We start from the raw sequence: 57,671 nt of genomic DNA on the forward strand, positions 1-57,671 counted from the left end.
TTCGTTTCGGCATTCTTTATCTGACGGAGGTAGTGTTCCTCACTATTATATCACGGTCAATCGACCGGACATGATATTAGCTGTTGCCTTCGTGATGTACTGGATAATCGCGTCAAAATCCTTACGGATTTCTGCCAGTTGTTGAACCCAAGTATTAGAAGCATAAATCACTTCCTCTTCATTCTGGCGAGCGGCTGCAATTTTCTTCTCAATCTCTCCGTAAACCTGTTGCTCAAAGTCAAAGAGCTGTATTTCAATTTGATTTTCCAAGTCTTTTGCTATTGATTGAAACTGACTGGTAATATCACGACGGACATCAGACATTTGCCTTTCTCGCTCATGTTCCTGTTGCATTTGTAAAATATCTACTCCTACCGAAACAATTGCTAGAGCAGGCCCCAGGAATTTAGCAGCATTGCCGATATTTTTGGCAATACCAACTGCCTGCCAAGGCTTAAACTTAAAGCCGACAAATTTTCCCACAGCCAAAACACCTTGATGTAGACTGCCTCCCACTACATCTATAGAACGTAGAAATCCTTGTTTAGAAGCGGTTTCTACAAAACCCCTCGTTGCCAAATTTGTCAGATTCACCCCGGCAGTCTCACCGATGCTTTTAAACCAGTTAACTTGGCTTTTTAGTCGCTCCACATCCATACCAGCCCCTAGATTTTGGGCTGATATGTTTTGACTTTTATCTAGGTAAGCAACAAAACTCTTGACTAGATTACCTTCTAGCACTTCTTCAACCTCTTGCCGGATATCCTCAACAGCTAAATTCACAGCTTCTTGCAGTTTTTTTTCTGCTTTTTCATAGTGTGTCTTCACATTCAATTCAGCTTGTTTATTAAGGCTTTGAAAATTCCGATCGCTACCTACTGCTGTAGCAAGAGTGTTGCCTTCGCTAGCAACTCCTGAAGCCATCTCTAGGGCTATATTTTTAACCTTGGTTCGCAGGCGATCGCGCTCTTTACGCACTGTGCGAGATAATCGTGTCAGCACTTCAAAAAAAGTAGAATCTGCGCCTGAGTTGCGAGTAAAGCTCAACTGAGCATCATCAACACAACTTAGAGCAATTCGGACAGGTGTATCAAAACGAGCAAGAGAGCCTCGACTTTCTACAAACTGATTTAGAGCATCAATAAAAGTTGGAAATCGGCTGATTTCCGTCAGAAAATCATCTTTATCATCAATGCCTTCACAATAGTCTTTGGCATCGATAAAGCAAATCGGAAATTCCTCAAGACTGTAAGGCTGAAGTGCATCGGCAAGACTTTGGCGGTAGTTGGCAATCTTTTGCTCTTCTTCTCCTGCTTCATCAGACATTTTATTAATGACTAACATCATTTTCCAGCGATAGCCTTTTTCATAGGCTAATTTCTTAAAATTCTCTGCTGTCAGTGAGTCAAAGAGCATATAGGTGAGGCAGAAAACCAGGAAGTCAGATTTGTTAATGGCATCATAAGTAATCTCATCGTGATCTTGGCGGTCGGTAAAAAGTCCAGGCGTATCAATTAGCTTGATGCCATTCCAGTCATAATTGGTCGTTTGATCAGTAGCAATATCAGCATCAATGCGGATATCGCGCCGCCCCGTCATGGCAGAGATAATAGTTGATTTACCAGCACTATATTGCCCGACAAAAGCTACACCTAGAATTCCCTGTTCTTGATACTCTTTTAATTCATCGTCCACTTTTTTGCGGATAGCGGTTAGTTCCGATGTGTTTCCCTGAGCCAGTAAGCTGTCAAATTTTACTCGCGTTTTGTTGAAAAATGCACCGACATCGGCAGCTTGAAAGTTGGAGTTGTTCTGGGTCATGTTAGTTTAGTCGGCGTTGCTTAATCAGGGTATGAAAAAAATAAGTTGAAAATTCCCAAGCTTTGTGGATACTGGTTTCTATGACTGGCATATTTAGCCTTTCATACCGTAAATCAGCAACGCCGTTTAGTCCTTATTTGGGAGATTTGAGATCGCTAAAGGAAATATCCTCTTGAAGGATGTGTTTAATATCCTCTAGGGATTTTCGTGGTTGAACTTGGGATTTTGTGACAATCTTCATGTTACGCCGAAAATCTCGCTGAACTTTGGCAATGGTTTCGTCGATCCGCTCGTCTGTGAGAGTTTCGTTTTCTTCAGTACACCAGTCAATGATTCGCTTGGCATAAGCACGATTGAGATAATTTTCTATACCTGATAACTTCTTTTTTGCTCTTTCAAAATGAGTCGCGATCGCCTCTAGTCCTGCAATCAATTCTTCAAAATAGATGTTGATATTCGTGGTTATAGAATCAGCATATTTACCAAAGTATGCCTGAGCCTGCTGTAGAGTGTTGTGCCTCTGAGTGTTGAGCTGAGTTTCTAATGAAGTTGAGATATTTATAACAGCCTCGCGTCGCTTTTCATCTTTGGATTTAAACATTCCAACAATCCCGCTAACCACAGCACTTACAATCCCGATAGCGAGACCCACAGGAGGGGCGAAAAATAATGCAATAGTTCCTGCTATCCCTAGAATGCCTGCACCAATTCGCACAAAATCTCGAAAATTGTTTGAATCCTGCTCAGTAAAGTTGAAATCGCTACTGCCAAGCTCAGATATTAGTTTTAATTCATTTCCTATTTCCTCCAGAACTTCCTGAACTTCCTTATTTAATTTTTTGCAAGCCTCTTCATAAGCTATCTTTAAGCGTTTTTCAAATCGAAGTGCTTTTAATTTTTTTCCCCATTCCAACTTCATGGTAACTTCGTTACAGTTCCAATGATCTTCTGCAAAAGATGGAACAGCTTCTATAGCATCTTGAAAAATCCTCTCGATTTGTTGCCGTAAAGAGTCTTTAGCATCCTTAGCTACTTTTCGGATGTCCTTTTGGACTCCCTCGCGCTCATTTTTAAGAGTTTCTGTCAATTTTTCATAGACTAAAGCTTGTTTATTTACCCACTTATAAGGCTTATCGATTTCGCCTACGGTAGAACCGAGCAGAGTTTGAGAGCGCCGAATCGCGCCATGATTAACCAGAGATACACGGATTGAATCTAGAAAATCCTGCATCCGACTTGCCTTAAAAAGCTCCTGTTTCTTCTTTGCGTGTTCTGGTTCGCGGGAAAGCTGCGCCGCTAACAGCATCACAGGAACAATATCGAAATAGTCATTAGCATAATGCTCGCGAGCGTAGCGACGGATACGTTCAATGTGTCCGCCTAGACCACTTTGACCATCCATCACAAACATTTTATCGGGGTTCTTTAAGAAATGCTCCAACCGGCGAGAGTCGCGCAGGTTATTCTTGACATTCAGTAAAATAATTAATGGCTTGCCTTTTTCCTTTAATAACTGCAAGAAACCAAACTCACTCTCTTGGATGCTGTCATTGGTCACTACATAACAAATCACATCTGACTCGTCGATAATACTTTTAGCAATTTCTTCATCACTTTGGCCGCCCGGAGCGCCAATCCCAGGAGTATCAATGATGCGGATATTCTTCCACTCACACACCTGATTCAACCGAGTTGTGCGCTGCTTGCCTACACCGATCGCATCCCACCCATGATCTGTAACTATGGCGTGAAGAGTGCTTTTGCCAGCCTTAGTCCTGCCCATAAATGTGATGCTGAAATGATTGAGAGCGCGTTCCTTGCCCCGAAGCGACTCGCGCACAATTTCCATTTCTTTTATAATTTCGGCACTTAGATCATTTCCAGTCTTCTCAAGTTGCTTGGCGACTTCCTTAGCAGTGGTAGCTTGACCTTTACCGCTTGTTTTATATTTGATGTCTTCGATAGCCACTTGAATATTTTTTTCCAACTTGGAAAGAGCTTTATCAGCACTTTTAAGTGCCCCTTCAGCAAATTTGTAATCTTCATCGGCGATGACTGCACATTGACGTATGGCTTCATCATATTCTGGTCCCGTTAACAGGATTTCTCGTCGCAGTTCCTCAACTTTTTGCTCGCTCCCAGTGAGCTTTGCTACATTATCCACTAATGCGCGTGAAAGGAGAAAATCAGCCCCTGTAAGGAAACGCGCACCGAAAGAGACTTTCTGTTGTTGGTTGTGTTCGCCTATGAATCTGGTATCAGTGAAGGCTCCTGCTTCTACAAGCTGCCGCTGTACTTCTCCCGCTGGCCAGTTCCAAATCCCTGCTACTTGTTCCGCCATCTGGCGTTCTAATGCTGAACAGAAACCGTCAACATAGGCGATCGCCAACATTTGCGACATGGCCTCACTTTGCTCACCGGGCGACACTTTCGGAGCTAAATCCTCTACAGAAAGCTGGTTTTCCTCTTGAGCCAGAATTTTTTCCATCTCAGCGAGAGTGCGTTGAGAAGCGCCGATCTGCGTTGCTAGTTCGCGTAGTGCTTTCGACTCTTCACTATGAATCTGCTGATCCGCACAGACCATGTGCGTGACTAATAGGAATGGGTAGTCTAAGTGTTCGGTGGTTCTTGAAGTTATGTCAGCCATCTTAACTTATTCAATATAAAGTCATATTTAGTAGGTTTTTACATCCCAGCTCGACCATAAAAAGTCACATTTAGCTGGTTGCTACAGAAAAAGTCATAGATTCAATACTTATTCGGCGGTAGCGTTTCCGAATTCCTCTCCTATGATACCCTGTTCTTAGGTGACTGAGAATCTCTGCTGCACCAGCAGTGCGATCGCCTAACCGCATCCGAACAACAAGCTATGGGTTGGCTAGCAAGTACCCCCGAACCAGCAGACATCTCAAAAATACCATAAAACCTGCAACTATCAAGGGCAGAACTATTAAATGTCATGCAATCTTTAGGACGACGGTCATTAGTTGAAACAGTACAAAAAAAGGGGCGATCGCACTTTACGATCGCGCCCGTAATCAGAGAGTATATAACAAACAAAAAATGAAAATCGCCACCTGGAACGTCAACTCAATCCGCACCCGCCTAGAACACGTTACTAGCTGGTTGCAAACAAACTCCCCAGACGTTCTCTGCCTCCAAGAAACCAAAGTTACAGACAAAGACTTTCCCCTAGAACCCTTCACCAACCTCGGTTACAACTGCTACATTTCCGGTCAAAAATCATACAACGGCGTTGCCATTTTTAGTCGATCGCCCATGTCGGAAATCAGCAGCGGATTTGCCCCCCTTCTCGGCGACGAAACCGCAGGTATTTTTGACGAACAAAAACGCCTAATCGCCGGGGTTCTAGACGATATTTGCATTATTTGCGTATACGTTCCCAACGGTTCCGAAGTTGGCAGCGAGAAATATGAGTACAAACTAAAGTGGCTCAAACTGCTGCAAGAATACCTCAAAATAGCACTAGATAAATCCCCTAACTTGTGCATTTGCGGCGACTTCAACATCGTCCCGGACGATCGAGATATCCACAATCCCAAAGCCAATGCAAACTCCGTCGGCCTATCAGTAGCCGAACGCCTCGCACTCACAGAAATCATAGAATTAGGATTAAACGACCCCTTTCGCAAATTCACATCAGAAGGAGGTCATTATAGCTGGTGGGACTACCGCGCCGCCGCATTTCCCCGCAACAACGGCTGGAGAATCGACCACCATTATCTCAGCCCTCCCCTGTACGAACAAGCAAAAAACTGTACAATAGATGTTGCTCCCAGAAAATTAATCAAACCCAGCGACCACGCCCCCGTAATTGTCGAAATTTGATTTATAAGTTATAAGGTTAATAGAAACTGAAATATTGCACCATTCTCAATAAGCCTTTTATGGGCGGGCAGGATGCCCACCCCACAAGAAAATTCACTCTTTGTGGAACAGGCATCTTGCCTGTTCTTGAGAAATGTGCAAGATGTAAGTAACAACCAACAACTAAAAATCATGTTCTTAGTAACCGGAGCAACAGGCGCACTAGGCCGCCGAATTGTACGAGAAATCAGACAGCAAGAAAAGCCTGTCCGCGCATTCGTTCGCCTCGCATCTCGCTACTCAGAACTAGAAAACCGAGGCGCCGAGATTTTTATCGGCGACTTAAAACAAGACAAAGATATTAAAAAAGCCTGCCAAGGAGTGCAATACATCATCAGCACCCACGGCACCGGCGGCGACGTTCAAGCAGTACACTACCGCGCTAACATAGAATTGATCGACTGCGCCAAAGAAGCCGGAGTGCAGCACTTTGTCTTTGTGTCGGTACTGGGAGTCGATCGAGGATACGAAGATTCCGCAGTATTCAAAGCCAAGCGAGAAGTTGAAAAATACCTGCAAAACAGCGGATTGAATTATACAATCTTGCGGCCGGCCGGTTTTGCTTCCAGCTTGTTACCGCTAGCAGAAAGATTTCGAGAAACCGGACTTTACCTGCTGATTGGCGACGGCAAAAACCGCACATCTGTTGTCAGTACCGACGACTTAGCAAAGATTGCCGCAGACTCGCCAACAGTCGAAGGCGCCCGCAACCAAATTCTGCGAGTCGGTGGCCCGGATGTGCTGACCAGGGATGACATTCCCCGCATTTTTGCACGCTTATTCAATCGCGAACCGATGGTAATAAACCCGCCACTGGTTGTGTTTGACGGTTTGAGAAATGCCTTGGGTTTATTGAATCCTCAAGCTCAAAAAGACTTAGGAACTTTGCGCGTATTGCTGGGTAACGAGTATTTCTGCACTCCCGAAGAAGTGCAAAACTTGGAATCAATTTACGGCATGAGAATGGAATCCTTAGAAAGCTTTCTGCGGCGCAATTTGAGCGTTTAAAATGCTACTTATTCTCGTTACCAGGCTCTGCCTGGTAATGAATATCCTGAGGCTCTGGCTGCGAACGAGCAAATGTAGCGCCAAATCGCAACTGAAAACCATTTAAGCAGAAATAGGTAGTGGTTCAGCACCAATATAGCTCGTAACTGCGATCGGGGGAGAAGTCGGCTTAGCAATCAAATAACCTTGAACCAAAGTTGCTCCCCGTTCCCGCACCCACTCAAACTCCTCCAAAGTTTCCACACCTTCAGCAACAGTTTTAATTTCTAATTGAGCAGCAATTTCTAACATCTTTTCCGTAATGAGTGCCTTATAATAATCTTGATGGACGTTGCGAATCAATTGCATATCCAACTTAATAAAATCTGGACGCAGTTGGTGCATCAAATTTAAATTAGAAGAACCGCTGCCAAAATCGTCCAGGGCAATTAAAAATCCCGCCTCTCGGTAAAACCTCAGAATCTTAATCAAGTGATCGATATCAGGAGGGTGCTGAGATTCCGCTACTTCAAAAACAATATTGCTGTGAGGAATTCCCGCTTCATCAATAGCCTGTACTGTTCTTCGCAGGCACGTAGCGGGATCGTAAACGGAAGTCGGAGAAAAATTAATAAAAAGTAGTTCTTTGATATCGTAAACATGGGCTTCGCGGATAGCGCGAGTCCGGGCTAAAACATCTAGTTGAAAAATTAGACCTGCTGATTCTGCTTGGGAAAAAATCCGACCCGGATAAATTAAGTTTCCTTGCTCGTCAATTCCTCGGAGCAGGGCTTCATGGGCAAAAATTTTAGAAGTATCTGAGGTATAAACAATTGGCTGAAAATGTGTAGTAATGCGTTCTTGGGACAATAAATCTAACAGCCAATCAGAGTTACTAAAATTAATAAAAGAGTCTAAGGAAGTGCTGCGATAAAAATCGCTAAGTTTGGGCTGTTCAACTTCGGCCATCCACAAAACTTTTGTCTCTTTCAACTCTTGAGTTGTCAGCACGGATGATGCTAGAGCGTTAAAATTTTCTTTCGCTATTCCCTCAAGGATAACGTACAAACACTTGCTCTCTTCTAAAAGCTTGAATTCAAGTTTAGCCTTAGCGAGTGCAGAAATAACCTTGGTCAGCGTATGATATACTGGAAACCACAGGTATAGACCTCCGCTGCCCTCTATTTTTGCGGGTAGTGTTTCGCAGCGAGAGCATGAGCCGAAGGCTTTGCCACTTATTTGCATTGGAATATCCTCCGGTTTTGGGTTAATTTAAGACACGCTAACAATTAACTTTTATTATAAGCTCATTCACCTATTAATTCATCTATCTCAAGATGTAAATCGTGATGAACTTGTATTTAAGAATTCTTGCAGTATTTATACTTGCCTCCGGTTTTAAACTTTGGTCAAAGTTTTCAGCATTGAGCAAGTACGTGTGATTAAACACAGTCCCAAATCCTCACAGAGGGAGAAGGCAAAGACTTGTTCGCTACTCTCTACTGCTGCTGTGATTCTTTACGCCTTATTCTCTAATTCCCTCTGCCAAAACAGTCGCTACAGTTAATTTTTTAGCAAAGGCAAATTAACACGCCCGTGAAGCGCAGCTATCCCGTAGGGAATCGCCCGATCCATTAATTTATCCCAACCACAAATATACACAGCCGGACGATCGCCCAAAACAAACTCACTTGCTGCGGAATATCCAATTTAATTTTATAATCGGGATGACAGGATTTGAACCTGCGACCCCCTCGTCCCGAACGAGGTGCGCTACCAAGCTGCGCTACATCCCGAAATTAGTCACTATATTTTTAGCTTATCACATTCAAGTTAAAATTTAGCAAGCTCGTATATAATGATTTGTAAAACACTACTCAGGCGGAGACAGACGTGACAGTTAAGCCCCAGTGGTTGCGAGTTAAAGCCCCCCAGTGGGAGCGCGTCGGCAACGTCAAAGAAATTTTGCGGGATTTATCCCTGAATACGGTTTGCGAAGAGGCTTCCTGTCCGAACATCGGCGAATGCTTCAACGCAGGTACTGCGACATTTTTGATTATGGGCCCGGCTTGTACCCGCGCCTGTCCTTACTGCGACATTGATTTTGAGAAAAAGCCCCAACCATTAGATCCCACGGAACCCCAAAGATTGGCGCAAGCGGTGCAGCGGCTCAAACTCAACCACGTCGTGATTACCTCTGTCAACCGGGACGATTTGCCGGATGGGGGCGCGTCTCAGTTTGTCGAGTGCATTCAAGCAGTACGATCGGCGATGCCCGATACAACTATAGAAGTTTTGATTCCCGACTTGTGCGGCAACTGGCAGGCTTTAGAAATCATTCTCACAGCCCGGCCAGAGGTACTCAACCACAATACCGAAACCGTAAAGCGACTTTACCGCAAGGTGCGGCCGCAAGGAAAGTACGATCGCACCTTGGAACTATTGCAGCGAAGTCGCGAACTCGCACCTGGGGTTTACACCAAATCCGGCATCATGGTGGGACTGGGGGAAACAGACGCCGAAATTCGGGAGGCGATGCAGGACTTACGGGCTGTCGGCTGCGATATTTTAACAGTTGGACAGTACCTGCAACCGACTCAAAAGCACTTGAACGTAGAAAACTTTGTGCCTCCGGAACAGTTTGATGCTTGGAGAAAGTTTGGCGAATCTTTGGGATTTTTGCAAGTTGTCGCTTCTCCCTTAACTCGCAGTTCGTATCACGCCGAACAGGTGAGGGAACTCATGAAACTTTACCCACGCTAGCAATTTTAATTTGATTTGACTCGCGCCCGATCGCACCATTCTCACTAAAACCCGCTTAACCCGGTAACAGCGAGGAAAAACCTGCGCTTTCTATGCAGGCAGAGTGCAAAAAACCCGGTTTCCGATCTTGGTGATCTTGGAAGATTTCACCGGGCAAGCAGCAGCCAACAGCAAAACAATTATCGACCGATCGCCCCCTCAAAGTCGCGACTTACGCAAAAGACATCCAGAAACCGGGTTTCTTCCTCAAACTTCTAGGTTTTAATCCAGAAGTTTTGTCGAGAAACCCGGTTTTTGCGTCAGTCGCTAACTCGGTACTGCGGACTGTAAAAACTCTGAAGCTCATATTCTGTAATGGATTAAACTTCTGCGTTCACTAAGATATTTTTAATCTAGAGCGCCGAGTTATATAAAGTTTTATTAAAAAAATCGCTAATTTTCCGAAGTGATCGGGAACCAGCTTATCGGTGATGAAGATTAACTTAACTTCTGACTAACGTCACTTGTTTCTAGCCAGTCACTATCTATACTAGCTACATAAACAAAGAAGTACAACACACTTTCCGGGCCTTCAACCTGTTACATCAGAAAGTTCTTAGCGTTTTCCAGAATCTTGGTAAAACAAGTGGGGCAGCAAAAGTTCGATCGAACAACAGCAGAAAAGTCAGGAAAGTTAGTAAAGAAACACAAAGCGGTGATGCTTCGTTTTAACAAAGTGGGCATCATAATTATAAATAACCGCTAAGCGTAGCATCTTTTCACCCGGAGCAACTGAGAAAATCACTATGCCAGCCACCTCTTTTTACGCTGAAGCTGAATTCGACGAACAACTGCGAGTCAATCCCTTGCAAGGTGATGTGTTGGATGAAGATGCTGAAGAAGCTGGAGACGAACTGCTCGACCAAGACCCAGCAGAGACAGAAGATGCAGACCCAGCAGCAAAATTGCAAAAAAATGCCAGCCGCCGCACTACAGATTTAGTGCGCCTGTACCTCCAAGAAATAGGTCGGGTTCGTCTCTTGGGTAGAGACGAAGAAGTCTCGGAAGCTCAAAAAGTTCAGCGCTATATCAAATTGCTGGAATTACGCAACACCGTCGCCTCCCAGGAAGAAGGGCTAATTGGGCGCTTCGTGCATTTAATTGAAGTGCGCGATCGGTTAGCAGCACAGTTGGGACATAAACCTTCCCTGGAACGCTGGGCATTAACCGCCGGCGTGGGTGACGTGCCAGAACTCAAGCGAATTATGTCCGAAGGCAAGCGCCAGTGGGCAGAGTTAGCAGAGATGACAGTCGAGGCGATCGAAAGAGTTCAAGCCGAAGGCGTCGAAGCGAAAGACCACATGATTAAGGCGAACCTGCGCCTGGTGGTTTCGGTGGCGAAAAAATATCAAAATCGCGGTTTAGAATTGCTCGACTTAATACAAGAAGGTACTCTCGGACTGGAGCGAGCTGTAGAAAAGTTTGACCCGACGCGGGGCTATCGGTTTAGCACCTATGCCTACTGGTGGATTCGGCAGGGAATTACGCGGGCTATCGCCACTCAAAGCCGCACCATTCGCCTCCCCGTCCACATCACCGAAAAACTTAACAAAATCAAAAAAGCCCAGCGCAAAATTTCTCAAGAAAAAGGTCGGACAGCTACGATCGAAGATATCGCTGTCGAGTTGGACATGACGGCGCCCCAAGTCCGAGAAGTTTTGCTGCGAGTCCCCCGTTCTGTTTCTTTGGAAACTAAAGTGGGCAACGAAAAAGATACAGAGTTGGGCGACTTGCTCGAAACCGACAGCATCTCCCCAGAAGAAATGCTGATGCGAGAAGCTCTGCACCGCGACTTGCAGCAACTGCTGGCAGATTTGACCAGCCGCGAGCGAGATGTAATTCTGATGCGCTTTGGTTTGGGCGACGGACACCCCTATTCGCTGGCAGAAATCGGTCGCGCGCTCGACTTGTCCCGCGAGCGAGTCCGCCAAATTGAAGCCAAAGCTTTGCAAAAACTCCGCCAACCCAAGCGTCGCAACCGCGTGCGCGACTATCTGGAGTCTCTGACTTAAATTTGGCCGGCCAGTCAGCGCGATTAATCAGGGAGCAAGGCATTCGGCACTTGTGCAGAAGGCATGAGGCATTCGGCAGAAGTAAAAATATTTACTTCTAAACAACTTCTCTGTCCTCTGCAGCAAGTCATAAAGCTTGTTAAAAGTCAAAAAATATCAAAAACCAAATTTTTTCCTCAATCTTTTTTCAATAAGCTGCGATATTTGCAAAATATCTCGATCGTTGTGTATTATTGTCAATAGGCAGACTTTCTTGAGAGGGTCACTATGGCACTTTATACCGCGTCCTCATTCAAATCCGAACTCAATGACAAAGGCTGGCGGATGACTCCCCAACGGGAAACCATCTTGCACGTGTTTCAGAACCTCCCCAAAGGCAATCACCTGAGTGCGGAGGATTTGTACACTTTGTTAAAAAATCGCGGAGAAAACATTAGCTTGTCCACCATTTACCGAACTTTAAAGTTAATGGCAAGGATGAGCCTCCTCCGCGAACTCGAACTCGCAGAAGGTCACAAACACTATGAAATAAACCAGCCTTACCCGCATCACCACCACCACCTAGTCTGCGTTCAGTGCAACAGAACGATCGAATTTAACAACGACTCGATTCTGAAAATTGGCATGAAGCAAGCTGAAAAGTCTGGGTTGCACCTGCTAGACTGCCAGCTAACGATTCATACGGTTTGCCACGAAGCTTTGCGGATGGGATGGCCGTCTTTGGTTTCCAGCAATTGGTCTTGTCCGAGGTCGATCGCCCACAACGGCAGCAGCGCCCCGGATTCAGTCGAGTGATAGTACACTATTTTCGCATTTCAAGTACGGCTTGTTACAATTTTTAACAAAAATCGGTAGCCCAAGTGCGATCGCAGTTACGCAGAAACCGGGTTTCTTAAGAAAAATACATCATTTCAGGAAGGAGTTGGACAGCAGAAACCCGATTTCTTTGATGTAGCGTCCGCAAGCCTGGGGCTAAAAAGTTTGGCTCAACAAATCGTCGCTGCTAACCCCGTAACTGCGCTGAGCTCGATCGAGGGCGTCTCTCGTCGGAGTATCAAAAACTCCGCTGATCGAGCCTGTGTAAAAGCCGAGGTCTTGCAGCCGCCTTTGTAATTGCTCAATGCTCGATCGAGAGTTCAAACTACTGCTAATTGGAACAGCAGGAACAGCAGGAACAGCAGGAACAGCTAACCGCCCTGCTAATCCGTTTTGGATCTCCGCCAAAGTTGCCGGAGTGGCAATACCCGTCGCCGGTGACAAATTGCGTTCCTGCTGAAACGACAGCAGTGCAAACTCGGTCTCGGCTCCAAATACTCCGTTCACCGGGCCGGGGTTTTTGCCCAGACTTCTGAGCGAAGACTGAAGTTGTCGGACAGCAGGCCCAGTATCGCCCCGTCGCAGACCAGTGGCGATTTGCGGCACAGGCGCTGCTGCCTGCCTGTTGCCTTGCCGCAAAGCCGATCGAGTGCTGCGATCGACCCTTCCAGTCCCGAACAGCCCGCTATCTCTCTGAAAGCGGATCAAAGCTGCTTGGGTTGGTCGATCGAACCAACCGTGAATCTGGCTCCTGTAATAACCCAATTCTTGCAGCCGCCGCTGCACAAATTCTACTTGTCGGCCTCTGTCGCCCAACTCCAGGAAATCTCCGGAATTAGTCTGTTGGTCATTTTCCTCAGTCAATGAGGTAATTTGAGCTGCCCTCATCTGGGCATCGATAGCAGTCAAAGTAGCAGTGTCAGCGCAACCGTCAGAAACCAGATTATAATCTTGCTGAAAACGAGTCACAGCGTAGAGAGTGCGTTCGCGAAACTTGCCGTCAACGCCGCCTTCAAAATAGCCCAAAGCTTTTAATTGCCGCTGGATCAAGTCTACCGTCGCCCCTGTGTCCCCGAAGCGCAGCCCTTTGCAACCGCCATTTCCCGAAATATTCCCTGGAAGCGTAACGGGGGGAACAGGTCGGGTGGAACCAAACAACAAAGCTAAAGTTTGCCTATCGGCAACTCCCGTCACCCGCAGTCGATTAATTCGCTGGAAGTATCTAACCGCATTTTGAGTAACTTCGCGAAAACTCCCTGTGGGACGCGCGCTGAAGTAGCCTAGCTGCTGCAACCTGCGCTGGAGAGCAGAAACACCTGCACCTGCGTCTCCAAAACGCAGCTCCCGAGAATTTGTATAAATAGTATTAAAAGGTCGATCGTCCCTGGCAAAACTGTTGAGTGCTATCACAGTAGCTCGATCGGGCCTACCAGTCAGCGACAGTTGATAGTCTCGCTGAAAGTTAGTCAGCGCTTGTTTAGTAACCGGGCCGAGTTGACCAGTCGAAGATCTGGGAAAATAGCCGAGTTCCCGCAACCTGTCTTGAACAGAGCGCAAATTTGGATATCCCGGATCTATTTGAGCAAAAGCCGCACCGGCTGCACTCAAAACCGACAGCATCAAAGCCAGAGACAGCAAACGGACGTAAGTCTGACTCGATAGGTTTTGCCACTTGAGCTCATCAAAAATTTTCGACTCTGCGGGTGCTTCGCAAACAAGAGCAAGTTCGAGGTAAGCAAGAGATTCCATAATTTTTTAGTGTGAAATTGTGGGTGGGTTGTGTGAGCAAGCTGCCAAAAATGATTTTTGGCACGCTTGGCTTGGATTCTACCAACGCTAAGTTCTACATGAAAAGCGCGAAGCACCCGTTTTTTTTTTTTAATACCGTCAAAAATAATTACAGGTAATAACCAAGATAGCATCGCTGCTTCTAGAGACGCGAGACTCAGCAAAAAAGTTTGCAGGTATAGTCTTAGCCTTTAAGGTCAAAAGAGAATAAGTTGTGGGGTAGTGCTGGCTAATATTTTATCTGGCTGCAGCTGAAATTACCACAAGACTTGCGAGCAGGCTGTCATCACCTTAATTTGTTGTCTGGTAAAGAGCCTGAAATCGCAGGTTTTTTGTTAAGAAACGCGGCTTCTTCATGTGGCGATTGCGTCTAGGAAAGTACCGCTGATTAACCAAAAAACTAGCCACTAAAAATCCCCACTTTTGCTAGTTGCAAATAGGGCGGGGATTTTTTGATAAGTTGACTTTGTAGTGAAATACCTAACACTAACCTTGCGGTGAGCGTGTAGGCTTCGTGTCTTATTTGCCGTTGCTCTGTTGGGGATATCCATTGCTGAATATTCGTCACTCAAGACGATCCAAGTCTTACACAGCATCTCTGGCTTTGCAGCCTTTATCCCTTCGTAGGGAACCCACGCAGAAACCCTGTTTCCCAAGGCAAAAAACTATTCCGTATGACAAACTTGGATTGTATTTCACATGTTTGACGTATCCCAATAACCAGCGGTTTGTCTTTTCCCCTTTTCTCTCGCAGTTATCCTTGGTAAGCATACTAATGCTACTGTGACCTGTTGTTTGCAGCCGAGTGGGTGGGTCGCAACCACTTATATCTTACCATCTTTTTGTGAGAAATCAGGAAATTTTTGATTATTTCATAGACCTTGCTTGGCTTATATCCCAACGCTGAATTGAGTACAATTACAGCGTGGGACTTACGCCAATTGAGTTAAATTAAGTCGAACCGATCGCAAATTACAGCTACTCCCGCTGCAAAAACAGTAATTGCGATGGCTACCAGCGGGTTTTGCCCTCTGCTCACCGCAAAAGAGGTAACGACCCCAGCTCCCAAAGCCGCAGTAACAGCAGCAGTCGCCAAATCTCGATCGGGACGTTTGTCGTACATATTTTTTATTGTTGGTAGCTGTTAAGCTGAAAACTTACATCTTGTAATCCAAGCTACCACTCTTGCCTCTGCGCCAGGGACAACAGCCTGGGTTTTGCAACTAACCTTAAAATTTTGCTAAGTTTCTTAACATACTCTCCTGAATAACATAAGTTAGGATTATGTATTTTCGAGTTTTTCTGTTGAGTTTTAGCTGTTGAAACCTTTTGTCTGCTGGGCTTTTATGTCAAATTCAGGATTTTGCAGGGGCGAGCGCACCCGCAGTGTCAGCGCATCAAACTGCTATCGCAAATATCGTAAATAAATTTAACTTGACTTTTATTTATAAATATGTATCTCGCTAGTGGGAACCACAGACAGGGAAAAACCCGGGGTTGGTAAACAACCTGCACACTACGATTGCTTCGCTGCCCTCACAATCAGAGGAGTATATTTTTTGTCTAAGTCCTATTCGCCCTCAACTCTTTCAGTATTGCCACCTTTGACCCAACCTTCGCGATTGCCATCCTCAATCCGAATTCGCTGCCACTCTTTGTCGGGCGACTCTTCCAAAACTACGACTTTTTCCTTGTAACCAACACCGCCAATGCGGTTCGAGTCTCGGCTACCAGTATCCCGGAGAATTAAGCCGATCGGCTGAGTCACCACAGCTCGGTAAGCTCCCGGTTCCAGGGGTTTCGGAGACGGGGCATCGCTAGATGTAGAAACTGGGCTAGCCTGGGCTGTTGACTTGGGCCCAGCGCCGGCAACCTGAACTGCTGTTTTGTCGTTGGGAAAAACAGGTTTTTCGGGCACAGTAGTTAGCTTAGCGGCAAAGTAAAGTGCAGCAGCCACGCTAGCACCTGCCATCAGGACGATCGCGAGCAGAAAACCCACTAAAAATTTGAAAACGCTATATACACTGTTCATAAAACCGCAAATGAAGGAAGAAGGAAGAAGGAAGAAGGAAGAAGGAAAAAGGAAGAAGGAAAAAGGAAGAAGGTTGACTGTTGAGTGTTGAGTGCTGAATGTTGAGTAAAATCTGGTAACTGCCAAGTGACAACTGGTTACTAACTACTGACTACTGACTTCAAAAGCTTAACCTTGAATCCGGCGGCTCAAACTGCCGTATCTAGAAGCAAGGCGAGCTTTCCCCGCAGCGGCCCAATCTTGGAGAAACTGGATTTGTTCTTGAGCCGTTCTGGCTAAAGGCACCATCTGACTAGCTGATTCTAAAATATCATCTGTGGTAAAGTCTCGATTTTGGCTAAACCCAATGTGCATTGCTTCAATCAAAGTTTGCTCGATTTCGGCCCCTGAAAAATCGGGAGTTTCGTAAGCCAAGCGCTCTAAATCGTAATTTTTGATGCTGTGCGATCGCAACCGCAACAAATGTAGCTCAAAAATCGCCCGCCGTTCCTCCTGGCTGGGCAAACCGACAAAAAATATTTCGTCAAACCTGCCTTTTCTCAGCATTTCTGGCGGCAAAGACTGGATGTTGTTGGCTGTTGCTACCACAAACACCGGGGAAGTTTTTTCGGCCAACCAAGTAATAAAAGTCCCGAACACCCGGCTCGTTGTCCCGGAATCCCCTTTACCGTCTAATCCCGCAAAAGCTTTGTCAATCTCGTCAATCCACAGCACGCAGGGGGCCAAAGCTTCCGCTAGCTGAATCATTTGCCTGGTGCGGGATTCTGATTCCCCGACTAATCCGGCAAACAAGCGCCCGACATCCAACCGCAGTAAAGGCAAATGCCAGTGGTGGGCGATCGCCTTTGCTGTTAAGGATTTTCCCGTTCCTTGAATTCCGACTAACAACAAACCTCTGGGATGCGGCAAACCGTATTGGCGGGCTCGTTCGGTAAAAGCACCGCCGCGCCGCAGCAGCCATTCTTTGAGATTGTCCAAACCGCCGATATCGGAAATATTTTCGCGGGCTGGGTAAAAATCCAGAATTTGAGTTTGGCGAATTGTTTGGCGCTTTTCTTCTAAAATCAGTTCTGCGTCGTCGGGATGGAGTTCGCCTCTGGTGGCGATCGCCTTTGCCAAAACTCTGCGGATTCGTTCGATCGACAGCCCTTGACAGGAGCGCACTGTTTCGTCCAGCAAACGCCCTTCAATGGCTTGTCCGGTAGCCCCTAACAGCCTTTCTACCTCAATTTTGATTTCCGCCGCCGCAGGCAGGGGAAATTCCAAAACTGTCATCACTTCGCTGAGGTCTTCCGGGATGGAAATTAAAGGAGATACGATGACAATATTTTTGGGTACAGATTTGAGGAGTCTCGCCAAATTCCGCAGCTTGCGGGAAATCGAGACATCTTCCAAAAACCGCTGAAAGTCTCGCAGAATAAAAATTGCCGGCGCGGAGGCGGGCAATTTTTCGAGAAATTCCAAAGCTTGCAGCGGATTGCGCTTGCCAAAACCGGTATCGTTGGGATTGCCTTGGTAGCCATCAACAAAATCCCAGATGTAGACAGCGCGAGAACCCTGTTTTTTGGCGCATTGGGCGATCGCCGCTTCTACGCGCTCTTCTTCCCGTGTGGGAATGTAAATTAGGGGGTAGCGCGATCGCAGCAGTAGTTCAAACTCGTCGCTAAAAATAGTCATTAGTTATTAGTCAACTGACTAAGGCAATTGCCGTTTAAGTGCTTCCAGAGACGCCCAGCGACTGTCTGAGACTGTTTCTGAGCTTTCTGTATTTGCATCATCAGTTAAAGAAATTCCCGGACATTCAGTATCGCATATCTGTTTGTGCGGCAGTTCCAAACACATTTGCTCGTACACCCAATCGCTCGGAGAGAAATAGCCACCTGGGGACAAATTTTCCACCAAATCTTCTAAAGCAACTTCTATTTCTGCTGAACTTGAATCTGTTTGATTTGCTGTTTCCTCGAGCCAGATTAGTTCCGATGAGTTGAGTACCAAACGATGATTGTATTGTTTCAAGCATCTGTGGCACGTGAGAGTAACTATTGTTTCTGCTTTCGCCTTCACCTCAAGATAATTCCCTTGGTGAGCCACTTGCAGTCGCCCCCGCACCGGAGTAAGAGTTTCTAAATCGGGGATAAATTCTTCAAAATCAATGACCTCTTTCCGCTCAGTTTTTGTGAGTAGATGAGGGATATAAATTGTCTCCATAATCTTTTACCTTCCTACTTCTTGAATTCAAAGGTCAAAAGGAATAGTTAATTTTTAACTTCTTCCTTCTTCCTTCTTCCTTCCTTCTTCCTTCTTTAGCGTCAGCGCAGCCGCACTACCAAACGCCGATCGGGTTCTTGCCCTTGACTGTAAGTTTCTATGTCCTCACATTCGCTCAAAAAGCTGTGGACTTGACGGCGTTCTGCCGAAGACAGCGATTTTATTTCAACTTCAACTCCCGTCGATCGGGCTTGATCTGCTGCGTACTCTGCCATCGAGCGCAATTCCTCTTGGCGGCGGATGCGATAGCCATTTAGTTCAACTGTATAAGGAATTGACTCCTCTACTTCCTGACCTATATTCTGAACCGTGTTACAGAGGTATTGAATGGCATCTATTACATTACCGTTTGGCCCGACTAAGATTGCAACTTGTTCTCGAGTCAGATTGCTTTCATCTATTTTCATCCAATAGCAATCTTTTTGTTGTTCGCATACCACTTTTGAAGGAATTGCGGACAGTTGTAGCAATTCTTCTAACCATGCCTGTCCGCGCTGCATTTGAGAGTCTTTCATTGTTGTTAAAATCAAGCCTTTTTCTTGGCACGCTTTGGCTCAAAGGGAAGGGCATCTAATCCCTGATCTTTTTTTGTTTTCGCCTCTGCTTCGTCTACTATTTTTTGCAGGTTTTCCGGCAGCGGTTCTCGCGACAAAATAAACGCTTGAACTGTCTGGAAGATGTTAGCAATCAGCATATACATCAACACGCCGGCGGGCAGCGGGAAGAACAAAAACATCCCTGAAAATATGACGGGCGTCAGTTTGTTAACTGTAGCCTGTTGGGGGTTGTCGTTTGGCCCTTGTGCTTGTCCTGAAAGGGTTTGGTTGATGTACAAACTGATGCCGAAGCCCAGGATCATTACCAAAATATCCCAGTGGAGTGTACCGTCTGAGTCGATCGCGCCAACGCGGCCTAGAGCTTCAATAAACAGGAATCCTTTGTTAGTAGCCAATCCGGGGATTGTACCTTGAACTGTGGCTTCACCGGGCGCTAAGGCCGTGATGTTGCCCTGTTCATCTACCTTGACGACTTCTTCGCCTTTGATGACTTTCCAGCCGGGTTCAAAGTCGATTTCGCTCTTATTTTCTGCCGCTAGAGCTTTGAGAGGTTTGCCCTCTGGGGTTTGAAAATTAATCTTGGTTGTTTCGCCGACTGCGAGTTTGTCGCCGCCTGGAATTACGCCCACAACAGGAGCATGAAAAGTACCTGTGACGTAAATATTTTGTGGCGGTGTAGCAAAAGCTTGCGGTTGAACAGTTTCGATTTGTTCTTTGGGCAAAACTTGAACGTTTACGCTGTAGTTTATGTCAGAAAACGGCGAACCCCTGAGCGTTGCAAACAGTGCAAACAGCACTGGCATTTGCAGCACCAACGGGAAGCATCCTGCTAGAGGATTACCAAATTCTTTGTATACTTTGCTCATTTCCTCCTGCTGTTTTGCAGGATTTTCTTTATAGAGTTTTTGAATTTGATCTACTCGCTCTTTCATCAATGGCTGCGCTACTTTCATGCGCCGCATATTGCGAAGAGAGCCTGCATTGAGAGGATAAAGAGCAAAGCGAATCACGAGCGTCAGAGCTACGATCGCTAAACCGTAGCTTGGCACGATCCCGTAGAAAAAATCTAGGATCGGGAGCATGAGGTTGTTGGAGAGAAACGAGATACCGAAATCCATTCGCTTTGAGTTAATTTAGGTGCTCTATGTTTGCTGTTGAGAACTATTTTTACCCGCTGAAGGCGAGCCGCCTCAATTTTTAGGGTTTTGTCTCTATCTTAGGACATTGCCCGTCGATCGACCGCCCAGTCTGCGGGTTTGTTGTAATGAGTTTGCCAATACTCGCACTCACTTTACCCTGATTTGAGGGCGAAGCGGTTCGGTTATTTAGCTTGGGCCGCGTTTGCTTTTTGAGCGGCTACGGGCAGTTTTTCGTTAATGTAGTCATACATTGCTCGAAATTTCGGCATAGCTCTGAGTTCCAAGCGGCTGCCATTTTTCATGGTGAGCACCATGTCTCCGTAAGTCCCGAAACCGCGAGGTACTGTGACGATTTTGACTATATCTGAGTAGATAACGTCTGTGCGATCGCCCCCCATCCAACCGCTAGTTACGGACACTCGGCGGCTCGTGATCCGATACCGCAGCCACAGAGCCCGGACAATTCCTCCTACTGCTAGGGGGATTCCGACGACTGTCAGCCCCAGGAGTAAATTGAGGATCAAGTCTCCCGGCGCGGGGCCGCCTTCATAATATACTTCCTCTCGAATTCCCATCTAGTACCTCGGCTTCTACCAACAACTGCTCTAATTCTTGCAGAATTTCTGCATAATTGCACTCTTGTGCGATCGGACGCACGACAATTACTAAATCCCACCCGAACCTTAATCGGGGCAATAGCTGTCGCAAAGCTGCCCGAATCTGACGCTTAATCCGGTTGCGGACTACAGCGCGTTTGCTGACTTTCAGGCTGATGGAAATGCCTGTGCGAGTTGGCTGCAAGGATTTTTCGGCTGTCGGTTTGGCAAATTCGGCGCTTTTTGGTTTACGCAGAGCTCTTAAGCTGAAATGGGCCGAGTTACGGCGCATTCCCTTGCGGTATACGGCGCTGAAGTCTTTTCGGTGCTTAAGTCGGTTTGTCTCGGGCAACATGGCGTAGGGCGATCGTTGAGGCCTCTCAACCTTGATGCAGTGCTAGACCGCGAGGCGGTGGCGACCTTTGCTGCGACGAGCTTTGATTACCAATCGACCGGTTGCGGTACGCATTCTGGCGCGAAAACCGGATGTTCTTTTTCTTTTGCGGCTGGTTCCGTGCAGGGTTTGCTGTGTCATTTTGATTTCTCCCGGCTTGTTACTTTACTTTTGATTAATATTCACAATCTTCTAGTATACCATAGAGTTGTTTTGTTGGCAACCTTTTTAATAAGTCTGTGTATTGTACCGCAAATGCAATATAATTCTAAGTGATAATCATAAGTTAGGCTGCTTAAGATTTAAAAATAAATCAATATTGTACCGTAAATACAATATAATTCTAAGTGATAATCATAAGTTAGGCTGCTTAAGATTTAAAAATAAATCAATTAGGAATATTTTAATTAGAAAGATGGAAAAGATAAACCTACCAAATGGATTAGAATGCTATTCCTTAAGTCAAAGAGAAACCGAATATATATATTCAGAATTTTTTTCACAACAGCAATATGTTCAAAACAATATTGTTGTTCAGGAAGGTGATTGTATCTTTGACGTAGGTGCAAATATCGGTCTTTTTGTGTAGTTTATTAATCAGATTCAAAAGAATTTGAAAATTTTTGCTTTTGAACCAATCGAACCAGTATTTACAGTATTAAGTAATAATATCGAACTTCATAATCTGACGAATGTTTCGCTCTGTAAATATGGTTTAGGTTCAGAGAATGATGCAGAGCGAGTTTTTATATTTTACCCTAATATGCCAGGGAACTCTACCGAAAGACCAAAGGAAAAGATAGCTCAAAGAGAGGTGATGATTAATGCCATCGGACAAGAACAGACGGACTATTTTTTTAAAACTACTCAAGTTAGTGGTGAAATTAGAACCTTGTCTCGTGCGATCGAAGACTTATCTATTGACTCGATAGATCTGCTTAAAATAGATGTGGAAGGAGAGGAACTTGCTGTGCTTCAAGGTATAGAACCAAATGATTGGATAAAAGTAAAGCAAATTGTTGCTGAAGTCCACGATATCGACAATAGATTGGAACAGTTTCAATCTATCCTAGAAAATTACGGTTTTGAAGTAACGATTGAGAAGAATGCTTTGTTGCCTGCTGCATTAAATAATTTCAATGTGTATGCGGTGCGACAGTATTAACCTGGATAGGCACTCACATAGTCGGTCGATATTGAAGGTAGAAAGATTTGATAGAAGTTCGGTGGTGCTTACTCGTGAAAACAACTCAGGTTTATCGATTGGTCTGACTGCACGTTAGGAGGGAAAGTCCAACGGCAATCAAGTTCCAATTGGCCAAGTTGTGGGGAAGTGGCATGGGATTTATTAACCGAAACAAATAAAATCCCCGACTGCTCAAAGTTCTCAAACTGCTCCAAGAAGTTGGGGATTTCTCCTGCTAGTCGCCCTTAACCCAAACAAATCAAATGCCCGGTAAATTCATCCGTGTATCCGTGTATCCGTGTTCTTCCCTTATTTCAGTTCAACATTTACCGTAACAGACATCCCCGGTGCAATTCGCGATTCATAGCCTTTAAAGCTTTCGGCATCAAATACAACTTTGACAGGAATCCGTAGCACGACTTTGGTGAAGTTGCCAGTCGCATTATCCGGAGGCAATAACGAAAAATGAGCGCCAGAAGCAGGGGAGAAACTATCGAGATGACCTTCAAACTTCGACCACCAAAAGCATCTAATTTGATTTCTACTTTTTTGCCTGGTTTCATGTTTGCCAGTTGCGTTTATTTGAAGTTGGCAATTACCCACAAATCGTTACTGACGATCGCCATTAACGGAGTTCCCGGCGGCACCCGTTGCCAGAATTCAACGGATTTGTGGCCGATTTGTCCGGCGGGTGCGGTGCTATTCGTGTAGGGAAGTTGCACTGTTTTTTTTAAGAGTGTGTAGTATTTTACGGTTATTTGTAATGTAGTCGAGGTAGATGCTGCTGCGCTTTACTAATAAAGATTGATTTGTCGGTTTAGGAAAGATTGACGATCGCCCCATCGATCAGTGGGCAAAAGAGTTATCGATCGGCCTCTGAAATCCCCTCGACAGCTCGATCTCGGATTTCAGCTACCAGCGGGGGCAATACGTCTTGCAGTTCCCTCGCGGAGTCTGTCAGCCAAATGCGGCCATCGCGACTGTCTCTCTCTCGGCGGACTAGGCCTCTTTCTTCCATGCGATCGATCGCGCCTGTCAACGTCCCGCCTACCTGTTGCAGTTTGTCGCCAATGCTGGAAGTCGGCAAACCGTCTTCTGGCCACAAGCAGCACAGTACCAGCCAGGGAAAAGCGGTCAGCCCAAAGGATGCCAGCAGGTTTTTTGGCGATCGACTGCTACGCTAAAACCGGGAATCCGCCTTCTGCCGGATATGTTAACAATTCTTATTGTTCTTAAACTAGGAAGAGTAAATCTAGTTTGCAATCAGAATTTATGTTGCTTCCACCCGACCAACGCACCAAGTTAGACGACACCGACGACAATTTGTTCTATTCCGCTCCCCGGTTTGTGACTCACGTAGACGATGGATTTATTGAGCAACTCACCGGATTATATCGGGAACGGCTGAAACCGAATACTCGGATTTTTGATATGATGAGCAGTTGGGTTTCTCACTTGCCCGACGAGATGCAATTTGCCCATGTCGAAGGGCACGGCATGAATGAAGAGGAGTTGGCAAAAAATCGCAGGCTGAATCATTATTTCGTGCAAAATTTGAACGCAAATCCCAAATTGCCACTGCCGGATGCAGAATTTGACGCGGTTGTCAACTGCGTTTCGGTACAGTATTTGCAGCACCCAGATGCGATTTTTGCCGAGATTCACCGGATTTTGAAGCCGGGGGGCGTAGCAATTATGAGTTTTTCCAACCGGATGTTTTATCAAAAGGCGATCGCGGCTTGGCGGGAAGGTTCCGAGGGCGATCGGGTAGAATTAGTCAAGGGTTACTTTGATTCTGTCAAAGGAGCGAATATACCCGGATTTAGCAAGCCGGAAGTAATTGTTCGCAAGCCTAACTTGCCGAGTTTTATGCAAATGCTGCGAATAGCAAGTGGCGACCCGTTTTATGCGGTAGTTGCTTACCGCCAAAGTTAGTAATAGGAGGTTGAGGTTTCGCTGTCGATCGACCCCAACCCAACTGTGAATAGGGCAAGCATCTTGCCTGCCCTACAAAACGTAAACTATCTTGACATTTTGTGGTTGCCACCAGGGGGTCGCGTCACTATTATATATATTCAACCCCATAAAAGCGATGCAATTTTTAGAACGATTAAAGCCGATCCCACGCGACAAGAATGTCAGAGTTTTTTTAATGTATTTTATTTTGCTGGCTCTGCTGACGAAAGCCGATATCCAATCTGTTGCTGATGCTTCTAGAATAGCCACTATTAAATCTTTGGTGGAATATCAAACTTTTACGCTGGATAACTCTCAATTGGGAGACTCCAAATTATTTACCATCGACAAGTATTTTTACAACAACCACTTCTATTCGGATAAACCGCCGCTGCCAGCACTTATGGGAGCGGCAGTTTATTTCTTATTAAGAAACCTCTGCGGTATTGATTTGTCGAATAATTTGGGATTAACTTATTATGTCGTGACCTTGACAACTGTGGGAATCCTCTCTTGTATAGGTTTAGTTTATTTTCACAAAATTTTGATAGAAATATTTGAGATAGAGGAAGGGTGGGCGAATTTAACAACATTTTTGGCTGCAACGGGAACTTTGATTTTGCCTTATTCACTTACTTTTAACAATCATAGCCTCGCTGCCGTATGTCTGATAGTCAGTTTATATTACTTATTAAAATTTGAAATTAACGACATCCGAAATGTTATCCTTTGCGGTATTTTGGTATCAATTGCGGGGAATATTGACATCACGTGCTTTTTATTTATTCCTTTTTATCTAGTTTTTTTTACAACCAAATCAATCAAGGCTGCTTCTGTATTTCTCCTATCATGTATTCCTTTATTAGTAACTTATTTCGGCTTAAATATATATCTTTCGGGCAGTATAGTCCCGCCCGCAATGAATGCCGCGCTGTGGGAGTACCCGGGATCTCTTTTTAGCAAGGAAAATCTGTCAGGACTGGCGACACAGAAGAGCTTTTTAGGGACGCTGAAATATGCCTTTACCTTGTTTTTAGGCAATCGAGGATTGTTCTCGCATACTCCTCTTTTGGGCTTCTCAGTTATTGGTGTTATGGCAGTTTTGAGACAAAGAAGATTGCCGTATAAAACTCCCTACCTGTACGGTATTCTGGCGTCTGTAGCTTTCATGCTAATCTATACCTTCCGCACAGTTGGATATGGCGGCTATTCCTACGGCGTCAGGTGGTTTGTCGCTCCTATGTTTATATTGTGCTTGCCCTTAAGTCACGTTATAAACCAAGTTAGAAGCTCGCGGTTGCTGAAAAAGTTTTTTGTAGTTATTGCCTGTATGTCGATCGCAATTTCTCTTGTGGGGACTTACAATCCCTATCCCAACGATTCTACCGGGAAAGTACGCCTTTGGGACGGTTATGTTTCGGGATATACGTTTGTGATTAATGCCAATAACATCGCCAATCACTCCTCAGTTATGTATAAATTAAGCTTCACCGTCAGCGGTGTCGCCATATATTTTATGTTGCACCAGTTATTGAAAAAATTAAAGCAGACTCCCAACATCCCTCCCGAGAATGCAGTGTAATGAAGTAAGGCAATCTATCTAATTATGAAAGCATATCAGCAAATAGTAATCGACGAATGCGGCGAACCTTTAGTCCCTATTCCACCAGAACATTTTGCCTTTGAAATTCCACACCCTTATCAAAAGTTGGGTGCTCCCTATCACAACAGCAAAGCAGATTCACCTTACTATTTGCGACAAGGAGTGGTAGATAGTTTAATCGCCGCTCAAACTGAGCTACAGCAAAATTATCAAAATTGGAAAATTCTGATATTTGACGCTTATCGACCCGTGGAAGTCCAGCAATTTATGGTGGATTATACTTTCAATCAAATTGCCCTAGCTCAAGGCTGCGAATTTCCGGTTTCCGAAGACAAACGCCAAGTAATTATAGAACACGTATATCAATTTTGGGCAGTACCGAGCCTCGATCGCGCGACGCCTCCTCCTCACAGTACAGGTGCAGCTTTAGATATAACTTTAGTGGACGAAAATAATCGGCAAATTAATATGGGTTCTCCGATTGATGAAATATCAGAACGTTCTTATCCCGATTATTTTGGTAATAGAGATCGCGAACCAGAACAGCAATATCACCGTCACAGGCAAATCTTAAAAAATGCGATGATAGCTGCGGGTTTTCAGCAGCATCCTAACGAATGGTGGCATTTTTCTCTGGGGGATCAGATGTGGGCTTGGTTGACAAATCAAAACAATAGTGGTAGTCAATTTATCGCCCGATACGGCCGCTATTAAAACGGGACGCAATTAAATCTGGACTGGCGCACTCGCAACCTTGAGAAACCGCGTTTATTGACAAAAAACCTCAGCTTTTAGGTGCTTTATTCGGCAAAAAACCAAGTTTCTGACGCTCTATGCGTCCCGGACTATAAAAGCTCGATCGGCATAAATCATTTGTATCATAAGACACTACAACTATTGCCAGTGGGGTAGCGGTGGTTTAAAATCAACGAGAGCGAACAAGTGCAGGCAAATCGAGCCAGCACCGCAAACCCTAAAGGATAACTCAGAGTTCACCCAATGAAAGCACTCATCCTCTCTGGCGGCAAAGGAACACGCTTGCGTCCCCTCACCTATACGGGTGCTAAGCAGTTGGTTCCTGTAGCAAATAAGCCGATACTGTGGTACGGAATTGAAGGAATTGTGGCGGCTGGGATTACGGATATTGGGATTATTATTAGTCCTGAAACCGGAGAAGAGGTGAAGACGAAAACAGGAGATGGATCTCGCTTCGGTGCAAAAATTACTTATATCTTGCAAGAAAAGCCGGCGGGACTCGCTCACGCGGTGAAAATTGCCAGACCGTTTTTGGGCGATTCTCCGTTTATTATGTATTTGGGAGATAACTTAATTGAAAATCAGCTAGATCCGTTTTTAGAGATTTTTAACACGCAAAAACTAGACGCTCTGATTTTGCTGCGTCCAGTTCCCAATCCCTCTTCTTTCGGTGTGGCAAAAGTTGATGAGAAAGGAAGAGTTTTGGAGTTAGTAGAAAAACCACAAGTCCCGCCATCGAATTTAGCACTGGTGGGGATTTACTTTTTTGCTCCTACTATTCACGAGGCGATCGATCAAATTCAACCCTCGCCCCGTGGCGAGCTGGAAATTACCGATGCCATTCAACAGCTCATCAATCAGGAAAAACACGTAGAAGCCTGCAATTTAGAAGGTTGGTGGCTGGATACGGGGAAAAAAGACGATTTGCTGAGTGCAAACCAAATCATTTTAGATAGCCGTATCGTAGCTTCAACTGAATTAAAAGTAGACGCCAAAAGTCAAATTATCGGGCGAGTGCAAATAGGGGAAGGAACGGAGGTCATTAATTCTACAATTCGCGGGCCAGTGGTAATTGGGGAAAATTGCCGCATTGAAAATTGCTTTATCGGGCCTTACAGCAGTATTGCCGATCGCGTGACGATGATTGATGCTGATATCGAACACAGTGTAATATTGCAAGGGGCGAAAATACTTGGCATTCACCAACGAATTGTTGACAGCGTGATCGGGCAGCGAGCTCAACTAACCATTGCGCCGGCTCGTCCAAAAGCTCTGCGGTTTCTGATTGGTGATGACAGTCAAATTGAGTTAGCTTAAATTGAGATATTGCCAATATCGGAAGCAATAATCCTGATTTAACAAGAGATGAATTTTCTTGTGGGGTGGGCATCCTGCCCGCCCTTGAACAGGCATCTTGCCTGTGCACAATTACTTACAATTATTCACACAGCAAAGATGGCTGTTCACCATTAGTTACAATGAGTGAAACAGCAAATATGCCTGTTCCATAATAAGTCATAGTAAGTTATCTAAAGGAGAGGAAAGTTTGCACTACGAAGAAATACCAACTCAAAAGATAATAGATAGATTGCGGCAAACTTTGGAGCCGCGAATTGGTATTGCTGAGCCGCCGTTGTTGGGAACCGAAAATAGTGCGATCGCCCGAGATGAAGATGACGAAGACATCGCCCTTTTAAAGACAGGTTTCGACATTTATAACATCCCCATTACCTCTTACCAAAGACGGCTGGGTTCCGCAGTAATTGCAGTTAGAAAAATAGTCCGAAAATTGCTCAGACCCGTACTCGAACGACAAGTAATTTACAATTTTGCCAATACCCGCGTCGTTCAAACATTGAGCATTCAATTGCAAAAATTGCAAGAAAATCAACAAACTATAGAGAAAAAAATTCAATCCGAATTCAGCAGCGCATCTCCCGAAGTTACAGCACAGCTTGAGACTCAACAAAATGCGATCGCAGCTTTTCAGTCTGAAATAGAGCAAATTAAAGCAGTGCAGCAGCAACATACTGCTATTTTAGAGAAGCTTACCGCTCAATTGCTCGATCGACAACAATAAAGCATCAAAGATGACCACACTGCCCATATGCTCGTTAATTATAGTCAACTATAACGGTCTGCGCCACACGAAAGATTGCTTAAAATCTCTACAAAAACTTGCGTATCCCGAACAGCAACTAGATTTAATTGTAATTGATAATTGTTCTCAAGACGATTCCGTTACTTCCCTGCGCGAACTATTTCCAAAAGTTCGCATTTTTGTCAACTCCGCCAACAACTTTGCTAAAGCCCTCAACCTCGGCATCAGCGAAGCAAAAGGGAAATATATCGCCTTTCTAAATAACGATGCTACCCTTGACAGTCACTGGTTAGAGATTCTTGTAAAACGGCTAGAAACTAATAAAGAAGTAGGTGCGACTAGCGGCAAATTGCTGTTTAAAGACGGGCGGATTAACAGCGCTGGTATTCAGCAATTACCTAATTTTTATTGGCGAGATGTCGGTTTTGGCGAAAAAGATTCGGGACAGTACGATACAGAACAGGAAGTCGAAGGGCTTTGTTGGGCGGCGGTCCTTTTTCGCAGGGAATGTCTCGAAGATGTGGGGCCGATAGATGAAGATTTTGTCATGTACTTTGAAGATGTAGAGTTTGCCAAACGCTGCCACAAGCGCGGTTGGAAAATGCTTTATACTCCCGCAGCAATCGCCCATCACGAGTATCGGGGTTCGAGTAAAGGAAGCAAACTTACCGAGTATTTCTGCAACCGGAATCGGTTTTTGTATTTGGCAAAACATGAACCGTTGCAATTAGTCAAGGGAATTCATACTTCTGATTTTTTTACTAACAAGCAGTACGATTTGCTGTTCGAGAGTTTATTTGTAGCGATTAAAAAGCTGCTTGATTATCAGAAACCTGAAATCATTGAAACTGTATTGCCACAGTTGTCGGAAAAGTTGGCGGTGATTTACAGTCGGATGAAGATCGATCGCATTTTGTCTCGATTGCAGGTGGTTCGGGGCGATCGCAAAATGTCGATCGCCATTTACGATCACGGACTGCATTTTATTGGTGGCGGTCAAAAATACGTCGCTACCATCGCCTCGCTGCTACAAAATGAATTTGACATTACTTTTATCGCCAACAAACCAGTTGCTGTTTCCGACTTAGAATCGTGGTACGGACTCAACCTTTCAGGATGCAAAATTAAAATTCTTCCCTTGGCGTTTTACGAGAAACGCGGAATGCAGTGCATCGATTCCAGCATCATCGTGGAAGATATGGAAAATCCCTTTGATGAAATTGCCAGAGAAAGCAAAAACTACGATATTTTTATCAACGCGAACCAACTGGAAAAAGTCAAACCACTGTCACCGATATCAGTATTTTTCTGCCACTTTCCCAATACCTTCCGCAACTGTCACTTTGCTGTCGATGATTACACTTTTATTATTGCCAACAGTCACTTTACTGTTAAGTGGTTGGAGAAACGCTGGAACCTACAGCCAACTTTTCTGCTTTATCCGCCCGTGGAAATGGCAACAGTTAAAGTGCCGAAAGAAAAAATAATTTTGGCGGTGGGACAGTTTGAATCTGGGGGCACAAAAAAGCAAATTGAACTAATTAAAGCTTTCCGCAGTTTGTTAGGAGATTATCCCGAAGAATTTCAAGGATGGCGGCTCATTTTAGCCGGAAGTAGCATTCCGAAAAATCCTTATTTAAAGACGGTTCAGAATTTATTGAAGCAAGATTCAAGGGCGATCGAGCTAAAAGTCAATGCTGACTTTGATGATGTAAAATCACTTTATGCTAGAGCGAGCATCTTTTGGCACGGCTGCGGTTTGGGTGAAGTCAATCCTCAAAGATTTGAACATTTTGGGATGGCGACTGTGGAAGCAATGCAAAACTGTTGTGTTCCGATTGTCTTCAACGGCGGTGGCCAACCGGAAATTGTCGAACATGGGCGATCGGGCTTTTTGTTCAATACCGTTGAGGAACTGTGCCAGCACTCACATCAACTAATTGTTAATCCCGATTTGCTAGCAGAACTTCAAGCTGGTGCACAGCAGCGCAGTCAGAACTTTAGACTTGCACGTTTCGAGAAAAAAGTCAAGAGTTTTTTTGAGATTATTCACCAAGAGTATGCTACAATTCTGCTGCCAAATCCTGCCGATATAGCTCAAATGCTCGATCGAACTTAAAGGCTAATTAAATAGTCCACCAGGGCTTAAAACCCCTAGCCAAAAGCTAAAGTCCTCTTGCATAGGACTAATATCAAAGTCGATTTTATTACCGTTTTCTTCAGTCCGCGCAGGCGGACTTTGTATGTGTAGTTGCGACTTCCAGTCGCCGGATATCTAAAATTATGTCTAATTCACTGTTAATCAATTTGTCCTTCTTAACTCCTGAACCAACTGGAATCGGAACTTATGCAGCTAATCTTTTCCCGCAACTGCAACAGCTAGAACCCACATTACTTGTTTCCCAGCAAATTGAAAATTATACTTGCTATCACATCCCCGAAACTCTAGCACCGAATCGCGGCCCGAAAGGACAAATTAACAGGCTGCTGTGGACTCAGTTTGAGTTACCAAAAATTTACAAAAAATTGCAGTCCACCCTGATGTTTTCCCCAATTCCCGAAGCACCTTTGTATTCCGGCTGCCGCTACATCGTCACAGTTCACGATTTAATTCCTTTGCGATTTCCCCGACGGTTTTCTCGTTTAACAGCTTATTTCCGCTACTACATACCGCAGGTTTTGCGGCAAGCAGAACACATTATTTGCGATTCTCAAGCAACTGCGGCAGATGTTGCTAACTTTTTCCAGATTCCGCGTCAGAAAATGACCGCCATTCCCCTAGCTTGCGATAATATTAATTTTAGATATCTCGACTTGCCCGCCAAAAATTATTTTCTTTATACCGGCAGACACGATCCTTACAAAAACTTGGAAAGATTAATTGCTGCATTTGCGAGTTTGCCCGATCGCGCAAATTACGAATTGTGGCTAGCAGGGCCTCCCAATGCCTACACGCCGCAGTTGACAGCACAAGTGGAAGAATTAGGTTTACAATCTTTGGTAAAGTTTCTCGGTTACGTTCCCTATTCTCAATTGCCCGTACTGATGAATCAGGCGATCGCCCTAGTTTTCCCTACACTTTGGGAAGGATTCGGCTTACCAATTTTAGAAGCAATGGCTTGCGGCACACCCGTCATCACATCCAACCTGTCATCGATGCCAGAAGTAGCCGGAGATGCCACATTATTAGTCAATCCTTACAGCGTCGGAGAAATAGCCGAAGCCATGCAAACAGTAGCCACAGATTCAAAAGTGCGATCGAACTTAAAAACTGCGAGTTTAGCCAGATCCTCTCAATTTAGCTGGCACAAAACCGGAAAAGCAACCGCCAACATCTTACAGCAATATCTTTAAATCTTCCGTCTCTTCCTTTCTCCTCTCTGCGTCCTCTGCGCCCTCTGCGGTTAAAAAAAATCCCACCAAAAAACCGCAATCTACATATTATCCCATGCCCAATCCCCAATCTAACTTACTAATCAACCTCTCCTTCCTAATTTCCAAACCAACCGGCTTAGCCATCTACGCCAAAAACCTATTTCCCCACCTAAAATCCCTCAATCCCACATTACTAACAGCAAAAAAAATTCCCAATAGCAACTGCTACCAAATCGCCGCCAATCTAACACCAGAACAAGGAATTAAAGGACACATCAACCGATTGGTGTGGACACAAACCAAACTTCCCAAAATTTACAAACAGCTAAAATCTAACCTGTTATTTTCCCCAATTCCCGAAGCTCCTTTATTTGCAGGTTGCCGCTATGTAATTACAGTACATGACTTGATAGCGCTGCGATTTCCCCGTCGCTTCGATCCTCTGACACCTTATCACCGCTACTACATTCCCCAAGTGCTGCGGCAGGCTCAACACGTCATTTGCGACTCAGAATCAACAGCCAAAGATATCGCTAATTTTTGTAATATTCCTACTAATTTAATTACGCCAATTTTCCCCGGATACGATACCAGTTTTTTCCGTTTTTTAGACTTACCAACAAGCAATTATTTTCTTTATATCGGTCGCCACAATCCGTATAAAAACGTGCAGCGAGTTGTAGCAGCATTTGCTGCTTTGCATCATAATTCCGAGTACGAATTGTGGATAGCAGGTTCGGAAGACAAACGCTATACGCCGCTGCTGAAGGCGCAGGTTCAAGAATTGGGATTGGTCGATCGAGTAAAATTCTTAGATTACCTCCCCGCAGCCGACTTGCCCAAAGTCATCAACCAAGCGATCGCGCTGGTTTTCCCCAGTCTTTGGGAAGGATTCGGCCTCCCCGTGCTTGAAGCAATGGGCTGCGGCACTCCTGTCATCACCTCTAACCTGTCTTCAATGCCCGAAGTGGCGGGGGGTGCAGCCTTATTAGTCAACCCCTACAGCGTCGAGGAAATTGCCTCTGCTATGCAAGAGCTTGCAGTCGATGCCAAAGTTCGATCGCACTTGCGGGATCTCGGTTTAGCCAGAGCAAAACAATTTAGCTGGGAAAAAACAGGGCTGCAAACTGCTGCTATTCTCGATCGATATCTTTAACGAAGGAAGAAGGAAGAAGGAAGAAGGAAGAGGGAAGAAGGAAGAGGGAAGAGGGAAGAGGGGAGAGGGAAGAGGGAAGAGGGAAGAGGGAAGAGGGAAGAGGGAAGAGGGAAGAAGGAAGAAGTCAGTAGGTAGATTAATGCCCCATGCCCCATGCCCAATTCCCAATTCCCCCTCCCCCTGACAGCCTGAGTGAGGGACTGTAGCCCCTTTTACTTATTGATACCCAACTGATCGCCGCGCTTGTACTGCTGATAAGCCGCAAAAAACAGCCCCGCCAGAGTAACAAAGATTAGACCCAGAACAATACCTGAAAGTAGCGGTTCTACCATGAGAGCTCCTTAACGTTAAGATTTAACAACCTATTTTTAATATTACCAGCACTTATACAGATGAATTTTCCCAAAAGCAGCCTTCCGTGGGTCTCAGAGCTTGCTCTCCCCGCTGCGAACGATTAAGCTATGTTATGAGAAATAAATTTTCTTGTAGATACTATTTTTAATTGAACTCCTTTGAATAACCAACTTGCCAGGAATGAAATTAAAAACCCGATCGAGCGACTTGCCATATTTGCGCTAGCGGTGTTGGTTGCCATCATGTTGGCGAGTATGACAATTCGTCAGTTTCAAGTCGCCGATCCTTACGTCAAAAGCGTACTATCCCTGACGGGCAACCCGTTTCAGGGTTCCGCCATCTTTCAAATGAACTGTGCGGGGTGTCACACATCGGTTTCAGAAAGTCAAGTCGGGCCCAACTTGCACGGAGTGTCCGAGCGCAAATCCGAATTCGATCTGATCCGGCAAGTCACCAGCGGGCAAACCCCACCAATGCCCCAGTTTCAGCCGAGTCCGCAAGAAATGGCAGACTTGCTAAAGTATCTCGAACAAATTTGACCAAAGAAGGGGAACGGAATTCGTTCCCCTTCTTTGGCAGAGCCTCTAAACATGGGTTTAGAGGCTCTGCTTTCGGGTAGTCCCTCTCTGCTGGGACGACAGGCAAGTGTAGGATCGGTTGCAACTGCCGAGTTCGATCTGCGGACTAAACCAACAAGCTAAAACTCTGAGCTGATAACTGGCTCGGCTGCACGCCCGTCACTATAGCCAAAATCTGGTCGCTGTTAGCAAGCCCGATCGCCGTGGAGCCATTAGTTTCGGTCAATGACAGTTGATTGAAGTCCAAGCCTCCCACCAACTCGATCGAATCCACTCCTTCGGTGAAGTTGAAAATGGTGTCAATTCCTCCGCTCGCTGACAAGACAAAGCCATTGCTGCCAATGCCGCCGACGAGGGTATCGCTGCCAATGCCACCAAAGAGCAAGTTATCGCCGGTGTCACCAAAGAGCAAATCATCGCCACTGCCGCCAATTAAGGTATTGTTACCCTCGCCGCCGCAGAGAGTGTCATTGCCTTGATCGCCAATTAGCACGTCATCGCCAGCGCCTCCCAAAATTACGTCATCGGCTTTGCCGCCGTACAATACGTCATTGCCTTCGTCACCAGAGAGAGAGTCGTTGCCACGATTGCCATAAATCGTATCGTTACCGCGATCGCCAAAAATCAGGTCAAAGCCTTTGCCACCGAAGAGAGTATCGCTATCGATGCCTCCGTAGACAGTATCGTTGGCAATATTGCCATTGATGTAGTCGCCGCCCCCTCGACCAAAGATCAAATCGTTGCCGCCCAACCCTAAGATAGAGTCATTGCCGACACTACCCACGATCGTATCGTCGCCGTTAGGGCCGTTGATCACATTACCCGCTGAAGAAGTGCCGGGATCATTGGGAGTAGCGATCCTGGGGAAGTTCTCAGGGCAAACCAAATCTGTCGGTACAGCAGGCGTCGGCGTCGGTGCAGCAGGCGTCGGCGTCGGCGTCGGTGCAGCAGGCGTCGGCGTCGGTGCAGCAGGCGTCGGCGTCGGCGTCGGTGCAGCAGGCGTCGGTGTCGGCGTCGGTGCAGCAGGCGTCGGCGTCGGCGTCGGTGCAGCAGGCGTCGGCGTCGGCGGTTCAGGTGGCCGTGGCGGCGTCGGCGGTTCAGGTGGAGGCGTCGGCGTCGGCGTCGGCGCTGGGAAGTTCCCGAAGTTGATGCCGGTGACAATAGCGCCTGAAGTTAGGGCGATGTCGGCCGGTTGGGGCGTGCTTTGGGTAAACCCAGGTTGGTTGACTTCCCTGACGCGGTAGGTTCCCGGGGTTAGGTTCGCGAACAGGTAGTTGCCACTGTTGTCTGTGGTAGTAGTAACAGGAGCAGGAGCAGTTCCAGCTACGACATTGGTTAACTGAATTTGGAAATTGGGTAAACCCGGTTCTCCAGCATCCTGAGTGCCATTGTTGTTGGTGTCTTGGAACTTCAGACCTCGGATCGCGCCTGGTTGTGGCAAGAAGTTGCCGAAGTCAATGCCGGTGATGTTATTTGGGGGATTAACAGTAACGGGGGCGGGGTTGGGGGTCGTCTGCGTCCAGCCGTTTTGCTGGACTTCCCTTACCTGGTAAGTACCTGCGGGTATATCTCGGAGAGTGTAGTTGCCCGCTGCATCAGTAATGGTAGTTGGTTCGCCCTGCTGAAACAATCCATCCGGATTGATACTGTCGAGGAATATTTGCCAGTTAGCTAGCCCCAATTCTCCGGCATCCTTAACGCCGTTGTTGTTGAGGTCATTGAATTTTTGACCGCTGATTGTGCTCGACTGGAAGTTGCCGAAGTTGATATTAGTGATGTCTTGACCGCTGGTGACAGTGATGTCGGCGGGGTCGGGGGTAGTTTGCGTCCAAGTAGGCTGCAAGACTTCCCGCACCTTGTAGGTTCCTGCTGACAAATCGAGGAATTTGTAGTTGCCTGCGGGATCGGTGTCAGTGTTCGCTTCTCCCGTGTCGAGAGTGCCGTTGTTGTTGGTATCGAGGAAGAATTTCCAATTGGGAAGTCCTAGTTCCCCGGTATCTTGTACCCCGTTGTTGTTGAGGTCATTGAACTTCCGACCACTAATCGAGTTGGGCTTGAAGTTGCCGAAGTTGTTGTTTTGGGAGTTTGTACCGCTGGTGACGGCGATCGTAAACGCGCCTGAAAGGGTAGGCGTGGCTGGGTTGACGGGGGGTACAGTTTGCGTCCAGCCAGTTTGTGGCACTTCCCGCACTGTATAAGTGCCGGCTGTAAGGTCGTCGATCTCATACTGACCCGTAGCATCCGTGATTTCGCTTTCTTCATCAGCATCGAAGGTGCCGTTATTGTTGGCATCCACGTAGATTCTCCAGCCTCCTAGGGGTTGTTCTGCTGGCGCATCTTGGATGCCATTTTTGTTGAGATCGTTAAATTTAATCCCGCTGATTTTGCCCAACTGGAAGTTGCCAAAGTCTTGAGCCGTAATGTTTGTGCCACTGACCGGGTTAATTGTATAAAAAGCCGGGCCGGCGGTTTGTGAGAAACCAGTCGGTACGTCTTGTCTCACAAAGTGCCGACCGGAGCCGACGTTGGCAAAGCTATACGTCCCAGCAGCCGCTGGCGCTGTTCCGGTACCTTGAAAGGCGATTTCCGCGTCACCGCTATCTAAAGTGCTGTTATTGTTAGTATCTTTGAACAAGCGAACGATAGTAGTAACGGGGGAGGGCGTATCGTCGGCAGAGAAGCCGTTGCCTGTGAGGTCAGTGAATTTGGTGCCGCTAACGGTGATGTTTTGGAAAACGCCGAAGTTTTGACCGGTGACGGGAGTACCGCTTTGGGCACTAACTAGAATTGGGGTAGCGGGGAAAGAAATACTGGAGTTGGCTGGGGCAGTGGCTTGTATCAGGTAATTCCCGGGGCCGATATTTGAGAATAGGTAATCTCCGGCTCCCGCACTCGTTACCGGCGCGCCCACAACCGTATCTGTGCCGACTTCTAGCGTGCCGTTGAGGTTGGTGTCTTTGTATAAAGTGACCGTGACGCCGTTGAAGGTGGGGTCGGTGGAAATGTCTAAGACGGCGTTGCCGGCGACATCGGTGTAGGTTTTGCCCGCGATCGATGTCAGTTGGAAGTTGCCAAAGTCTCGGCCCGTAGCAGCGTCAGCAACACCTGTGCTGTAGGGAGTTGCGCCTGTAGCGGGGAGAGTTTGCTGCCAACCAGTTACTGCCACTTCCTTAATCGGGCTGTTAGTCTTCGTGTCGAGGAGGGTGTATGTACCTCCTGTGGCGACGGTAGCCTGCTCTTCAGTGGGGTCCGGCGCATTGTTGTTGTTGTCGTCTACATAAATAACAAAGTTTTGCGCTGGAGTTGTGGCGGTGGCATCAGTCCCGTCTTTAACGCCATTGCCATTGAGGTCATTGAATTTCTGACCAGTAATTGTGGGGCCGTACTCATAAGCGCCGATATCAACAGCGCCGTTGACGGTACGGGCAAAGGGAATGTTAAATTCAGTGCCACGTTGGTCAGTAGTAAGAGCCGCACCAGTTATTGCGTTGAGGGCGGTGGCTGCGTTGCCGAGATTGATGACAGGATTGCCAGGACTATTAATTAAGTTGTGGGTTGGGACGATGCCACCGAAATTCTTGCCTAGTGCGCCCAGCCAAGGGGGGAGGGTTCCCGGCGTACCACCTGTAGTAACGTTGTTAGCACCTGCGGTGATGGTGTTAATTTCGGGGGTGACTCCGCCAGAGTTGCTAATGACGATTGTGTTGTTGACGTTAGCTATCCCAGAGTTGAATACGCCGCCGCCATTGTCGCTGGCAGTGTTGAGGGCAATGGTAGTGTTCGTCAAATTAGCCGTAGCACCTGTGTTGACAAAAATCGCGCCACCTAAGCCCTGACCAGCAATACCGTTGCCCCCAGCGGCACCACCTGTCACTTTATTTGCGCTAAAGGTGCTGTTGCTCACCTTTAAGGTGCTGCCTGTATTGAGGAAAATAGCACCTCCTAAACCAGCGCCACCGCCACCGCCAGTAGTACCACCGGCACCAGCACCGCCACCGCCACCAGCACCACCAGTGCTTCCAGCACCACCGCCACCACCAAAGCCACCAGCACCACCGACACCAACAGTACCAGCGATACCAGGAACAGTACCAGTACCAGCAGCACCACCAAGGCCACCAGGGCCGCCACCGCCACCGACACCGCCAGCACCACCAGCACCGCCAACACCACCATTACCACCGTTACCAGTGCCAGTCCCATTCTGGCCAGCACCACCAGTGCCACCACCACCACCGCCGCCACCGAAGGCTCCTGCACCGCCAGTACCACCAGCACTACCATTGCCTCCAGGACCATTGGTTGCACCACCAGTACCGCCAATGCCACCAGTACCACCAGTACCACCAGGGAAGCCAGTACCACCAGCCAGAGCAGTACCACCAATACCACCGGCACCATCGGGTGTACCACCAATACCACCGGCACCAGCAGCACCCGGGGTACTACCTACGCTACCGGTGCTTAAGTCGCTGTTGCCACCTGCACCACCGCTCCCGAGCGCACCTGCACCACCTGTTGCTGTATTGCTAGCAAAGGTAACGCTGTCAATATTGACAGTACCCTTGTTGATAAAAAGTGCGCCACCTAAGCCAGCGCCGCCACCACCACCAAGAGTTCCCGGTTTGCCAATTGCTACTCCATTTTGAAGTGTGAGGTTAGATAAGGTGACTGTGGCAGTGGTGTCAACGAAAAATAGTCGGCTATTACCACCGCCGTCGATCGTAATTCCAGTTGTAGTGCTGCCAACAAAGTTAACAGGGTTACTAATTACAGGCAGAACTTGTCCGGGACTGAAGGTGATAGGACCAGTGATGTTGATATCATCAGCATCCGGCAGGACATTAGCAAAAAGGATGGCGTTGTTCAGACTGGTAAAGTCGGTAGCGGTAAAGGTTGCTAACACGCCACTGTAAGCTTCCCTCGCCTCCGCAGAAAATGCCAAAGGTGTTTGAATGTTGCCCGTAGTTACTTCGAGTTCCCAGTCTCCACCCAACGCAGCATTCCCAGTCAAGTTATCGGAAGCGGCAATATTTGCTCCCGTGAGCTGGCTCAGCCTTTCCACGAAAGCCACACCTGCTTCTGTGGCGGCGACGTTGCAACCGTAAAGCAGAATTTCGGGTTTAGCTGTAATTGGAGAGTTAGAGTTTGCCTCAGTTGTTGGCAAAGCAAACCATGTTTCTAAATAATTGCGGTAGCTTTCAATGTTGCTGAGATTTAGTTCTGTTGCTCCCAGTTGCAAGCTGGCTGCTGCGCCGTGAGACAAAATGTGGACGGCTGCAATGTTTTGCCGCTGTTTAAGTGTTTCGGCGATTTGCTCGATGCCGTCGCGATCGGCTTTCAGAATAACAATTTCTGTATCGGGAGTGACCGTTTCTGTTAAACTTTCGCAATCTTTAACTTGTGAATCTGCAAAAACTATCTGGTGTTTCGGTTCTTTATAGAGTTCCACGTTTAAATTCTCCTGGTACACGCACACATCAAATTCATAGCACAAAGCAACCGCAGCAGCGATCGATCTTTTTCCGGTGCGGATGAGAGTCGATCGCCCCTAACTTTCACCTCACCTAACTTTCACCTAAATTGAATATTGACAAAAACGTTCTTTTATGCTGCCATGCCCTAACAGAGTTAGTTTGATGGTTGAGAAGTTTTAAAGGGGAATATTGTTCCGGCTGTTTCCCAAAAAGTTGGACGAAACTTGCGCGCTGTTTTATGCTCTACCCGAAATGGATAAAGTACCAGATTTTATAAAAATTGTCAATCAAATAATTAACCGATGGCGATCGATATTTGTGAGTCAAGAGTTATCAATCACGGTTATTAGCTGTAAGCTGATATTATTTGGTAGTTGTTGGCTGCTGAATGATATGTATGTGCGATCCTCTTCTGCAACCTTCGCTAACGAACAACCGCAATCAAATTGCTTGGTTGTAAGGAATACAAGTCCTCTGAGTTTTATGAGGACTTGCATTCCTCACTAGAAGCGTGATAACGGTAATTTTACAGGAAGAGATATGCGGACTCATGACTAACATTCCTGGAGGCTATTAGACTCAATACACCGCCTAGAATAAATAAAATTATGCGTGTCAGTGCAGAATATTAACTCCTCTTCCAGGTTGGTGCGTGCAAGACTTACTAATTACCAACTTTCTTCATCGGGATTATTGGAATTGCTCCAGATTTCCACATCTAAATCATTGAGATAAATTAGAGCAGTTTCAATCTGTTTACTTGTACCGTTAAGTTCCAAGTCAAACCAACCGTCATCTAAAGTTTTGACACCCAACAAAGCGGCATTAAAATTCACCGTCAAACCGTATTCAGAAATCAGGTTAGAGATCACAGGTTCCTGATGGTACTGTTTAGGAACACGAATGCGAATGCGGGTTTGAGTTGGTCTGCTGTCAGCACTATCAGATTTGGGAATATCTGATTCTTGGGTTTTGTGAAAATTGCCGATCACCTCAAATTCAGATTCGCTAGTGTTGTGAGCTAACATTTGGGCCTCCTAATGTTTGTTTCAGTTTACATTTTGCACCAATATCTTGTAGGGTGCCAAGCTGCGATATTTTCCAGATTCCAAGCAGATTGTCGATAGATCCCCACCCTACTAATGACTAACAACTTCGTACCCTACAGCCTAATGACTGATGATTATTCTTCAACCTCCTTAATGCTAGTTTTTCGTTCCAAAATCTCCTTAAGCACGAGGGTAATAACTCCTAAAAAACCTAGAATTACCGCCGCTGAAAATGCGGCTTGCGTCGCGTACTGCTTGTAAGCATCCTCTACAAACAAAGGCAAAGTTTGGGTTTTTTTAGCAATATTTCCCGACACCACAGAGACGGCTCCAAATTCTCCCATTGCTCTAGCATTGGTCAAAATTACTCCGTAAAGCAATCCCCAGCGAATACTGGGAAGCGTGACATTCCAGAAAATTTGCCAGTCATTTGCTCCCAAAGTTTTGGCCGCCTCTTCTTGATCTGTACCCACTTCTTCCAAAACAGGAATTACTTCGCGGGCTACAAAAGGCAAGGTAACAAAAGCAGTAGCCAGCACCATTCCAGGGAAGGCAAAAATAACCTTGATATTGGCGGCCTCCAGCCACGGCCCGAACCATCCCACCCGACCGTAAAGCAATACAATCATTAAACCTGCAACTACGGGAGATATGGCAAACGGCACGTCTAAAATGCTGATTAATAGCGTGCGCCCCCGAAATTTATTGCGACCAATTACCCAGGCTGCACATAAACCGAAGACTGTATTTACAGGCACGACAATCAGAGAAATCACCAGGGTAAGTTGCGCTGCGTGCAGAAAATCGGGCGAGGTTAAGTTAGAAAAAAATGGCTCAAATCCCTTTCGGAAAGCTTGGTAAAAAACGTTGACCATGGGGATAAATAAGACGAGAGCAAGATAGCCGCTTGCAATTCCGATTAAGGTGGGTTTTACCCAGGCTTTCTCCTGACTCCGACTAGAACCCGCAGGCGGAAATTTGTAATCAGCGGGTGAATTGATATTAGCCGTCATAGCGTCTTCTCCATGCTTGTAAGAGATTAATTGCGAACAGCATTGTCAGCGAAATACCTAACAGGATAGTGCCGATAACTGTGGCTCCTGCATAGTCGTACTGTTCCAATCTTTGAAAAATTAATACTGGCGCGATTAAATCTTTGAAGGGTATGTTAGAAGCTACAATTACAGTAGAGCCATACTCGCCAACCGCTCGCGAAAACCCGAGGGCAACTCCGGTTAAAATAGACGGGAACAGCGGCGGTAAAACTACTCGCCAGAAGGTTTGAAATTGAGAAGCACCCAAGCACCAAGCTGCTTCTTCGATGTCTTTTTCCATTTCGTTTAAAACTGGCTGTACAGTCCGCACGATAAAGGGCAAGGAAATAAAGATCATCGCTATTCCTACGCCCAAGCGAGTAAATGATATCTTGATTCCCAAGGGTGCAAATAGCCCGCCGATCCAGCCGTTATCGCTGTAAACTGTGGCGAGAGTTAAACCCGCGACGGAGGTTGGCAGTGCAAAAGGTAAATCAACTGCTGCATCGACAACCCGTTTTAAGGGAAAGTCGTAGCGGACTAATACCCAGGCAATTAATGTGCCGAATACTCCGTTAATTAATGCCGCAATTAATGCCGTAACGAAGGTGACATCGTAGGCGGAAAGGGCGATCGGACTGGTGGCAATTGCCCAAAATTCGGCGGGGTTTGCTGTGCTGGCTTTCAGGAGCATTGCTGCAACTGGGAGCAATAGCATTAAGCTGAGGTAGCCTAGGGTGATTCCCCAAGGTAAGGTGATTTTGCCGATCGCCTTTTTGATATTTTCGATCGGAGATTCAGGGTTGCTGGTTGGAGATGATACAGCCATAAGTGAATAGTTTTGAGTTGCCAAGAATAGTGAATCTTTTAGATACCCGACAACTTCGAGGAAGTCGGGTATCTGAGCCTTCTGTTTTTTTACTGTTTAATTGAACCTTGGATTTTGTCAAAAACAGCTCCGTCATCGAAGAATTTCTGCTGAATATCTCCCCAACCTCCTAAGTCTTGAGCTGTAAATAGGGTTTTGATGGGGGCATATTTTTTGACAAATTCTGGTTCCGCCGCTACTGTCGCATCTACTGGGCGGAAGCCTACTTTGGCAAATTCTCGCTGAGCTTCTGGGGTGTAGAGAAACTTGACAAATGCTTCGGCGACTTCGCGAGTACCGTGTTTATCCACGTTTTTATCGACGATGGCAATCGGATTGTCGATCGAAACATTGACTTCGGGAATACTATAAGTCGGTTTTTCGCCTTTCTCACCTGCCAGAAAAATCTCGTTTTCGTAGTTAATTAAGGCGTCGCCTTGCCCTTGTTTGAAAAATACATCAGTGGCTTCGCGGGCATCTTTAGTCAGAATCGGGACGTTTTTGTAGACTTTGCTAGTAAAGTCTAATGCTTTGGTTTCGTCTCCTCCGGTTTTAACAACCGAGCCCCAAAGTGCGAGGAAATTCCAACGGGCAACGCCTGATGTTTTGGGATCGGCAGTAATCACTTTTACTCCGTCTTGGCTTAAATCTTCCCAGGTTTTGATGTTTTTGGGATTGCCTTCGCGGGTGACTATTGCTCCTACGGATTTACTGACTATGCCTTCGTTGGGAACTTCTTTTTCCCACCCAGGTTGAATTAGTCCGGCTTTTTCGATTTTTGCAGTGTCGAGGGCGAGGGCTAGGTGTACGATGTCGGCTTCTAAACCGTCAATTACAGCCCGAGTTTGGGAACCGGAACCGCCGTAGCTTTGGTTAAAAGTGACGGTTTGACCCTTTTCTTTTTGCCACTGTTCTACGAATTTGGGAATTATGGCTTCGTGGGCGGCTTTCGTGACGGCGAAGGATACTAGGGTTAATTCTACGTTGCCTTTGTTGGCTGCTGGGCTAGCACCGCCTGGAGTGGCTGCGGGGTTGTTGGTGCTTCCCTGGCCGCAGGATGCAACGGCCAGACTTAAAGTTATTCCGACTAAAAATAGCGACACAAATCTTTTGAGGGCAGTAAATGATTGATTTGTGCTGGCTGATGGCTGTTGCGGCCAGTGAAGGTGTTGATTTAGGCGTTGCCACGGACTCATTATATTTGTTCCTCTAGAAAAAGTACGGTTATTGGGTCGGAATACCGTAATTATGGTTGTGAAGTACGATTATAGACAAGAGCGAGTCAAATGGCAACAAAAAAAATGAATTGGGGGAACTCAGGGTCGATCGCATATTCTGATGTCTTTTCCCTCGGTGCTTTCGATTCAGATTTGGGGTAAAATGTAAAGTGTATAAATACTATTATTGAGTTAAGGTGCTCAACTTGCGCGGCTGCACGATACGCCCTACGATTACCATCGGCCGCTCGCTCAAATGTAATAGCCCTGCCAAGAGTCCCCGCCCCAGGGGGATATGTCTGACTCGCGCGATCGCCCTTAAGTAAGAAAAAGTTTTAACTGGTATGTCCTTACCCCGCCCTGTCTCAGACACCCTAATTGAACTGTTGAAGCCTGTAGCCTCTGAATTGGGAGAAAGATTGGGAGCAAGCGCTGTCAACGAACGCTATGCAGAAATTGAGCCGTCGGGTTCTTCAGCTTTGAACCAGCAAATCAAAAAAGACCCCCGCTGGATTAAAGCACAAATGAGATATTTGCAGCGGCAGCAGGCCAGAGAACAACAATTAATCGCCCTCGCCGACGCAGAAGAATGGGCAAAGGAAGAACGTGTTAATCGAATTAAGGCACAAGAATTGAGAGATAAGCGGGCAATTAGCCGGCTTTGCCGCGACTTAATGCGAGAGTTTCAATCAGAAGCAATTCGAGTTAAGCTGAGCGAAATTCAAACTATTTGGGACAGGGACAACTGGTTTTCTAATTTGAGCAGGCAGGAAACTGAACAGATTTTGCAGCAGCAGCAGCACCGATTGCTGCTGTTAGTTGCTCCCGCAAAAATTAGCGAAGATTGCCCGGATTCGTTTCGCCACAATCTAAATATCGAGCTGCCGGCTAAGTTAAGAGCTTTTTTGAATCAGCACTACCCGCAGCACGGAGATGTGTGTCCGGTTCAATTTTACGGAGACTATTTCAAAAAATCGATTTCTGATATTGATGTCGAGCGGTTGCAGAGTGTTTTGTCTCCCGTACCTACAGCTATACTCTACAGCGATATCAGCGATTATGAAGTTAATTTTCATGTCGGTTTTTGGGGAATCATAAATCAGAGCGTTTCTCTAGTGGCGATGCAGCCTTGGAATTGGGAAGAGGTTTATCACCAGTTGGAAGCGCAGGGAAAAGATGAAAAACTGAGCCTGCGGATTATTAGGCAAATAATTGTGACTATTCACAAGTTATTGGCGGCTTTTTTAGCGGATTTGTATTATTTAAATATCGATTTTACTCACGAACCTCAGTTATTTAAATTAGAGGCGGAATTTGCTCAGGAATGGTTTTCTAAAGATTGGGCACAACCGTATATTGAAACTCTTAAAGAAATTCAGGAGCAGCAGCGAATAGTCTATAAGGGAGAGATGCGGCGGCTGGCGCTTCGAGAGGCGAAAGCTAAGGCGGAACGCCAGCGTTTGGAGGAAGCTGAACTCAAACGCAGAGAGGAAGCTGAGGCGGCATCTAAGCGGGTGAAGGAATTAGCTCACAAATTAAAACATCAGAAATGGCGGTGTGTATATACGCTGCCAGGACATTTATCGTTTGTGAATTCTCTGGCGATTAGCCCTGACGGTAAAATTCTGGCTAGCGGTAGTTGGGATAAAACTATTAAGATTTGGAATTTAGAAACAGCGGAATTAATTGGCACTCTGACGGGACATTCCGATCGCGTAAATTCCGTTGCTATTAGCTATGACGGAAAAATGTTGGTCAGCGGCAGTTCGGACGAAACGATTAAGTTTTGGAATTTGCACACCGGTGATTTGCTGTGTACTTTTCCGGGACATTCTATGGAGGTGAATTCGGTGGCGATTAATCCGAAGCGCCAGGTAATTGCTAGCTGCGGCGGGGCTGATAATACGATTAAGCTGTGGAATTTGCGGAGTGGTGAGTTGCTGCGGACTTTGAGGGGTCATTCTGACAATGTGAATGCGGTGGTTTTTAGCCCAGACGGTAAAATATTGGCGAGTGGCAGTTCGGATGCAACTAGCAAGGTTTGGGATGTGGAAAGCGGCAATTTGCTGCGGACTCTTTCGGGGTTGAATGTTGGGGTGAATTCGGTGGCGATCGCGCCGGACGGTCAGATTCTTGCTAGCGTGAGCAATGATTATACGATTAAGCTGCGGAATTTGCACACGGGCAGTTTGTTGCGGATTTTAAATACTAATTCTGGAAGGGGAAAGGGTGAAACGAATTTAGGAACGAATGAGGCGGTGCATATTTTGCAGAATTATGTGAGTCGGGGCGAGTCGGTTGCTATCAGTCGGGACGGTTTGACTTTGGTGAGTGGGTGCGATGAGAATACGATTAATATTTGGAATTTGCAGACGGGGGAGTTGTTGAGCGCTCTTAAGGGACATTCGGGTACTGTGTACTCGGTGGCGATCGCACCTTCGGGCAATTTGCTCGCCAGCGGCAGTGCGGATCAGACGATTAAGATTTGGCGCTGCGATTAGTTAATTGGCAGTGGGCAGTGGGAAGTGGGCAGACAATTCCGGTTTTGCCCTTACGGGGAGGGGTTTTGAGGGAATTTGAAAAAAAAATGGCTGGGGGGGTTGCGCTGATGACTATAAGTTTGCTATATTAATTTTCACTGCTGGTGTAACTCAGTTGGTAGAGTAGCTGATTTGTAATCAGCCTGTCGCAGGTTCAAATCCTGTCACCAGCTTTATAGCAGTTTTCAATCGGATTAAATAATCGGATTAAATAAAGTAGGGACACGGCAGTGCCGTGTCCCTATCTGATATAGGCTATTTTGTACCTTTGGGGCGGGCTCGCCTGCCCACCCCACAAGAGTTTTAATAAAAAGAGGTGCACAAGTTAAATGTGCGACAAATTACAAGGCTTAACCTAACGCAGCGCAGGCTGTTTTCAACCATTCAATGGCTGCTGCATCAAGTACGGGTTCCAGTTTCTCGACTACCGAAGCGTGATAATTATTCAACCATGCTAGTTGAGTCTTTGACAGTCGATCGACATTTATCAATTTGCGCTCAAACGGAATATACGTCAGCGATTCAAATCCGTACCAAACCGAACCGTTTTTTGATGGCATTTCCCTGACAACATAGAGATTTTCGATGCGAATTCCGCCCCATCCCGGTTCGTAATATCCCGGTTCGATGCTAGTTACCATTCCCGCTTCCAGGGGATACTGCACAGATTTGCTGATGCCGTTTGGCCCTTCGTGACCGGCTAAAAACGCGCCGACTCCGTGCCCGGTGCCATGTCCGTAGTCTAGCTGTTCTTGCCATAATACCGCACGGGCGATCGCATCTAATTGCGCTCCCGTTGTTCCTTTGGGGAATTGCTGCATTGCACAGTTGATGTGCGCGATTAAAACTGTGGTGTAGTGTTCTATTTGTAGCGCCGTCGGTTCTCCGATACTTATTGTTCTCGTATCGTCGGTTGTACCTGCTAAATATTGCGCGCCTGAATCCAGCAGCAGCAATTCTCCGGGTTTTAAGGTGACTTCTGGGCTGGGGGTTCCGTAATGTACGATCGAGCTATTAGCTCCCGCACCGGCGATGGTTCTAAAAGTTAAAGTCTGAAAATCTGTTTCTTCCTGGTAAAATCTTTCGATGCTTTCTTTGACATCAAACTCTGTTAACACCTTACCATTTTCTAGCTGTTCAGTCAACCACTTTAAAGTCAAAGTTTTCGCTCGACTTGCTTTGAAATTGGCTGATTTCATTTGCTCGATTTCAACCGGATTTTTGCGAGCTTTCATCCCTTCTACCGGATGCGTCTCAAAAACTATCTCGATGTTGTATAACTGCGCTTCTTGATGGTTTAATATTAACTGGTACGTGCCTGCTGTGCTGTGTTTCGGGTCTAAAAGTACCCGAACTTTATGTGGCAAATTTACGCAAGTTTCTAATGTATGCGGATAGTCTGCGTAGGGAAGCAAAGTTACATCCGCCCGCAATTCTTGCTTGATTTCTAGTGAAATTCGTTCGGTATTTGTAAACAAAAATGCTGAATCTGTGGTGACAATGGCATAGGATATGAAAATGGGAATGTGGGGAATATCCGAGCCTCGGAGGTTGAACAGCCACGCTATTTGATTGAGGTTGGTAATCGGAAGCACATCGATGTTGGCTTTTTGCATCGCTTCCCTGACTCGGGCTAATTTTTCGGCGGCGGTTTCTCCGGTCAGGGATACAGGTAAGCTAAATATGGGCTCTGCATCAATCGCGGGTAAAGTCTCTGCTGTTTGCCAAGGAGTTTGCGATCGCACTTTGTCTGTCAAATTCTCCCGGATTGGTATGAGCTCAATCTCTGCATTCGCGAATTTTTTCACCCAATTTTGATATTGCTCTGTCGCTACGGTAAACGGATCAAAACCCAGGCGAATTTTTGTTGATTTTTCGGCCGATTCTACAGCCAGTTTTTCTAAAGTTTCAATTAAGGTTAAATTTCCTTCTAAGCCGAGTTTCGATATTTGAATAATTCCAGTATCGACTTGCAATTCGGCTTGTTCGTAGTAGCGGGAATCCACAAACAACCAAGCGGCATCTTTACCAACCAACAAATCACCAGCGGAACCCGTAAAACCGCACATCCAAGCTCGTCGTTGCTTGGCTGCTGGAACTGATAAGTTTAAGTGTTCGTCAACCGCTGGGATGTAATAGCAATCTAATTCATAATCTGCCATCAAATCGCGCAAGTCTGCCAGTCTTGCAGCGGAGGTATCTTGGATATTTGTATTTGCTTTTAAATTAGTGGCAACCATGTTAAATCTTCCTATTTTACTTGTTTAAAATTGTCTTCAAACCTTTAACTAATCTCCTAATACCTGCGGTGGCGGTTGCTTTTTCCAAAGCACCGTAAGCAACACGCAAATAGCAGCCACTATCCATGCCGAAGGTTGTACCGGGAAGCACTGCTACGTGATATTCGCGAATTAATTTTTCTACTAATTCCATTGTATCGATTTCAGTATCAACTTTCAAGAAAAAGTAGAACGCTCCGCAGGCTGGGGAAATTGTACACAAATTTTGGATGGTATTGAGTTCGTCTAATACGAGTTGTCGCACAGAGGCGATCGCCCTTACATAATTATCGCAGTAACCTCTACCAACTTGCAAGGCTCCCAAGGCTGCATATTGAGAAATTACTGGGGGACAAATTAAGATTGTATCTTGAATCTTTCTCACTGAAACGAGCAAGTGTTCTGGGATTACCATATACCCGATCCGCCAACTCGCAAAACCGTAGGCTTTGGAGAGGCTAAACAGAGAAATTGTATGTTCGCTGCTGTGGGGAAAAGCGGCGGGCGAACAGTGTTTGACGCCGTTATAAGTAAAATATTCATAAGCTTCATCGCTGATGTGATAGATGTTGTGCTGGCGACAAATCTCGTTAACTTCCCGCAGTGCTTCGGAAGGATAAACAACACCAGTGGGATTATTTGGTGAAATGGTAACTATGGCTCGCGTTTTGTCGGTAATTGCTTTTTTTAGAGCATCAATATTAAGTTGATAATTGGTGTCAGTTTCTACTATCACAGGTCGGCAACTTGCCATAATGGCCGCCATTTCGTGGTTGAAGTAATAAGGTGATTGGATAATAACTTCGTCTCCCGCCGAAGTGATAGCGAGAATGGCGTTGGTAAATCCCATGTTGCTGCCGGCGCTAACCACAATACAGTTTTTGCTGTTAATTTCTATGTCGTTATCGGTTTTTAGTTTGGCTGCGATAGCATCTTGTAATTGTGGAATTCCTTCCACGGCTTTGTATTTGTGATTGTCGGTATTTGCGAAGAATTCTGGAATTCGGTCAAATGATTCTTGTGGCGGATTGTAGTAAACTACGCCTTGTCCTAAGGATATTGTTCCCGGATTTTGGCGGATCAGTTCGCCAACTACTGGAATTATTGGCGACTGTACCGATTGCATTCGAGTCGGGTGATTTTTCATCATATATTATAGGTAATTGTAGGGGCAGGTTTAGTGATAATGTACGTCCTTAAGCAAGTTTACTATTTCACGCACACGCCTCTCACTTCAGGATCTATGTACTTCTATTTTAGAACCTTGGGGTGATTTAGAAACTTTAACTTGTGCGGGCAATCTTTCGCCCAATTCTCGAACGTGGGTAATCACTCCAATCAGCCTTTCTCGCTGCCGCAAAGATTCTAAAATTTGAGTAACGCTTTCGAGAGTTTCGGTATCTAAAGTACCAAATCCTTCATCTAGAAATAAGCTGCCCAAGTGAGCTCCTTGAGACAGCTTTTCTGACAAAGCTAAAGCCATTGATAAGGAAGTGGCAAAGGTTTCGCCACCGGAAAGAGTACGCACTCGTCTAGCTTCGCCGCCGTTCCAATTATCTGCTACCCAGTATTCGCCGTCTTGGTTTATTAGTTTGTAGCGATTTTCGGTTAATTCTTGCAAAATTAAGGTGGCGCTGCCGACTAATTCTGCTTCTAAATGTTCTAAAATGTATGATTGAAATTCGTTGGATTTGAGGTTCTGCGCTAAGGTGTGATAAGTTTGCTCTTGTTCGGTGAAATTTGTGATTTGCTGTGACAGTCTTTCGGCTTGTTCGAGATTTTGGGCGGCTACTTGAATCCAAGCTAACAGTTCGGCGCGGTTGTTGTTGGCTTGTTTGAGGTTTTCTTGGGCGGTATGTTTTGCCGCTCGCACTTGCGCTAAAGTATTCTCATCGGTAGTTCGGCCTGCGATCGCCTCGCTCAAATCTTTCGCCCGCGTCTCTAACTGAATTTTTGATTCGCGGTGAGAGCGAATAGCATTTTCCCATTCTGATTGTTCCTTAACTGTCGCAACCGCTGCTAAAAATGTCTCTTCTGTGAAATCAACCGCTGTTAATTTTGCGGACCAATCCAGGTTTAACTGCTGTTTCTGGGCTTGGGCTTGTCCAAAAGCTTCTCCCGCTTGTTGCTCTCTCTCTGCTGCTTGAATAACCTTATTTTGAGCAGTTTGATAGGATTTTTCGGCAACTCTCAGCAGATTTGCCAAGTCTTGCTTGTCTTGTTCTAAGACTTTTGCTAAATTAGCATAAGGTTGATATTCGGTAATTTGATAAAGCGCATTTACACAACTTTGCAACTGCTGCTGGCGGCGGTCTGATTCGGCGATCGCATCTTGATATTCCTGCTGTTTAGCTGCTTGAGTCGCTACCGCAAAATTAAATCTTTCCTGAAAATTATCATATTCCAATGATGCCAGTTGGAACTGCTGTTCGGTTTCGCGGTATTGGCGATCGCTCTCTTTAAGGATTGCCAACTCCTGCTGCAACCCCAAGCTTTCCCAGTGAGGAGTATCCAAAACTTGAGTGATTTCCTGCTGCAATTCGGCAACTTTATGCGCGGTTAATTCCAACATTTGAGCAATTTCCGACTCTTTTTGCAGGCAGGCTGAAACTGCACTTTTTCCCTCAGCCGCCAACCTTTGAGCATCTTGAAAAACCTTATTTGCTGTCGCCAATTTCTGCCGCAAACCAGCGACATCGACAATATTAGAATTCGGCAAAGGAGGGAGGCTCTCGCTCTCAGGATGCACCCCCCCGCACACCGGGCAAGTATCGCCAGAATTCAGCGACATTCTGATAGCAGCAACACTCTCTAAACGTGCCGCTTCCGCATTAGCGGTTTCCGCCGCTTCTAACTCGCGGGCGCACTCTTTTAGCCTGAGTTCAACTGCTTCTAAATTAGCGGTAACCTCCACATAATTTTGTTGAGCGCTTTTCTTCTGGATCAGAGATTTATCCAACTGTTCTTGCTGAGTCTTTTGCTGCTTGGTAATTAGCTGAATTTCCATCAATAAGGGTGAAATTTGCTGCAACTGCTCTAAACGCTTTCCTCCCGGCGCATACTGTGCGAGCTGTGCCGCTGCTTGAGTAACTCGAAAACCCGCACTTTGAATTTTAGTGTTAGCAGCTTGCAAGTCTTTATCTGCTGCCATAAAAAAGCGGAGTTTTTCCTGTTGAATTTTTTGGGCCAGGGCAACTTCTTTTTCTAATTGAGCGCGCTGTTCTTCATATACTTTAGCAGCAGCTAGAGCATCTTCCCGAGCCTTAATTTGTGGCGCTAGCACTTCTTCTTTCGCTTTTGCCGCGTCAAGTTGCTGCTGCTCTATTGCTAGCTCAGAGCGAGCTTTAATTAACTGCTTTCGCGCTGCCACCGAGGCACTTGCGGCAGTTTCATACTGACTGCGAGCCGATCGCACTAAAGCCCAATCTCCCTGTAAATGATTGGCAGCTTGCGCTCTGTCTAAACGCTGTGCTAAAATTGCAACCTCAGCAGAATTAGCATTTAATTGGGTCAGTTCTTGTTGTAGCTCTTGCCAGCGAGCGATTTGCGAAAATAGCTGTTCCTCTTCATCGAGATCCTTCTGAGCTTTCATCACAGCGCGCTCGAACTGGGGCAACTGCTGCTCTAAAATCAAAAGTTGCGATCGTCTTTGAGCCACCTCATCAGCCGTCGGCGCACTCAAATCGGCTAGCTGCCTTTCCACCATTTCCCGTTCCTGTTTCAGCAACTTTGCGAGTTCATTTGTTTCCTTCCGCATCTGCTCAAAAATCTCAAATCCCGCTAGCTGCCGCAAAATTTCCCGGCGTTTTGATGTATCCCCTTTAATAAACTCATCAAACTTGCCTTGAGGCAGAACAATTGCTCGCGTAAAAGTATCAAAATCCATTCCTAAAATCTGTTCAATCGTATTTTGAACAGCAACGATACTCGTCCCCAAAGTTTCCCATTGACCATTTTGCCAGTTGTCCAAAATCACCTTATTTTCGGGAGATTTGGGACGGAAACGCCACCTTCGCGTCACCCGATACTGTGCCGAACCCACAGCAAAACGCAACTGCACTTTTAAATTTTCGCTGCCTTGACTTGCCAAATCACTTACTTGTTTGCCGCTGCGAGTTGTCGTGCCAAAAAGAGCGTAAGTCATGGCATCTAACAGTGAAGATTTGCCCGCACCTGTAGCACCAGTAATTGCAAACAAATCGAGTTGAGAAAAATCTAAACGCTGTTCCTGGCGGAAGCTGGTAAATCCTTCGAGAATAAGTTCGAGTGGACGCATACTGATTTTAGTTTTAGGATTTGGGGTTTTAGATTGTATTACTCTTTACCAGGCTCCGCCTGGTAATGCAGATCGGGAGGCTCTGCCTCCAATTTTCCTATTTGCCTGGTAACGCATATCCGGAGGCTCTGCCTCCAATTTTCCTATTTAAGCGCGAGGCAGAGCCTCTGGATATTTCCAGACGGAGCCTGGGAACCAGTTATTGTATCTTTTTACCCATTTAATTGTTAACTGTTTCCTTAAACTTCTTGTACAAATTTTGAAATTCCTCCAATACTGTCGGTTTCGGTGTCGTTCCCAAGCGGTTTTGATAATAGTTGCAAAACTCTGCTGCCGGATCGAAATTATTGGGATCGATATTAGTTATTTCTGTTGCTTCTAGCGCTGCATCTGGATAGCGCGGTTCAATTAACAGCGCTTGAGAACAAATTTGGCGCACTCGATCGGCAAGTCCGATTTGCGGACTGTCCAGTTCGACAATTACTTTCAAGAAACCCGGATGATACTGATGAGCTTCTAAAGTTTCATCGAGATTGTCGTTATGACATTTAAGCACTTTTAAGGGCTTGTGGCAAGCCACCGGCTTAAATTCCACCTTGGCCTGACTTCCCGGCTCAACTTCTATCAAGCAAAATCCTTTTTCCTGTTCCGCTTCTCCAAAATCTAACTGAATCAAAGAACCGGAATAATAAGCGGGAGAAGTCTCAGAAATCCGCTGGTGAATGTGGATGTGTCCGAGGGCGACATACTGAGCTTCCGGCGGCAGAGTTTGCGATGATAGCAGGTATTTTTCTCGCGTGTAATAAGCGACTTCGGATTTGGCCAATCGAGCGCCGTCAATGCTCATGTGTCCCATGAGAATATTGACAGTATTGTCTCTAAAATCCCTGGTTAAATCTTCGAGTAAATATGCTACTATTTCGCGGTAATCTTTTCGGCGATCGGCATCGCCCGACTGCCAGAGAGAATTAGCATCTAACAGTCTTTGTTCGGAAGCAAAAGGCATCGCTCCCACACAAAGTTTACCGCTTTTTGTATTAAGAGTAATTGTGCCGCCGTCTGCGGAACGCCTGGGTTTGCCTAAAGCGCGAACACCGGCGAGGGAAAGCAATTGCGCGATGCTGTCGATGCGGGATGCCGAATCGTGATTACCGGCGATCGCAATTGCGGGAATTCCTGCCGCTTGGAGTTCGCAGAAAAAGTTATAAGCAATGCGTTCGGCGTAAGCGGGTGGGTTGGGCACGTCGAAAATGTCACCGGCAACGAGCACAGCATCGACATCCAAGGCTTTTGCTTGCTTCAAAATCTGTTCGAGGGCGATCGCAATTTCAAAAGTGCGATCGATCCCTCGAAAACGTCGCCCTAAATGCCAGTCAGCAGTATGAATTATTCGCATAGTACGAGGAGTATTTTGTTTATTTTAATAGAAACCTGTAACTTTTCAATCTTGCTCATTTTCTTGAATTGCTGTTTCAATCTCATCAGGATATGCCTCAGCATAACTAAAAGCATTCACCAAATCTCCTGCACAGAGATCGGGATGACCTTCTAAAATATGAGCATCGGTGGCATCTTGACGGCGATAACTTATTAACAGCCAAACAGGAATCCGCGTTTTTCGGACACAGGCTTCACCGCCCATGACACCGGGAGTCTTTTGAATTCCATACCAGAGGTATTTTATCACTTCTACTCACTCCAAAGGACGGTTAACTCGAATCAGTAAACTTCTCACTGTTTCTCGATTAGCAATAGCTTCATTAATGCGTAAAGCCAGCCTCTCCCTATTTGAATCATCTTTACAAACAATGATACCAGCATGGTCTGGTTGTAATGTATGCAGCCTGATAAAATGACGGCGATTGAGCGTTAAAATAGCGCGGTCAATACTCACTGCAAAAGCTAACACTTCTTCATCAGGAATTTTTTGATTAGCATTTCCTGCTTCCTGTACGGTAAGGACATCGTTACCTAAAGTCCTCAGCAATTCCACAACCCGCCTCGGAAATTGTTCATTTGCATAGAAACGCGCCACTTTTCAATCTTCCTCATTTTCTTGAATTGCTGTTTCAATCTCATCAGGATATGCCTCAGCATAAGCCCAAGCATTCGCCAAATCAGCGGCACGCAGAGTCGGATAGTCTTCTAGGAGTTCAGCTTCAGAAATACCTAAACGGCGAGCATTCACCAGCACCCAAACAGGAATTCGCGTTTCTCTGATGCAAGCATCGCCGCCGCACACGCCGGGAGTCTTTTGAATTCCCGACCAAAATTTTCTTAAACTTTGGGCTAGTAATTCTATAGCTTGAGCCTTCTCTTCGGGAGTTAAAGCCAAGAGCTGCGGTTCCAATTCTTTCAGTGTCATGTTCGCAGTTATTGAGTTCATAAATATTAACTTGTTTTGCCATACAGGTATTCTAGCACTGGCTCCATTAAAACATTCATTCCACAGGTTTCACATCGTGAAACCGAGTATAATCAACCACCCGCCCTCCCGTCGCCGATTTCAAAAGAATATCTACAAATCGCATATTCCACATAATTTCTGATGCCACAAAAGAATGTCGCGCGTGAATAGTTTGCGAAACTGTTTCGTCAATTCCTGTTAACGTAATTACAATTTCCGCTTGCTGTTCCATCAAGTCTTGGGCAGTAAGTTGGTACAAAGGACTGCTCTCGTCAATTGCGTGCATAACCGTCCAAGTTAAGGCAAAAATCGGAGAGTGACTCCGCACTAATTGCAAATCGTAAAAACGCCGCATAAATTCTCCTTCCGCTGTTACCTCGTTGCGGATCAAAGTAGCTCGCTGCTGCGCTTCTAAAATTTGGTTAAAACGCTGATTTGCCGTGCGGTACATCAGAGTCGGAACACCGTTGAAAGGAGCGATCACAGCTACGCGGCTGAAGATAACTCTAGCTGTTGGTCGGGAAAATCTAGCAAAAGCTAGTCCCGTAATCATCGCCACTCCCCACAAACCAAAAAGTGCTTGAATCGCGACTATAGTATTAGCGTAATCCGTGCGCGGATACATAGAGCCGTAGCCGATCGTCGCCATTGTTTGCACGCTGAAATAAAAGGCATCTGGGAAAGAACCCGGCCGCGCGTTAGCAATGCAATCTCCTCCCGCCAAGTAAGCTAAGGCAAATAAAGAATTCGTGACTGTATAGGAGAGACAAATCAGCATGAAAAATCGCGGCCAAGAAAGAGTTAGCAGCCTGTGGTAGAGGTCGGCAAAATGCAGGCGAGGTACTCCCAACTTGACAATATTTAAGGGGAATTGTCCTTGGCGGCTGACTAAACGAGCCTGTTGCTGGCGGTTGCGGGGAATTTTCATTGCGATTTGTAACTCCGGCTGTTTCAATTTGTAACTATTGCTTGGAGCGGGAAAACTTATCCTTTAGACTGATGTCTGATTCCAAAAATTCGGATACAAGCGGAGTTTAGAAATGGTTGAGCTTAACTGGCATGACTATCTCGTTATGGTTTCTTTTGTGGCATCTATTGCGGGTCTAGTCCTGCTGGGTGATAATCGCAACTCACCGCCAACGGACGATCGCACTTTGAGCGAAGAAATCCTAATCAAGATGAGCTTTACTTACTGGATAGTGTACTGCATCTCTTTTTTCGGGCTGAAACTTCACCTACCAGAAGATAGCTGGTTATTGCTCAGTTTGAAGCTGACTACTGTTCTTTCTTACTTGTTGACTGCTTCTAGCATACTCAGCCTGCCGCTGCAACGCATGGCTGTCCGACGAGTTGAAGATTAACAAAAGGTGTTTGTAGTGAGGACTGCAGTTCTTTTAATCGCGGTGAAGAAAAACTAAAGTCCTGACTGCAAAGCTATTTGAGTTATATTACCGGGCAATAAGCTCACAGCTAGCTGTGAGCTTGTTTAATGGTTTATTATCTGACGGATGCAGACCTAACGCGCCCAAAATGGCTAGGGTCGATCGCACTCATACTTGAAATTGCCACTCTGTTTCTGCTGTCCCTGGGCTGCGGCCATCTCATCGAGTATCCGTTGGCGAAGCCGGCGCATTAGGGCATAGCAGTATGCCACGAACTTAGCTAGTTAGGATTTAAAGCCTTTAGAGCTTTTCTTTTTCTCCTGCGGTTTGGACTTTGACTTATTAACTTCGCCTAAAGCTTCCTGAAATAAGTTGTGCAGGTGCACGGGAACGCTGGCAATTTCCGGGAGTTCGGGTTCTAAGGGTTTTTTAAACTCTTGCAGCAGGGCATCTAAATCGCGATCGAGCTGAAAATTAGTCCGCTGCAATACAGTTTGCAAAATTTGTTCTAATTTCGCTGGATTAACTTTAGCTAACCGCTGCCAAATCCAGACATTAATTGCAGGATCTTCTAGATAGTTACGCACCAGCTTTTCGTAACCGGGAACGGTTGAAAAGTCTTCGGCTGCTAGCAGTGCAGTAAATTGAGCGTAGGTAGACAAAAAAGTTTGTCCCCAGCGAGGATGAGAAAGTGCTGTCACCTGTTCGGCTTTCTTGAAGCGATCGGGCAATTCGACTTTCGGCATTACCATTTTTGAGTGAGGATTGCTATCGATGGCTACCTCAACTGAAGAAGGATCTGCACCGGCTGCTGCTATAGCTGCTGCTTTAATTTCTTCTGCATCAACTCCAGCATCTTCAACGATATCCGCCAGAGATTTACTTTCATCAATGCCGATATCAGCTAGGCGTTTTTTAGTGATGAATTCCTGAAATTCAGTCAACTGTTTATTCAGGTGATATCCCGAGAGCGTCAA

46 protein-coding genes, 2 tRNA genes and 1 pseudogene (1 of these 49 running past the window's edge) are annotated in these 57,671 nt (G+C 46.0%); 19 read left to right on the plus strand and 30 right to left on the minus strand.

Annotated elements, in window-relative coordinates; genetic code table 11:
* Positions 1-45: 45 nt before the first annotated feature.
* Both QUA47_RS08320 and QUA47_RS08325 read right to left on the minus strand, forming a co-directional pair.
* Positions 46-1,821 carry a GTPase gene (locus QUA47_RS08320; protein WP_333430409.1) on the minus strand — a complete coding sequence of 592 codons (1,776 nt, stop codon included), beginning with the start codon at positions 1,819-1,821 and terminating at the stop codon, positions 46-48.
* A gap of 133 nt (positions 1,822-1,954) precedes the next feature.
* The gene (locus tag QUA47_RS08325) at positions 1,955-4,468 is read right to left on the minus strand and encodes a GTPase (protein ID WP_333430410.1); all 2,514 of its coding nucleotides are present in this window, start codon (positions 4,466-4,468) and stop codon (positions 1,955-1,957) included.
* Positions 4,469-4,884: 416 nt separating this feature from the next.
* Between QUA47_RS08325 and xth the strand changes: the two genes are divergently transcribed.
* Entirely contained in the window at positions 4,885-5,670 is a 786-nt protein-coding gene (gene xth / locus QUA47_RS08330; RefSeq protein ID WP_333430411.1) for an exodeoxyribonuclease III, read from the plus strand.
* Between the two features lie 171 nt (positions 5,671-5,841).
* Positions 5,842-6,717: an SDR family oxidoreductase gene (locus QUA47_RS08335; protein ID WP_333403309.1), complete on the plus strand. Its 876-nt coding sequence runs from the start codon at positions 5,842-5,844 to the stop codon at positions 6,715-6,717.
* A gap of 102 nt (positions 6,718-6,819) precedes the next feature.
* Here QUA47_RS08335 and QUA47_RS08340 read toward each other — a convergent pair whose 3' ends face one another.
* Together QUA47_RS08340 and QUA47_RS08345 are read right to left on the minus strand one after the other, a co-directional pair.
* A complete protein-coding gene (locus QUA47_RS08340) occupies positions 6,820-7,941 on the minus strand; it encodes an EAL domain-containing protein (protein ID WP_333430412.1) in 1,122 nt (373 codons plus the stop codon).
* A gap of 477 nt (positions 7,942-8,418) precedes the next feature.
* Positions 8,419-8,492 (minus strand) — tRNA-Pro (locus tag QUA47_RS08345).
* Between the two features lie 91 nt (positions 8,493-8,583).
* On the opposite strand from QUA47_RS08345, the pseudogene lipA reads away from it, so the two are divergent.
* From lipA to QUA47_RS08360, 3 genes and pseudogenes are all read left to right on the plus strand, one after another.
* Positions 8,584-9,459 (plus strand): annotated as a pseudogene (gene lipA / locus QUA47_RS08350) (lipoyl synthase); the annotation flags it as partial.
* 785 nt (positions 9,460-10,244) lie between these two features.
* Positions 10,245-11,510, plus strand: a complete 1,266-nt coding sequence (gene sigC, locus QUA47_RS08355; protein ID WP_006632309.1) for an RNA polymerase sigma factor SigC — start codon at positions 10,245-10,247, stop codon at positions 11,508-11,510.
* Positions 11,511-11,777: 267 nt separating this feature from the next.
* Positions 11,778-12,305, plus strand: coding sequence for a transcriptional repressor (locus tag QUA47_RS08360; protein ID WP_333218594.1), 528 nt, complete (start codon positions 11,778-11,780; stop codon positions 12,303-12,305).
* A gap of 177 nt (positions 12,306-12,482) precedes the next feature.
* Here QUA47_RS08360 and QUA47_RS08365 read toward each other — a convergent pair whose 3' ends face one another.
* From QUA47_RS08365 to rpmH, 10 genes are all read right to left on the minus strand, one after another.
* On the minus strand, positions 12,483-14,075 hold the full coding sequence (locus tag QUA47_RS08365) for a peptidoglycan-binding protein (protein WP_333430413.1): 1,593 nt from the start codon (positions 14,073-14,075) through the stop codon (positions 12,483-12,485).
* Positions 14,076-15,060: 985 nt separating this feature from the next.
* Positions 15,061-15,237, minus strand: a complete 177-nt coding sequence (locus tag QUA47_RS08370; RefSeq protein WP_333430414.1) for a hypothetical protein — start codon at positions 15,235-15,237, stop codon at positions 15,061-15,063.
* A 447-nt stretch (positions 15,238-15,684) separates the two neighbouring features.
* Positions 15,685-16,146, minus strand: a complete 462-nt coding sequence (locus QUA47_RS08375) for an SH3 domain-containing protein (protein WP_190656764.1) — start codon at positions 16,144-16,146, stop codon at positions 15,685-15,687.
* A 168-nt stretch (positions 16,147-16,314) separates the two neighbouring features.
* Positions 16,315-17,823, minus strand: a complete 1,509-nt coding sequence (locus tag QUA47_RS08380) for an AAA family ATPase (RefSeq protein WP_333430415.1) — start codon at positions 17,821-17,823, stop codon at positions 16,315-16,317.
* 18 nt (positions 17,824-17,841) lie between these two features.
* A complete protein-coding gene (locus tag QUA47_RS08385; RefSeq protein WP_190656766.1) occupies positions 17,842-18,354 on the minus strand; it encodes a YceD family protein in 513 nt (170 codons plus the stop codon).
* A gap of 101 nt (positions 18,355-18,455) precedes the next feature.
* Positions 18,456-18,929, minus strand: a complete 474-nt coding sequence (locus QUA47_RS08390) for a R3H domain-containing nucleic acid-binding protein (protein WP_333430416.1) — start codon at positions 18,927-18,929, stop codon at positions 18,456-18,458.
* Positions 18,930-18,940: 11 nt separating this feature from the next.
* Positions 18,941-20,089: a membrane protein insertase YidC gene (gene yidC, locus QUA47_RS08395; RefSeq protein WP_333403304.1), complete on the minus strand. Its 1,149-nt coding sequence runs from the start codon at positions 20,087-20,089 to the stop codon at positions 18,941-18,943.
* A 203-nt stretch (positions 20,090-20,292) separates the two neighbouring features.
* A complete protein-coding gene (locus QUA47_RS08400; RefSeq protein ID WP_333283022.1) occupies positions 20,293-20,685 on the minus strand; it encodes a PH domain-containing protein in 393 nt (130 codons plus the stop codon).
* Positions 20,657-21,061 carry a ribonuclease P protein component gene (rnpA, locus tag QUA47_RS08405; protein ID WP_006632319.1) on the minus strand — a complete coding sequence of 135 codons (405 nt, stop codon included), beginning with the start codon at positions 21,059-21,061 and terminating at the stop codon, positions 20,657-20,659. The genes QUA47_RS08400 and rnpA overlap by 29 nt, the downstream gene beginning before the upstream one ends.
* Before the next feature lie 42 nt (positions 21,062-21,103).
* On the minus strand, positions 21,104-21,241 hold the full coding sequence (gene rpmH, locus QUA47_RS08410) for a 50S ribosomal protein L34 (RefSeq protein ID WP_006632320.1): 138 nt from the start codon (positions 21,239-21,241) through the stop codon (positions 21,104-21,106).
* A gap of 472 nt (positions 21,242-21,713) precedes the next feature.
* On the opposite strand from rpmH, the gene QUA47_RS08415 reads away from it, so the two are divergent.
* Together QUA47_RS08415 and QUA47_RS08420 are read left to right on the plus strand one after the other, a co-directional pair.
* Complete coding sequence (locus QUA47_RS08415) at positions 21,714-22,265, plus strand: FkbM family methyltransferase (RefSeq protein WP_333430417.1); 552 nt, start codon at positions 21,714-21,716, stop codon at positions 22,263-22,265.
* Between the two features lie 486 nt (positions 22,266-22,751).
* Positions 22,752-22,997, plus strand: coding sequence for a hypothetical protein (locus QUA47_RS08420; RefSeq protein ID WP_333430418.1), 246 nt, complete (start codon positions 22,752-22,754; stop codon positions 22,995-22,997).
* A gap of 151 nt (positions 22,998-23,148) precedes the next feature.
* On the opposite strand, the gene QUA47_RS08425 is transcribed toward QUA47_RS08420, so the two are convergent.
* Positions 23,149-23,442, minus strand: coding sequence for a MarR family transcriptional regulator (locus tag QUA47_RS08425; protein ID WP_333430459.1), 294 nt, complete (start codon positions 23,440-23,442; stop codon positions 23,149-23,151).
* A gap of 116 nt (positions 23,443-23,558) precedes the next feature.
* Between QUA47_RS08425 and QUA47_RS08430 the strand changes: the two genes are divergently transcribed.
* The 8 genes from QUA47_RS08430 (at position 23,559) to QUA47_RS08465 (ending at position 33,233) form a co-directional block, all read left to right on the plus strand.
* Positions 23,559-24,221, plus strand: a complete 663-nt coding sequence (locus QUA47_RS08430) for a class I SAM-dependent methyltransferase (protein WP_333430419.1) — start codon at positions 23,559-23,561, stop codon at positions 24,219-24,221.
* Between the two features lie 217 nt (positions 24,222-24,438).
* The gene (locus QUA47_RS08435; RefSeq protein ID WP_333430420.1) at positions 24,439-25,824 is read left to right on the plus strand and encodes a hypothetical protein; all 1,386 of its coding nucleotides are present in this window, start codon (positions 24,439-24,441) and stop codon (positions 25,822-25,824) included.
* A gap of 24 nt (positions 25,825-25,848) precedes the next feature.
* Positions 25,849-26,559: a M15 family metallopeptidase gene (locus QUA47_RS08440; RefSeq protein WP_333430421.1), complete on the plus strand. Its 711-nt coding sequence runs from the start codon at positions 25,849-25,851 to the stop codon at positions 26,557-26,559.
* Positions 26,560-26,844: 285 nt separating this feature from the next.
* Complete coding sequence (locus QUA47_RS08445) at positions 26,845-27,918, plus strand: glucose-1-phosphate thymidylyltransferase (protein WP_333430422.1); 1,074 nt, start codon at positions 26,845-26,847, stop codon at positions 27,916-27,918.
* A gap of 229 nt (positions 27,919-28,147) precedes the next feature.
* Positions 28,148-28,681, plus strand: coding sequence for a hypothetical protein (locus tag QUA47_RS08450; RefSeq protein WP_333430423.1), 534 nt, complete (start codon positions 28,148-28,150; stop codon positions 28,679-28,681).
* A 10-nt stretch (positions 28,682-28,691) separates the two neighbouring features.
* Positions 28,692-30,821, plus strand: a complete 2,130-nt coding sequence (locus tag QUA47_RS08455) for a glycosyltransferase (protein WP_333430424.1) — start codon at positions 28,692-28,694, stop codon at positions 30,819-30,821.
* A gap of 164 nt (positions 30,822-30,985) precedes the next feature.
* On the plus strand, positions 30,986-32,056 hold the full coding sequence (locus tag QUA47_RS08460) for a glycosyltransferase family 1 protein (protein ID WP_333430425.1): 1,071 nt from the start codon (positions 30,986-30,988) through the stop codon (positions 32,054-32,056).
* Positions 32,057-32,150: 94 nt separating this feature from the next.
* On the plus strand, positions 32,151-33,233 hold the full coding sequence (locus tag QUA47_RS08465) for a glycosyltransferase family 1 protein (RefSeq protein ID WP_333430426.1): 1,083 nt from the start codon (positions 32,151-32,153) through the stop codon (positions 33,231-33,233).
* 212 nt (positions 33,234-33,445) lie between these two features.
* Here the strand turns inward: QUA47_RS08465 and petG are convergent, their stop codons facing one another.
* A complete protein-coding gene (gene petG / locus QUA47_RS08470) occupies positions 33,446-33,565 on the minus strand; it encodes a cytochrome b6-f complex subunit V (protein ID WP_006632329.1) in 120 nt (39 codons plus the stop codon).
* 180 nt (positions 33,566-33,745) lie between these two features.
* Here petG and QUA47_RS08475 point away from each other — a divergent pair, with 180 nt between their 5' ends.
* Complete coding sequence (locus QUA47_RS08475; RefSeq protein ID WP_190656795.1) at positions 33,746-34,126, plus strand: c-type cytochrome; 381 nt, start codon at positions 33,746-33,748, stop codon at positions 34,124-34,126.
* 145 nt (positions 34,127-34,271) lie between these two features.
* Here the strand turns inward: QUA47_RS08475 and QUA47_RS08480 are convergent, their stop codons facing one another.
* The 5 genes from QUA47_RS08480 to QUA47_RS08500 all read right to left on the minus strand — a co-directional run bounded on the left by QUA47_RS08480 (position 34,272) and on the right by QUA47_RS08500 (position 43,789).
* On the minus strand, positions 34,272-39,617 hold the full coding sequence (locus QUA47_RS08480; protein ID WP_333430427.1) for a DUF4347 domain-containing protein: 5,346 nt from the start codon (positions 39,615-39,617) through the stop codon (positions 34,272-34,274).
* A gap of 693 nt (positions 39,618-40,310) precedes the next feature.
* On the minus strand, positions 40,311-40,670 hold the full coding sequence (locus QUA47_RS08485) for an NIL domain-containing protein (protein WP_333430428.1): 360 nt from the start codon (positions 40,668-40,670) through the stop codon (positions 40,311-40,313).
* 155 nt (positions 40,671-40,825) lie between these two features.
* A complete protein-coding gene (gene cysW / locus QUA47_RS08490) occupies positions 40,826-41,704 on the minus strand; it encodes a sulfate ABC transporter permease subunit CysW (protein ID WP_333283065.1) in 879 nt (292 codons plus the stop codon).
* On the minus strand, positions 41,694-42,554 hold the full coding sequence (gene cysT / locus QUA47_RS08495; protein ID WP_333430429.1) for a sulfate ABC transporter permease subunit CysT: 861 nt from the start codon (positions 42,552-42,554) through the stop codon (positions 41,694-41,696). The genes cysW and cysT overlap by 11 nt, the downstream gene beginning before the upstream one ends.
* A gap of 89 nt (positions 42,555-42,643) precedes the next feature.
* Positions 42,644-43,789: a sulfate ABC transporter substrate-binding protein gene (locus QUA47_RS08500; protein WP_333430430.1), complete on the minus strand. Its 1,146-nt coding sequence runs from the start codon at positions 43,787-43,789 to the stop codon at positions 42,644-42,646.
* Between the two features lie 365 nt (positions 43,790-44,154).
* Between QUA47_RS08500 and QUA47_RS08505 the strand changes: the two genes are divergently transcribed.
* Both QUA47_RS08505 and QUA47_RS08510 read left to right on the plus strand, forming a co-directional pair.
* Positions 44,155-46,311 (plus strand): WD40 domain-containing protein, encoded by a 2,157-nt coding sequence (locus tag QUA47_RS08505; protein ID WP_333283074.1) that lies wholly within the window; start codon positions 44,155-44,157, stop codon positions 46,309-46,311.
* A 139-nt stretch (positions 46,312-46,450) separates the two neighbouring features.
* Positions 46,451-46,523, plus strand: a tRNA-Thr gene (locus QUA47_RS08510).
* A gap of 177 nt (positions 46,524-46,700) precedes the next feature.
* On the opposite strand, the gene QUA47_RS08515 is transcribed toward QUA47_RS08510, so the two are convergent.
* From QUA47_RS08515 to QUA47_RS08550, 8 genes are all read right to left on the minus strand, one after another.
* The gene (locus tag QUA47_RS08515) at positions 46,701-48,590 is read right to left on the minus strand and encodes an aminopeptidase P family protein (protein ID WP_333430431.1); all 1,890 of its coding nucleotides are present in this window, start codon (positions 48,588-48,590) and stop codon (positions 46,701-46,703) included.
* 16 nt (positions 48,591-48,606) lie between these two features.
* Positions 48,607-49,776: a pyridoxal phosphate-dependent aminotransferase gene (locus QUA47_RS08520; protein WP_333430460.1), complete on the minus strand. Its 1,170-nt coding sequence runs from the start codon at positions 49,774-49,776 to the stop codon at positions 48,607-48,609.
* 87 nt (positions 49,777-49,863) lie between these two features.
* A complete protein-coding gene (locus QUA47_RS08525; RefSeq protein WP_333430432.1) occupies positions 49,864-52,905 on the minus strand; it encodes an SMC family ATPase in 3,042 nt (1,013 codons plus the stop codon).
* A gap of 220 nt (positions 52,906-53,125) precedes the next feature.
* Positions 53,126-54,301, minus strand: a complete 1,176-nt coding sequence (locus QUA47_RS08530; protein WP_333430433.1) for an exonuclease SbcCD subunit D — start codon at positions 54,299-54,301, stop codon at positions 53,126-53,128.
* Positions 54,302-54,346: 45 nt separating this feature from the next.
* Entirely contained in the window at positions 54,347-54,592 is a 246-nt protein-coding gene (locus tag QUA47_RS08535) for a DUF433 domain-containing protein (RefSeq protein ID WP_445301714.1), read from the minus strand.
* A 6-nt stretch (positions 54,593-54,598) separates the two neighbouring features.
* Positions 54,599-54,940 carry a DUF5615 family PIN-like protein gene (locus QUA47_RS08540; RefSeq protein ID WP_333430434.1) on the minus strand — a complete coding sequence of 114 codons (342 nt, stop codon included), beginning with the start codon at positions 54,938-54,940 and terminating at the stop codon, positions 54,599-54,601.
* 3 nt (positions 54,941-54,943) lie between these two features.
* Positions 54,944-55,270, minus strand: a complete 327-nt coding sequence (locus QUA47_RS08545; RefSeq protein ID WP_333430461.1) for a DUF433 domain-containing protein — start codon at positions 55,268-55,270, stop codon at positions 54,944-54,946.
* A 76-nt stretch (positions 55,271-55,346) separates the two neighbouring features.
* Complete coding sequence (locus QUA47_RS08550; RefSeq protein ID WP_333430435.1) at positions 55,347-56,240, minus strand: ion channel; 894 nt, start codon at positions 56,238-56,240, stop codon at positions 55,347-55,349.
* Between the two features lie 112 nt (positions 56,241-56,352).
* Between QUA47_RS08550 and QUA47_RS08555 the strand changes: the two genes are divergently transcribed.
* Positions 56,353-56,673 (plus strand): hypothetical protein, encoded by a 321-nt coding sequence (locus QUA47_RS08555; RefSeq protein WP_006634523.1) that lies wholly within the window; start codon positions 56,353-56,355, stop codon positions 56,671-56,673.
* A 305-nt stretch (positions 56,674-56,978) separates the two neighbouring features.
* Here QUA47_RS08555 and QUA47_RS08560 read toward each other — a convergent pair whose 3' ends face one another.
* A protein-coding gene (locus tag QUA47_RS08560) for a hypothetical protein (RefSeq protein WP_333430436.1) crosses the window boundary here: on the minus strand, positions 56,979-57,671 show its 3' portion. The gene runs 642 nt beyond the window's last position; only the last 693 of its 1,335 coding nucleotides appear in the window; its start codon lies beyond the right edge, outside the window; it ends in the stop codon at positions 56,979-56,981.

This window comes from Microcoleus sp. MON2_D5, from assembly GCF_036701905.1.
Lineage (GTDB): Bacteria > Cyanobacteriota > Cyanobacteriia > Cyanobacteriales > Microcoleaceae > Microcoleus.

Coding starts and splice junctions, on each gene's coding strand:
- QUA47_RS08400 (WP_333283022.1), bottom strand. CDS start 20,685: ATGGGAATTCGAGAGGAAGTATATTATGAAGGCGGCCCCGCGCCGGGA.
- QUA47_RS08365 (WP_333430413.1), bottom strand. CDS start 14,075: ATGGAATCTCTTGCTTACCTCGAACTTGCTCTTGTTTGCGAAGCACCC.
- yidC (WP_333403304.1), bottom strand. CDS start 20,089: ATGGATTTCGGTATCTCGTTTCTCTCCAACAACCTCATGCTCCCGATC.
- QUA47_RS08440 (WP_333430421.1), top strand. CDS start 25,849: ATGAAAGCATATCAGCAAATAGTAATCGACGAATGCGGCGAACCTTTA.
- QUA47_RS08430 (WP_333430419.1), top strand. CDS start 23,559: ATGTTGCTTCCACCCGACCAACGCACCAAGTTAGACGACACCGACGAC.
- QUA47_RS08320 (WP_333430409.1), bottom strand. CDS start 1,821: ATGACCCAGAACAACTCCAACTTTCAAGCTGCCGATGTCGGTGCATTT.
- QUA47_RS08550 (WP_333430435.1), bottom strand. CDS start 56,240: ATGAAAATTCCCCGCAACCGCCAGCAACAGGCTCGTTTAGTCAGCCGC.
- cysT (WP_333430429.1), bottom strand. CDS start 42,554: ATGGCTGTATCATCTCCAACCAGCAACCCTGAATCTCCGATCGAAAAT.
- cysW (WP_333283065.1), bottom strand. CDS start 41,704: ATGACGGCTAATATCAATTCACCCGCTGATTACAAATTTCCGCCTGCG.
- QUA47_RS08325 (WP_333430410.1), bottom strand. CDS start 4,468: ATGGCTGACATAACTTCAAGAACCACCGAACACTTAGACTACCCATTC.
- QUA47_RS08555 (WP_006634523.1), top strand. CDS start 56,353: ATGGTTGAGCTTAACTGGCATGACTATCTCGTTATGGTTTCTTTTGTG.
- QUA47_RS08545 (WP_333430461.1), bottom strand. CDS start 55,270: ATGACACTGAAAGAATTGGAACCGCAGCTCTTGGCTTTAACTCCCGAA.
- QUA47_RS08465 (WP_333430426.1), top strand. CDS start 32,151: ATGCCCAATCCCCAATCTAACTTACTAATCAACCTCTCCTTCCTAATT.
- QUA47_RS08520 (WP_333430460.1), bottom strand. CDS start 49,776: ATGAAAAATCACCCGACTCGAATGCAATCGGTACAGTCGCCAATAATT.
- petG (WP_006632329.1), bottom strand. CDS start 33,565: ATGGTAGAACCGCTACTTTCAGGTATTGTTCTGGGTCTAATCTTTGTT.
- xth (WP_333430411.1), top strand. CDS start 4,885: ATGAAAATCGCCACCTGGAACGTCAACTCAATCCGCACCCGCCTAGAA.
- QUA47_RS08375 (WP_190656764.1), bottom strand. CDS start 16,146: ATGAACAGTGTATATAGCGTTTTCAAATTTTTAGTGGGTTTTCTGCTC.
- QUA47_RS08445 (WP_333430422.1), top strand. CDS start 26,845: ATGAAAGCACTCATCCTCTCTGGCGGCAAAGGAACACGCTTGCGTCCC.
- QUA47_RS08335 (WP_333403309.1), top strand. CDS start 5,842: ATGTTCTTAGTAACCGGAGCAACAGGCGCACTAGGCCGCCGAATTGTA.
- QUA47_RS08385 (WP_190656766.1), bottom strand. CDS start 18,354: ATGGAGACAATTTATATCCCTCATCTACTCACAAAAACTGAGCGGAAA.
- QUA47_RS08370 (WP_333430414.1), bottom strand. CDS start 15,237: ATGTACGACAAACGTCCCGATCGAGATTTGGCGACTGCTGCTGTTACT.
- QUA47_RS08500 (WP_333430430.1), bottom strand. CDS start 43,789: ATGAGTCCGTGGCAACGCCTAAATCAACACCTTCACTGGCCGCAACAG.
- QUA47_RS08505 (WP_333283074.1), top strand. CDS start 44,155: ATGTCCTTACCCCGCCCTGTCTCAGACACCCTAATTGAACTGTTGAAG.
- QUA47_RS08380 (WP_333430415.1), bottom strand. CDS start 17,823: ATGACTATTTTTAGCGACGAGTTTGAACTACTGCTGCGATCGCGCTAC.
- rpmH (WP_006632320.1), bottom strand. CDS start 21,241: ATGACACAGCAAACCCTGCACGGAACCAGCCGCAAAAGAAAAAGAACA.
- QUA47_RS08435 (WP_333430420.1), top strand. CDS start 24,439: ATGTATTTTATTTTGCTGGCTCTGCTGACGAAAGCCGATATCCAATCT.
- QUA47_RS08420 (WP_333430418.1), top strand. CDS start 22,752: ATGAGCGCCAGAAGCAGGGGAGAAACTATCGAGATGACCTTCAAACTT.
- QUA47_RS08515 (WP_333430431.1), bottom strand. CDS start 48,590: ATGGTTGCCACTAATTTAAAAGCAAATACAAATATCCAAGATACCTCC.
- QUA47_RS08530 (WP_333430433.1), bottom strand. CDS start 54,301: ATGCGAATAATTCATACTGCTGACTGGCATTTAGGGCGACGTTTTCGA.
- QUA47_RS08525 (WP_333430432.1), bottom strand. CDS start 52,905: ATGCGTCCACTCGAACTTATTCTCGAAGGATTTACCAGCTTCCGCCAG.
- QUA47_RS08485 (WP_333430428.1), bottom strand. CDS start 40,670: ATGTTAGCTCACAACACTAGCGAATCTGAATTTGAGGTGATCGGCAAT.
- QUA47_RS08390 (WP_333430416.1), bottom strand. CDS start 18,929: ATGAAAGACTCTCAAATGCAGCGCGGACAGGCATGGTTAGAAGAATTG.
- QUA47_RS08360 (WP_333218594.1), top strand. CDS start 11,778: ATGGCACTTTATACCGCGTCCTCATTCAAATCCGAACTCAATGACAAA.
- QUA47_RS08460 (WP_333430425.1), top strand. CDS start 30,986: ATGTCTAATTCACTGTTAATCAATTTGTCCTTCTTAACTCCTGAACCA.
- sigC (WP_006632309.1), top strand. CDS start 10,245: ATGCCAGCCACCTCTTTTTACGCTGAAGCTGAATTCGACGAACAACTG.
- rnpA (WP_006632319.1), bottom strand. CDS start 21,061: ATGTTGCCCGAGACAAACCGACTTAAGCACCGAAAAGACTTCAGCGCC.
- QUA47_RS08455 (WP_333430424.1), top strand. CDS start 28,692: ATGACCACACTGCCCATATGCTCGTTAATTATAGTCAACTATAACGGT.
- QUA47_RS08340 (WP_333430412.1), bottom strand. CDS start 7,941: ATGCAAATAAGTGGCAAAGCCTTCGGCTCATGCTCTCGCTGCGAAACA.